Raw genomic sequence first — 56,673 nt, forward strand, 5'->3', positions numbered from 1 at the left:
GCGGGCGGGGGGGGGCCCGGGGGCTACGCGGGGGGTTTTGGGGGGCGGGGGCCCCCCTGGGGCCCCCAACACCCGCGGGGGGGGGCCCCAACTAATAAGGGCCCCCCCCCCCCGGCGGCACGTTTCTGCTGAGGCGTGAAGCGGCTCAGCTCTCCTCGTGGGACACCGCGCGACGCGCGTCCGCGTCCAGCACGCCCCAGCTGATCAGCTGCTCGGTGAGGACCGAGGGCGACTGGTCGTAGATGACGGCGAGTGTGCGCAGGTCGTCCTGGCGGATCGAGAGCACCTTGCCGTTGTAGTCACCGCGCTGCGACTGGATCGTCGCGGCGTAGCGCTGGAGGGGGCCCGCCTTCTCGGCCGGCACGTGGGCCAGCCGCTCCAGGTCGAGGACCAGCTTCGGCGGCGGCTCGGCGGCGCCGCCCGGCGTGGTGCCCGGCAGCAGTTCCTGAACGGGCACACCGTAGAAATCCGCCAACTCGGCGAGGCGCTGCACGGTCACGGCACGGTCGCCGCGCTCGTACGAACCGACCACGACCGCCTTCCAGCGTCCCTGGGACTTCTCCTCGACACCGTGGAGGGAAAGGCCCTGCTGGGTGCGGATGGCCCGGAGCTTGGCCCCGAGCTGTTTGGCGTATTCGCTGGACATATAGCTCCCCGGCACTGTGTCGACGCGGCCGGCAGGGGCGCCGTACCGCGCGGCTGGTAACTCACTGTGAGGTTACGCAGCGTTACTCTTCTGCGTCAAGCCGAATGAGCCGCACCGACTCTTCCGTGGTGGCGGTGGCCGATTAGGCCATGGGGGTGATCGGGGGTGTCCTCCGGGCCTGATACCGTGGATGGCGCAATTCCGACGTCCTTTAAGGTCCGTCCCGTGAGGCGGAGAAGGAGGTCCGTTTCTTATGGACAAGCAGCAGAACCAGCAGGACATCCAGCAGGACGCATCGACCGATGCGCGGCCCGTTCTCGAAGGCCCCGACATCGCACGCGTGCTGACCCGGATCGCCCACGAGATCGTCGAACGCGCCAAGGGCGCCGACGACGTGGTGCTCCTCGGCATTCCGACCCGAGGCGTCTTCCTCGCCCAGCGGCTCGCCGCCAAGCTGGAGGAGATCACCGACCGCAAGATTCCGGTCGGTTCGCTCGACATCACCATGTACCGGGACGACCTGCGCATGCACCCGCCGCGTGCGCTGGCCCGCACCGAGATCCCCGGTGACGGCATCGACGGCCGCCTCGTCGTCCTCGTCGACGACGTGCTCTTCTCCGGCCGCACCATCCGCGCCGCCCTCGACGCCCTGAACGACATCGGGCGTCCGCGCGCGGTGCAGCTCGCGGTCCTCGTCGACCGCGGCCACCGCGAACTGCCCATCCGCGCCGACTACGTCGGCAAGAACCTCCCCACGTCGTTGCGGGAGACGGTCAAGGTCCAGCTCGCCGAGGAGGACGGTCGCGACACCGTGCTGCTCGGTGCCAAGCCGACCCAGTAGCAGACGTCCGCGCGCGCCTTTCGGTGTGCTCTCGCCTGCCCGGAATCTCCCACTGAACTTCCCTACGGAGCCTGACAGATGCAGCGTCATCTCATCTCGGCCGCCGACCTCACCCGTGACGACGCCGTCCTGATCCTCGACACCGCCGAGGAGATGGCCCGGGTCGCCGACCGGCCGATCAAGAAGCTGCCGACCCTGCGCGGCCGCACGATCGTCAACCTCTTCTTCGAGGACTCCACGCGCACGCGTATCTCGTTCGAGGCCGCCGAGAAGCGCCTCTCGGCCGATGTCATCAACTTCACCGCCAAGGGGTCGAGCGTCTCCAAGGGCGAGTCCCTGAAGGACACCGCCCAGACCCTGGAGGCCATGGGCGTCGACGCCGTCGTCATCCGGCACGGCGCCTCCGGAGCGCCGTACCGGCTCGCCACCTCCGACTGGATCGACGCCGCCGTCATCAACGCCGGTGACGGCACCCACCAGCACCCCACACAGGCCCTGTTGGACGCCTTCACGATGCGCCGCCGGCTCATCGGGCGGGACGCCGGGCTCGGCCAGGACCTGTCCGGCAAGCGCATCACGATCGTCGGGGACGTCCTGCACAGCCGGGTCGCCCGGTCCAACGTCGACCTGCTGCACACCCTCGGCGCCGAGGTCACCCTCGTCGCGCCGCCGACCCTGGTGCCGGTCGGCGTCGAGACCTGGCCCTGTGAGGTGTCGTACGACCTGGACAGCACGCTCGCCAAGTCCGACGCGGTGATGATGCTGCGCGTGCAGCGCGAGCGCATGAACGCCGCGTTCTTCCCGACCGAGCGCGAGTACTCGCGGCGCTACGGCCTCGACGGCGACCGCATGGCGCGGATGCCCGAGCACGCCATCGTGATGCACCCCGGCCCGATGGTCCGGGGTATGGAGATCACCGCCGAGGTCGCCGACTCCGACCGCTGCACCGTCGTGGAGCAGGTCGCAAACGGAGTCTCCATCCGGATGGCCGTTCTGTACCTGCTGCTGGGTGGAAACGAGCCCGCCGTCAGCCACACCCGTATCGAGGAGAAGTAAGAGACATGAGCAAGATCCTGATCCGTGGTGCGAAGGTGCTCGGCGGCGAGCCGCAGGACGTCCTGATCAACGGTGATCTCATCGAGGCGGTCGGTCAGGGGCTCTCGGACGAAGGCGCCGAGGTCATCGAGGCCGGCGGCAAGGTCCTCCTGCCGGGCCTCGTCGACCTGCACACCCATCTGCGCGAGCCCGGCCGTGAGGACTCCGAGACCGTGCTGACCGGCACGCGCGCGGCGGCCTCCGGCGGCTACACCGCCGTGTTCGCCATGGCCAACACCTTCCCGGTCGCCGACACCGCCGGTGTGGTCGAGCAGGTCTACCGGCTCGGCCAGGAGCACGGGTACTGCGACGTGCAGCCCATCGGCGCCGTCACGGTCGGCCTGGAGGGCAGGAAGCTCGCCGAACTCGGTGCCATGCACGAGTCGGCCGCCGGTGTCACCGTCTTCTCCGACGACGGCAAGTGCGTCGACGACGCGGTGATCATGCGGCGCGCCCTGGAGTACGTGAAGGCCTTCGGCGGGGTCGTCGCCCAGCACGCGCAGGAGCCTCGGCTGACCGAGGGCGCCCAGATGAACGAGGGCGTCGTCTCCGCCGAGCTGGGGCTCGGGGGCTGGCCCGCGGTGGCCGAGGAATCGATCATCGCCCGGGACGTCCTGCTCGCCGAGCACGTCGGCTCCCGCGTCCACATCTGCCATCTGTCGACCGCCGGCTCCGTGGAGATCGTCCGCTGGGCCAAGTCCCGCGGCATCGACGTCACCGCCGAGGTCACCCCGCACCACCTGCTGCTGACGGACGAGCTCGTCCGGACCTACAACCCGGTCTACAAGGTGAACCCGCCGCTGCGCACCGAGCGCGACGTCTTCGCCCTGCGCGAGGCGCTCGCCGACGGCACGATCGACATCGTCGCCACCGACCACGCCCCGCACCCGCACGAGGACAAGGACTGCGAGTGGGCCGCGGCCGCCATGGGGATGGTGGGCCTGGAGACCGCGTTGTCAGTGGTGCAGGAGACCATGGTGGACACCGGGCTCCTCACTTGGGCCGGGGTCGCCGAGCGCATGTCCGTCAAGCCCGCCGAGATCGGGCGGGCGAAGGGCCACGGGCGACCCGTCTCGGCTGGTGAGCCCGCCAACCTCACGCTCGTCGACACGGCATACCGTGGGTCCGTGGACCCCGCGGGCTTCGCCTCGCGCAGCCGGAACACCCCGTACGAGGGGCGTGAGCTGCCGGGCCGTGTGACGCACACGTGGCTCCGGGGCAAGGCCACGCTCGTCGACGGGAAGCTCACGTGACACCTGTAATCCTGCTCGCCAACGGTCTCGCCGCCGAGAAGGAATCGGCCGAGGTCACCGACTGGGCCGCGCGCATCGGCTGGCTCGTGGGGCTGGCGCTGTTCGTCGCGCTCATCTACTGGCTGATGCGCGAGGGCTGGAAGTGGCGCGGCACGCTCCAGAGCGACCTGCCCGAGCTGCCCGACGCGCCGGACGACCCCGGTGCGGCGAGACTGACGATGAGCGGCCGCTACCACGGCTCCACCACCGCCGGGCAGTGGCTCGACCGCATCGTGGCGCACGGCCTGGGCACCCGCAGCCGGGTCGAGCTCACGCTGACGGACGCGGGACTGGACGTCGTACGCCCCGGTGCGACCGACTTCTTCGTCCCGGTCTCCGCGCTGCGGGAGGCGGTGCTCGGCAAGGGCATCGCCGGCAAGGTCCTCACCGAGGGCGGCCTGCTGATCGTGACCTGGGAACACGGGGACAAGCTGATCGACTCCGGCTTCCGCTCCGACCACGCGGCCGAGCACAACGAGTGGGTCGACGCCATTAACTCCATGATCAACAAGATGGACAAGACGGAAACGGAAGGCGCACGATGACGACCTCCACGAAGGGGAACGCCTCGCAGAGGAAAGGGGCGCTTCCCGCGGTACTCGTCCTGGAGGACGGCCGGATCTTCCGCGGCCGCGCCTACGGGGCCGTGGGGGTGACCTTCGGCGAGGCGGTGTTCTCCACCGGCATGACCGGCTACCAGGAGACCCTCACCGACCCGTCGTACCACCGCCAGGTCGTCGTGATGACCGCCCCGCACGTCGGCAACACCGGCGTCAACGACGAGGACCCCGAGAGCAAGCGGATCTGGGTCGCCGGATACGTGGTGCGCGACCCCGCGCGCGTGCCCTCCAACTGGCGCTCGCGCCGCTCCCTCGACGAGGAGCTGGCCCAGCAGGGCGTCGTCGGCATCTCCGGCATCGACACGCGCGCGTTGACGCGCCATCTGCGCGAGCGCGGCGCCATGCGCGTCGGCATCTTCTCCGGCAACGCGCTGCCCGACGAGGGCACCATGCTCACCGAGGTGCGCCAGGCCCCCGAGATGAAGGGCGCCGACCTCTCCGCGGAGGTCGCCACCAAGGAGGCGTACGTCGTCCCCGCGATCGGCGAGAAGAAGTTCACCGTCGCCGCGGTCGACCTCGGCATCAAGGGCATGACCCCGCACCGGATGGCCGAGCGCGGCATCGAGGTGCACGTGCTGCCCGCGACGGCCACCGTCGAGGACATCTACGCCGTCAACCCCGACGGTGTGTTCTTCTCCAACGGTCCCGGCGACCCGGCCACCGCCGACCACCCGGTCTCCGTCATGCAGGCCGTCCTGGAGCGCAGGACGCCCCTCTTCGGCATCTGCTTCGGCAACCAGATCCTGGGCCGCGCCCTCGGCTTCGGCACCTACAAGCTGAAGTACGGCCACCGCGGCATCAACCAGCCGGTGCAGGACCGTACGACCGGCAAGGTCGAGGTCACCGCGCACAACCACGGCTTCGCCGTCGACGCCCCGCTCGACAAGGTCTCCGACACCCCCTACGGCCGCGCCGAGGTCTCCCACGTCTGCCTCAACGACAACGTGGTGGAGGGCCTCCAGCTGCTCGACCAGCCGGCCTTCAGCGTCCAGTACCACCCCGAAGCGGCAGCGGGCCCGCACGACGCCGCCTACCTGTTCGACCGCTTCACGTCTTTGATGAGCACCGCTTCGATGGAGGGCCAGCGTGCCTAAGCGCACCGATATCCAGTCCGTCCTGGTCATCGGCTCCGGCCCGATCGTCATCGGCCAGGCCGCCGAGTTCGACTACTCCGGCACCCAGGCCTGCCGCATCCTGCGCGCCGAGGGCCTCAGGGTCATCCTGGTCAACTCCAACCCGGCGACGATCATGACCGACCCGGAGATCGCCGACGCCACGTACGTCGAGCCGATCACCCCCGAGTTCGTCGAGAAGATCATCGCCAAGGAGCGCCCCGACGCCCTGCTGCCCACCCTGGGCGGTCAGACGGCCCTCAACACGGCCATCTCGCTGCACGAGGCGGGCACGCTGGAGAAGTACGGCGTCGAGCTGATCGGCGCCAACGTCGAGGCCATCAACAAGGGCGAGGACCGCGACCTGTTCAAGGGCGTCGTCGAGGAGGTGCGCAAGAAGATCGGCCACGGCGAGTCCGCCCGCTCGGTCATCTGCCACTCCATGGACGACGTCCTCCAGGGCGTCGACACCCTCGGCGGCTACCCGGTCGTGGTCCGCCCGTCCTTCACCATGGGCGGCGCCGGCTCCGGCTTCGCGCACGACGAGGAGGAGCTGCGCCGCATCGCCGGGCAGGGCCTCACGCTCTCCCCGACCACCGAGGTGCTCCTGGAGGAGTCCATCCTCGGCTGGAAGGAGTACGAGCTGGAGCTGATGCGCGACACGAACGACAACGTCGTGGTCGTCTGCTCCATCGAGAACTTCGACCCGATGGGCGTCCACACCGGCGACTCGATCACCGTCGCGCCCGCGATGACGCTCACCGACCGCGAGTACCAGCGCCTTCGCGACATCGGTATCGCGATCATCCGCGAGGTCGGCGTCGACACCGGCGGCTGCAACATCCAGTTCGCGATCAACCCCGAGGACGGTCGCGTGATCGTCATCGAGATGAACCCGCGCGTGTCCCGGTCCTCGGCCCTCGCCTCCAAGGCGACCGGCTTCCCCATCGCCAAGATCGCCGCCAAGCTCGCCGTCGGCTACACCCTCGACGAGATCCCGAACGACATCACGCAGGAGACCCCGGCCTCCTTCGAGCCCACGCTCGACTACGTGGTCGTCAAGGCTCCGCGCTTCGCCTTCGAGAAGTTCCCGCAGGCCGACTCCACGCTGACCACGACCATGAAGTCGGTCGGCGAGGCCATGGCCATCGGCCGCAACTTCACCGAGGCCTTCCAGAAGGCGCTGCGCTCGCTGGAGAAGAAGGGCAGCCAGTTCACCTTCGTCGGAGAGCCCGGCGACAAGGAGGCGCTGCTCGCGGAGTCCGTCCGGCCCACCGACGGCCGGATCAACACCGTCATGCAGGCCATCCGCGCGGGTGCCACGCCGGAGGAGATCTTCGAGTACACGAAGATCGACCCGTGGTTCGTCGACCAGCTCTTCCTCATCAAGGAGATCGCCGACGAGCTCGCCGAGGCCCCGGAGCTCACCTCCGAACTCCTCGCCGAGGCCAAGCGGCACGGCTTCTCCGACCAGCAGATCGCCGAGATCCGCGGCCTGCGCGAGGACGTGGTCCGTGAGGTCCGGCACGCGCTCGGCATCCGCCCGGTCTACAAGACGGTCGACACCTGCGCCGCCGAGTTCGCCGCGAAGACGCCGTACTTCTACTCCTCCTACGACGAGGAGACCGAGGTCGCGCAGCGCGAGAAGCCGGCCGTCATCATTCTCGGCTCCGGCCCCAACCGCATCGGCCAGGGCATCGAGTTCGACTACTCCTGCGTCCACGCCTCCTTCGCGCTGAGCGACGCCGGGTACGAGACCGTGATGGTCAACTGCAACCCGGAGACCGTCTCCACGGACTACGACACCTCCGACCGCCTGTACTTCGAGCCGTTGACGCTGGAAGACGTGCTGGAGATCGTCCACGCGGAGTCCCTCGCGGGTCCGATCGCCGGTGTAGTCGTCCAGCTGGGCGGCCAGACCCCGCTGGGCCTGGCGCAGGCGCTGAAGGACAACGGCGTGCCGATCGTCGGCACCTCGCCGGAGGCCATCCACGCGGCCGAGGACCGGGGCGCCTTCGGGCGCGTGCTCGCCGAGGCGGGCCTCCCGGCTCCCAAGCACGGCACCGCGACCACCTTCGCCGAGGCCAAGGCCATCGCCGACGAGATCGGCTACCCGGTTCTCGTCCGCCCGTCCTACGTCCTCGGCGGACGCGGCATGGAGATCGTCTACGACGAGACCCGCCTCGCCTCCTACATCGCCGAGTCGACCGAGATCAGCCCCTCCCGGCCGGTCCTCGTCGACCGCTTCCTCGACGACGCCATCGAGATCGACGTCGACGCGCTCTACGACGGCGAGGAGCTCTACCTCGGCGGCGTCATGGAGCACATCGAGGAGGCCGGCATCCACTCCGGCGACTCGGCGTGCGCCCTGCCCCCGATCACGCTGGGCGGCTTCGACATCAAGCGCCTGCGCGCCTCGACCGAGGCCATCGCGCGCGGTGTCGGCGTCCGCGGCCTGATCAACATCCAGTTCGCGATGGCCGGCGACATCCTCTACGTCCTGGAGGCCAACCCGCGCGCGTCCCGCACCGTTCCCTTCACCTCGAAGGCGACCGCGGTACCGCTGGCCAAGGCCGCCGCCCGCATCTCGCTCGGCGCGACCATCGCCGAGCTGCGTGCCGAGGGCCTGCTTCCGGCCAACAGCGACGGCGGCGAGCTGCCCTTCGACGCCCCGATCTCCGTCAAGGAGGCCGTCATGCCGTGGTCGCGCTTCCGCGACATCCACGGCCGCGGCGTCGACACCGTCCTCGGCCCGGAGATGCGCTCCACCGGCGAGGTCATGGGCATCGACTCGGTCTTCGGCACGGCGTACGCCAAGTCGCAGGCCGGCGCCTACGGCCCGCTGCCCACCAAGGGCCGCGCGTTCATCTCGGTCGCCAACCGCGACAAGCGGTCGATGATCTTCCCGGCCCGCGAGCTGGTCGCCCACGGCTTCGAGCTGCTCGCCACCTCCGGCACCGCCGAGGTCCTCAAGCGCAACGGCATCAACGCCACCATCGTGCGCAAGCAGTCCGAGGGCACCGGCCCGGCCGGCGAGAAGACCATCGTCCAGCTCATCCACGACGGCGAGGTCGACCTCATCGTCAACACCCCGTACGGCACCGGTGGCCGCCTCGACGGCTACGAGATCCGTACGGCGGCCGTGGCGCGGTCGGTGCCGTGCCTGACGACGGTCCAGGCGCTCGCCGCGGCCGTCCAGGGCATCGACGCCCTCAACCACGGCGACGTGGGCGTCCGTTCGCTCCAGGAACACGCGGAACACCTGACTGCGGCCCGCGACTAGCAGCCCTGAGGGGGACACCGGAAACGGTGTCCCCCTCTTCGTGAGGACACCGACATGTACAAGATTTTCTTCCGTCTGGTTTTCAAACGGATGGACCCCGAGCAGGCGCACTACCTGGCCTTCCGCTGGATCCGCCTCGCGGTCCGTATCCCCGTGCTGCGCACCTTCGTCGCCGCCGCCCTCGCCCCCCGCCACAAGGAACTCCGCACCGAGGCCTTCGGTCTGCGGATGCACGGCCCCTTCGGCCTCGCCGCCGGCTTCGACAAGAACGCGGTCGCGATCGACGGCATGTCGATGCTCGGCTTCGACCACGTCGAGATCGGCACGGTGACGGGGGAGGCCCAGCCCGGCAACCCCAAGAAGCGGCTGTTCCGCCTCGTACAGGACCGCGCGCTCATCAACCGCATGGGCTTCAACAACGAGGGCTCACTGGCCGTCGCGGCCCGTCTGGCGTCCCGGGAGGAGGTCTTCAGGACCGTCGTGGGCGTCAACATCGGCAAGACCAAGGTCGTACCGGAGGCCGAGGCCGCCGCGGACTACGTGAAGTCCACCGAGCGGCTCGCGCCCTACGCCGACTACCTGGTCGTGAACGTGTCGTCGCCGAACACGCCCGGGCTGCGCAACCTCCAGGCCACGGAGTCGCTGCGGCCGCTGCTGAGCGCCGTACGCGAGGCCGCCGACCGTACGGTGACGAGTCGCCGTGTCCCGCTCCTGGTGAAGATCGCGCCCGACCTCGCCGACGAGGACATCGACGCCGTCGCCGACCTGGCCGTCGAGCTGGGCCTGGACGGGATCATCGCCACGAACACGACCATCGCGCGCGAGGGGCTCGGTTTGAGATCCGAACCCTCGCTGGTGAAGGAGACCGGCGGCCTGTCCGGAGCACCCCTGAAGGCGCGCTCCCTGGAGGTGCTCAGGCGCCTCTACGCGCGCGTGGGCGACCGCGTCACGCTCGTCGGCGTCGGCGGCATCGAGAACGCCGAGGACGCCTGGCAGCGCATCCTCGCCGGTGCCACGCTCGTACAGGGCTACAGCGCGTTCATCTACGAAGGCCCCTTCTGGGGTCGCGCCATCCACAAGGGGCTCGCCGCGCGTCTGCGCACCAGCCCGTACGCCACGCTCGCCGACGCGGTCGGCGCCGATGTGAGGGAGACCGCATGACTGACGCCTTCGGCACCCGCCTGCGCCGGGCCATGGACGAGCGCGGCCCCCTGTGCGTCGGTATCGACCCGCACGCCTCCCTGCTCACCGAGTGGGGGTTGAACGACGACGTGGCCGGCCTGGAGCGGTTCAGCCGCACGGTCGTCGAGGCGCTGGCCGACCGGGTGGCGGTCTTCAAGCCGCAGGCCGCGTTCTTCGAGCGCTTCGGCTCGCGCGGCGTCGCCGTACTGGAGAAGACGGTCGAGGAGGCGCGGGCGGGCGGCGCGCTGGTCGTCATGGACGCCAAGCGCGGCGACATCGGCTCGACCATGGCGGCGTACGCCGAGGCCTTCCTGCGCAAGGACTCGCCGCTGTTCTCCGACGCGCTGACCGTCTCGCCGTACCTCGGCTACGGCTCGCTGTCGCCGGCGATCGCGCTGGCCAGGGAGAGCGGCGCGGGGCTGTTCGTGCTGGCGCTGACCTCCAACCCCGAGGGCGGCGAGGTCCAGCACGCCGTCCGCGCGGACGGCCGGAACATCGGCGCGACGATGCTCGCGCACCTCGCGGCCGAGAACACCGGGGAGGAGCCCCTCGGTTCCTTCGGGGCGGTGGTCGGCGCCACGCTCGGCGATCTGTCGTCCTACGACCTGGACATCAACGGTCCCCTCCTCGCGCCCGGCATCGGCGCCCAGGGGGCCACTCCGGCCGATCTGCCGGCGGTGTTCGGCAAGGTGCTGCGCAACGTCCTGCCCAACGTCAGCCGGGGCGTGCTGCGGCACGGTCCCGACGTCGGCGCGCTGCGGGAGTCCGCGGAACGGTTCGCGGCGGAGATCAAGGCGGCTGTGGCGCTCGTATGACGGTCGTCCGGGGCGTTCGAGACGCTCTCGCGAGTCCTCCGATGAGTGTTCCCGGGACGACTTGAGTCTGAATACATCCTCAAATCCGGGGCAGTTTGTCTGAAATGTCCGGCCTGACGGAGGCTGACCAGGACTTTTCCGCTGTTCTCGCTGACTCTGGCGGACTTGGCCGCTAGTCTCCGAGCAGAGTCTGCGGGCAAGCGTGTTGCTCGTGGCTCACCAGGTGAGGGGCGACTAGGTTCCTCACCGGTCCGTATCCGACAGTTCAACATCCGAGGTGACGTAGGCGTGGCTCTTCCGCCCCTTACCCCTGAACAGCGCGCAGCCGCGCTCGAAAAGGCCGCCGCGGCTCGCCGGGAGCGGGCCGAGGTCAAGAATCGACTCAAGCACTCCGGCGCCTCCCTTCACGAGGTCATCAAGCAGGGCCAGGAGAACGACGTCATCGGCAAGATGAAGGTCTCCGCGCTGCTGGAGTCCCTGCCGGGCGTGGGCAAGGTCCGCGCCAAGCAGATCATGGAGCGTCTGGGCATCTCCGAGAGCCGCCGCGTGCGTGGTCTCGGTTCGAACCAGATCGCTTCCCTGGAGCGTGAGTTCGGCAGCACCGGTTCCTGAGTCCGGCACCATCCGGACCGGGAGTCCCGGGCACCCCGGGATTGCTGGAATAATCGCTGCATGGCTGCAACATTCCGGGGGACGACCCCCGAGCCCCCGGACGTACGTCCGCGGCTGACCGTGCTCTCCGGCCCCTCCGGGGTCGGCAAGAGCACGGTCGTCGCCCATATGCGCAAGGAACACCCCGAGGTCTGGCTCTCGGTGTCGGCGACGACCCGCAGGCCCCGCCCCGGCGAGCAGCACGGAGTCCACTACTTCTTCGTCAGTGACGAGGAGATGGACAAGCTGATCGCCAACGGCGAGCTGCTGGAGTGGGCCGAGTTCGCCGGGAACCGCTACGGCACCCCCCGCAAGGCCGTCCTGGAACGGCTGGAGGCGGGGGAGGGGGTCCTGCTGGAGATCGACCTCCAGGGCGCCCGGCAGGTCCGGGAGTCCATGCCGGAGGCCCAGCTGGTGTTCCTGGCTCCTCCCTCCTGGGAGGAGCTCGTGCGCAGACTCACCGGCCGGGGCACCGAGTCGCCCGAGGTCATCGAGCGCCGGCTCGACGCCGCGAAGGTGGAACTGGCGGCCGAGCCCGAGTTCGACGAGACCCTGGTCAACACCTCCGTCGAGGACGTGGCGCGTGAGCTGCTAGCCTTGATGGACGTTGTGTGATCGTTTTCTAGATCTCATCCCAACTTTCGGAAGGCAGAGCGTGTCCTCTTCCATCACCGCGCCCGAGGGCATCATCAACCCTCCGATCGACGAGCTCCTCGAGGCCACCGACTCGAAGTACAGCCTCGTGATCTACGCGGCCAAGCGTGCCCGTCAGATCAACGCGTACTACTCGCAGCTCGGCGAGGGTCTCCTTGAGTACGTCGGTCCGCTCGTCGACACCCACGTGCACGAGAAGCCGCTCTCGATCGCGCTGCGCGAGATCAACGCGGGTCTGCTGACGTCCGAGGCCGTCGAGGGCCCGGCGCAGTAGTACTTTCAGATTGCGGTTGACTTTTCCACAGGCCCGACAGCGCGACTGTCGGGCCTGTGGTGTGTCATGGGAGTCGTAGGTTCGAGGGGTTCGAGGGGTTCGAGGGATGGGAGACCTGGTGGACAAGCCGAGGGTCGTGCTGGGGGTCAGCGGTGGCATCGCCGCGTACAAGGCCTGTGAGCTGCTGCGCAGACTGACGGAGTCGGGGCATGACGTCCGTGTCGTCCCCACCGCCTCCGCGCTGCACTTCGTCGGCGCCGCCACCTGGTCCGCCCTGTCCGGCCACCCCGTCTCGACCGAGGTGTGGGACGACGTCCACGAGGTGCCGCACGTCCGCATCGGCCAGCACGCCGACCTTGTCGTCGTGGCCCCGGCGACCGCCGACATGCTCGCCAAGGCGGCCCACGGTCTGGCGGACGATCTGCTCACCAACACGCTCCTGACCGCCCGCTGTCCGGTCGTCTTCGCACCCGCGATGCACACGGAGATGTGGGAACACCCGGCCACCCAGGAGAACGTGGCGACGCTGCGCCGCCGCGGCGCGGTCGTCATCGAGCCCGCCGTCGGGCGCCTCACCGGCGTCGACACCGGCAAGGGGCGGCTGCCCGACCCGGCGGAGATCTTCGAGGTGTGCCGCCGGGTCCTCGCCAGGGGCGTGCGCGAACCCGATCTGGCCGGCCGCCATGTCGTCGTCAGCGCCGGTGGCACCCGCGAACCCCTCGACCCGGTCCGCTTCCTCGGCAACCGCTCCTCCGGCAAGCAGGGTTACGCCCTCGCCCGCACCGCCGCCGCGCGCGGCGCCCGGGTCACCCTTGTCGCCGCGAACACCGGCCTGCCGGACCCGGCGGGCGTGGACGTCGTCCCGGTCGGCACGGCCGTACAGATGCGCGAGGCGGTACTCAAGGCCGCCGCGGACGCCGATGCGGTCGTGATGGCCGCGGCCGTCGCCGACTTCCGCCCCGAGAACTATGCGAGCGGGAAGATCAAGAAGAAGGACGGGCAGGACCCGGACCCCATCGTGCTGGTGCGGAATCCGGACATCCTGGCCGAGATCTCGGCCGACCGCGCCCGCCCCGGTCAGGTGGTCGTCGGGTTCGCCGCCGAGACGGACGACGTCCTCGCCAACGGCCGGACCAAGCTCACCCGCAAGGGCTGCGATCTGCTCGTCGTCAACGAGGTGGGCGAGCGCAAGACCTTCGGGGCGGAGGAGAACGAGGCGGTGGTGCTCGGCGCCGACGGCACCGAGACCCCGGTGCCGCACGGCCCCAAGGAGGCCCTGGCCGAAATCGTGTGGGACCTGGTGGCCGGGCGCCTGCGCTGAATGTTTCATTCACTTCACAGAGCCCTCGAACCTCACTATTTGAGGCGTGGCGGCCCTGGCCAAGCTCGCTCCGGATTGGGCAGAATGCCCGTGCCGCAGGTCACAGCGCTCCCGACAATCGAGACGGGTGAGCCCGTGGCCGACCGCGACCGATAAACTGTTCTCGGACGATGCCGGGCGCAGCCCCCGAGCCCGTCCGCCCATGATCAGCCAGCAGCCGCTGCAACCTCAGGGAGCGTTGTGTCCCGTCGTCTCTTTACCTCGGAGTCCGTGACCGAGGGTCACCCCGACAAGATCGCTGACCAGATCAGCGACACCATTCTCGACGCGCTCCTGCGCGAGGACCCGACCTCCCGGGTCGCGGTCGAGACCCTGATCACGACCGGCCTGGTGCACGTGGCCGGTGAGGTCACCACCAAGGCGTACGCCCCGATCCCGCAGCTGGTGCGGGACAAGATCCTCGCGATCGGCTACGACTCCTCGAAGAAGGGCTTCGACGGCGCCTCCTGTGGCGTGTCCGTGTCGATCGGCTCGCAGTCCCCGGACATCGCCCAGGGCGTGGACACGGCGTACGAGTCCCGTGTCGAGGGCGACGAGGACGAGCTCGACAAGCAGGGCGCCGGCGATCAGGGCCTGATGTTCGGCTACGCGACGGACGAGACGCCGACGCTGATGCCGCTGCCGATCTTCCTGGCGCACCGACTGTCGAACCGTCTGTCCGAGGTCCGCAAGAACGGCACGATCCCCTACCTGCGCCCCGACGGCAAGACGCAGGTCACCATCGAGTACGACGGCGACAAGGCCGTCCGTCTCGACACCGTCGTGGTCTCCTCGCAGCACGCGTCGGACATCGACCTGGAGTCCCTCCTCGCCCCCGACATCCGCGAGTTCGTGGTGGAGCCGGAGCTGAAGGCTCTTCTCGACGAGGGCATCAAGCTCGACACCGAGGGCTACCGCCTGCTGGTCAACCCGACCGGTCGCTTCGAGATCGGCGGCCCGATGGGCGACGCCGGCCTCACCGGCCGCAAGATCATCATCGACACCTACGGCGGCATGGCCCGCCACGGCGGCGGCGCCTTCTCGGGCAAGGACCCGTCCAAGGTCGACCGCTCCGCCGCGTACGCGATGCGCTGGGTCGCCAAGAACGTCGTAGCCGCGGGCCTTGCCTCGCGCTGCGAGGTGCAGGTCGCGTACGCGATCGGCAAGGCCGAGCCCGTCGGTCTGTTCGTCGAGACCTTCGGCACCGCCAAGGTCGAGGCCGAGAAGATCGAGAAGGCCATCGACGAGGTCTTCGACCTCCGCCCGGCCGCGATCATCCGCGACCTGGACCTGCTCCGCCCGATCTACGCCCAGACGGCGGCGTACGGCCACTTCGGCCGTGAGCTGCCCGACTTCACGTGGGAGAAGACGGACCGCGTGGAGGCGCTGCGGAAGGCTGCGGGGCTGTAAGGCTCGGCTTTCCGGGGTTTTCCGAGGCCCGGCATCCCTGAGGGGTGCCGGGCCTCGGCATGTCCGGGCGACGTCGGATGTCAGTCGGGTTTGGTAAGAATGCTTGCGTGAGCAGCGGAGATGAGCGGGATGGCGGGCGGGGTGAGGGGGCGCCGCCTGAGCAGCTTGCGTTGATTCGGGAGAGTGTGCGCAAGGCTGAGGTGCCGCGGGCGAAGCCGCGGACGTGGCGGGGGGCCGCGCTCGCGAAGGAGTTGCCTGTTGCTCGGGTGCTCGTGGACAAGGGGGTGCTGCATCTTGATCGGTACTTCGACTACGCCGTGCCCGAGGAGCTTGATGCCGACGCGCAGCCCGGGGTGCGGGTGCGGGTGCGGTTCGGGGCCGGACGGGGCAGGGTGCGGGACGGACGGCGTGAGGGTGGGGGGCTGATCGACGGGTTTCTCGTCGAGCGGGTTGCCGAGACGGATTATTCGGGGCCGTTGGCCGCGCTGGCGCAGGTCGTGTCGCCTGAGCCGGTCCTCGGGCCGGAGCTGCTGGGGCTGGCTCGGGCTGTCGCCGATCGGTATGCGGGAAGTCTTGCTGATGTGTTGCAGCTGGCTGTGCCCCCCCGGAGTGCTCGGGCTGAGCAGCGGGCCTCTGCGGAGCCGCTGCCGCCGCCCGCGGTGCCTGAGGTGGGGTCCTGGGGGCGGTACGAGCGGGGGACCGGGTTTCTTGAGGCACTCGCCTCGGGTGGGGCGCCTCGCGCCGTGTGGAATGCGTTGCCCGGGCCCGAGTGGAGTGAGGAGCTGGCACGGGCCGTTGCCGCCACGCTCGCTTCCGGGCGGGGAGCCCTGGTCGTCGTGCCGGACGGGCGGGCCGTCGCGCGCGTCGATGCCGCGCTGACCTCGTTGCTGGGGGAGGGACGGCATGCCGTGCTCACCGCCGACGCCGGGCCCGAGAAGCGTTACCGGGAGTGGCTGGCCGTGCGGCGGGGGAGCGTGCGGGCTGTGGTGGGGACCCGGGCCGCCATGTTCGCGCCGGTGCGGGATCTTGGGCTCGTCGCCATCTGGGACGACGGGGACGACAGCCACAGCGAACCGCACGCTCCGCAGCCCCATGCCCGTGAGGTGTTGCTGCTGCGCGCCGCGCTGGACAAGTGCGGTTTCCTGCTGGGGAGTTGGAGTTGCACCGTCGAGGCCGCGCAGCTGGTCGAGAGCGGATGGGCTCGGCCGCTCGTCGCCGTGCGGGAGCAGGTGCGGGGGGCCGCGCCGCTCGTACGGACCGTGGGGGACGGGGATCTGGCCCGCGACGAGGCCGCTCGGGCCGCTCGGCTGCCCACCCTCGCCTGGCAGGCCGTCCGGGAGGGGCTGAAGCAGGGACCGGTGCTGGTGCAGGTGCCGCGGCGGGGGTACGTGCCGCGGATGGCCTGCGCCAACTGTCGGGCGCCCGCGCGCTGTCGGCACTGCTCGGGGCCGTTGGAGGCGCAGGAGGGTGTGGACGCCCTGCGGTGCGGGTGGTGTGGTCAGGAGGAAGGGGCCTGGCACTGTCCTGAATGTGGTGGCTTTCGGCTGCGGGCCCAGGTGGTCGGGGCACGGCGGACCGCGGAGGAACTGGGGCGGGCGTTTCCTGCTGTGCCGGTGCGGACGTCCGGCCGGGAGCATGTGCTGGACACGGTGCCGGGGGCGCCCGCGCTGGTGGTGAGTACACCGGGGGCCGAGCCCGTGGCTGAGGGCGGGTATGCGGCGGCCCTGCTGCTGGACGGGTGGGCGATGCTCGGGCGGCCTGATCTGCGGGCCGGAGAGGACGCGTTGCGGAGGTGGATCGCTGCGGCTGCGTTGGTGCGGCCGCAGGGGGACGGGGGGACCGTGGTGGTCGTCGCGGAGCCTACGTTGCGGCCTGTGCAGGCGCTGGTGCGGTGGGATCCCGTCGGGCATGCGGTGCGGGAGCTGGCTGAGCGGGCCGAGTTGGGGTTTCCGCCGGTGTCTCGGATGGCGGCGGTGTCGGGGGCGGCGGAGGCGGTCGCGGGGTTCCTCGGTGCCGTTGAACTGCCGGGGGAGGCGGAGGTGTTGGGGCCGGTGCCGTTGCCTGTGACGGGGGGACGGGGTCCTCGGCGGGTGGGGGCGCCGCCGGTGGGGGAGCAGTGGGAGCGGGTGTTGATCCGGGTGCCGCGGGGGATGGGGGCGGCGTTGGCCGGCGCGTTGAAGGCCGCGCAGGCTGCTCGGATGGCTCGGGGGGGCGTAGGTGGGGAGGCTGCGGTGCGGGTGCGGGTTGATCCGCCGGACATTGGGTGACGGGTGGTGGGTGGGCACCCGGCCTTCGGCCGGGTTTGGGGTTCCCACCCGCATCGCCCACCCGCATCGCCCGTGCGTCGCCCGTGCGGGATTCGTCGTCGGGTGCGGGTGGCCCTCGTGGGGGCCGAGCAGCGGCTGCGGCTGGGGGAGCTGGGTTCTTGCGGGGCGGAGTGCATGCGTATGCCCTCCCGGAGTGGGCCGGGAGGGCAAGGATGGGGTGGGGGAGTGTCAGCCGTTGCGGGGTCCGGGGAATGCCGTGGGTCTTACGTCGTCGCGCAGGGCGGCGCTGCCTGCCGTCGGCTGGGTCGGCATGGAGCGGGCCGCGGGGACCGTCGGCATCGTGGGCATCCCGGTGTTGACGCCGACCGTGCGGGTGGCCGACACGTCGGTGGTGCGCTCGGCGTCGGCCGCCGCCTGGGTCGCGGCGCGACGCGCACCGTAACGGCGGTGCACCGCCTGCTTGGTGACGCCGAGCGCGGAACCCACCGCGTCCCACGAGAAGCCCAGCGAGCGGTCGAAGTCGACCGCGGCCGTGACCAGGGTCTCGACGCTGTCCCGCAGTTCCTGGGCGAGACGGACCGTCGGGGCGGGAGCGCGTCCGTAGACGACGAAGCCCGTGGAGGGGCCGGAGCGGCGCGGGCGGTAGACATTGCCCAACTGGGCGGTGAGCGTGCGCAACGCGTCCACCTGCCGGCGGACCCGCTCGATGTCCCGCACCAGCAAGTGCAGGCTGGCCCGAGCCTGGGCGTCGTGGGTTGCGTGGTCGGCCATGAACAAGCCTCTCGAACCGGCGTTGAAAAGGATCGGGCCGCGACTGCGGCCCGTTGTGGTCAACTCTTTCTTGACCAACGCGTTTGCGCTCCGCTGGTCACGCAGTGGGGGCGTGGTGGCATATGCGTGCGCCGTGGGGGGCGGGTTCGCGCCGCGGTCGTCGGCCTTCGGCGGGTTTCCGTTCCCGGTCATAGAATTGGGCGACCGTCCGCTCGCACAAGACATCAGCCATTCCGCCCGAGAGGCCCTCACCCACCCATGAAGCTCGTCTTCGCCGGTACCCCCGAAGTCGCCGTTCCCGCACTGGACGCCCTCATCGCCTCCGGGCGGCACGAGGTGGCCGCTGTCGTCACGCGGCCCGACGCGCCGGCCGGCCGTGGGCGCAGGCTGGTCGCGAGCCCGGTCGCGGAGCGGGCGGAAGAGGCGGGCATCGAGGTGCTGAAGCCCCTCAAGCCGCGGGACCCGGAGTTCTTGGAGCGGTTGCGGGAGATCGCCCCCGACTGCTGTCCCGTCGTCGCCTACGGCGCCCTGCTGCCCCGTGTCGCCCTCGACATCCCCGCCCAGGGCTGGGTCAACCTGCACTTCTCGCTGCTGCCCGCCTGGCGGGGGGCCGCGCCCGTGCAGCACTCCGTCATGGCGGGCGACGAGATCACCGGCGCCTCCACCTTCCTCATCGAGGAGGGGCTCGACTCCGGGCCCGTGTACGGGACCGTGACGGAGGAGGTCCGCGCCACCGACACCAGCGGCGACCTGCTCACCCGGCTCGCCTTCGCCGGCGCCGGGCTGCTCGCCGCGACCATGGACGGCATCGAGGACGGCACCCTGAAGGCCGTACCGCAGCCGAACGACGGCATCACGCTCGCCCCGAAGATCACCGTCGAGGACGCGCAGGTGGACTGGGCGACCCCGGCGCTGCGCGTCGACCGGGTCGTGCGCGGCTGCACTCCCGCTCCCGGCGCCTGGACCGTCTTCCGCGGCGAGCGGCTCAAGCTCATCCAGGTCACTCCCGCGCCCGAGCGGACCGACCTCGCGCCGGGGCAGTTGGCCGTCGGCAAGAACAGCGTCCATGTCGGCACCGGCTCCCACGCCGTGGAGCTGCTGTGGGTGCAGGCCCAGGGCAAGAAGCCGATGCGGGCCGCCGACTGGGCGCGCGGGGTGCGCATCGGCGAGGGAGAGGTCGTCGGCCGATAGCCCGCCGGCGGGGGGAGGAGTCGTCGGCCGGGTCCGCCGCCGAGGGGAAGGTCGTCGGCCGGGCCCGCCGCCTGGGGGGAGGCCGTCGGCCGGGCGGCCCGACGAGGGGGACGTAGGCTTGGTGCGTATCCCTCAAGACATCCGGAGCACCTTTTTCGTGAGCGACCAGCCCCGTCGGCCCGGCACGTCCGGCAAGCCCTACCGTCGGCCCAAGAAGGACCCCGTCCGCTTCCTCGCCTTCGAGGCCCTGCGGGCCGTGGACGAACGGGACGCCTACGCCAACCTCGTTCTCCCGCCGCTGCTGCGCAAGGCGCGGGAGAAGGGCGACTTCGACGGGCGTGACGCCGCGCTCGCGACCGAGCTCGTGTACGGGACGCTGCGGCGGCAGGGGACGTACGACGCCGTCATCTCCGCGTGTGTCGACCGGCCGCTGCGTGAGGTCGACCCGCCGGTGCTGGACGTGCTGAGCCTCGGGGTGCATCAGCTGCTCGGGACCCGGATTCCCACGCATGCCGCCGTGTCCGCGTCCGTCGAACTCGCCCGGGTCGTGCTCGGCGACGGGCGGGCCAAGTTCGTCAACGCCGTGCTGCGCAAGGTCGCGCAGGACGATCTGGACGGGTGGATCGCCAAGGTCGCGCCGCCCTACGACGACGACCCCGAGGACCACCTGGCCGTGGTGCACTCGCATCCCCGGTGGGTCGTCTCCGCGCTGTGGGACTCCCTCGGGGGCGGGCGAGCCGGGATCGAGGCGCTGCTCGCCGCCGACAACGAGCGGCCCGAGGTGACGCTGGTCGCCCGGCCCGGGCGGGCGAGCGTCGATGAGCTGCTGCGGGAGGAGGCCGCCGTCGCGGGGCGCTGGTCGCCGTACGCCGTGCGGCTCGCCGAGGGCGGTGAGCCCGGGGCCATCGAGGCCGTACGGGAAGGCCGGGCCGGTGTGCAGGACGAAGGCAGCCAGCTGGTCGCCCTCGCCCTTGCCAACGCGCCGCTCGACGGGCCCGACGAGAAGTGGCTCGACGGGTGTGCGGGGCCGGGAGGGAAGGCCGCGCTGCTCGGTGCGCTCGCCGCGGAGCGGGGGGCCATGCTGCTCGCTTCCGAGAAGCAGCCGCATCGGGCGGGGCTCGTCGCCAAGGCCCTGGCCGGGAATCCCGGTCCGTATCAGGTGATCGCCGCGGACGGGACGCAGCCGCCGTGGCGGGCCGGGAGTTTCGACCGGGTGCTGGTGGATGTGCCGTGCACGGGACTGGGGGCCTTGCGGCGGCGGCCTGAGGCTCGGTGGCGGCGGCGGCCTGAGGATCTCGAGGGGTTCGGGCCGTTGCAGCGCAGCCTCTTGCGGACCGCGCTGGACTCCGTGCGGGTGGGGGGCGTCGTCGGGTACGCCACGTGTTCGCCGCACCTTGCCGAGACCCGGGCCGTGGTGCAGGACGTGCTCAAGCAGGTGCCGGACGCGGAGTTGATCGACGCGCGGCCTCTGTTGCCGGGCGTGGCGGATCTTGGGGAGGGGCCTGATGTGCAGTTGTGGCCGCATGTGCACGGGACCGATGCGATGTATTTGGCGTTGATTCGGAGGACTGCGCCGTAGGGGTCGGGGGCGTCGGGTCAGTGCGGGTCCGATGTGGCTTGTCGCGCAGTTCCCCGCGCCCCTAAGGGCGTTGTTCGACCGCTGGCTCCTTGGCGACCGGCATCTTTGTACCGTCCTCCTTCGACAACCGGTGTGGCCACCACACCCTCGGACCCACGTCCAGGAACAAGGACGTGACCAGCACCGACCTGACCACGAACGTGTCCAGGATGATGCCCAGGGCCACCGCGAAGCCGATCTCCGCGAAGGCGACCATGGGGAGGGTGCCCAGGGCGGCGAAGGTGCCGGCCAGGACCAGGCCCGCCGATGTGATGACCGCGCCCGTCGCCGCCAGGCCCGTCACCACGCCGGGGCGGGTGCCCTGGCGGACCGCCTCCTCGCGGATACGGGTCGTGAGGAAGATGTTGTAGTCGATGCCCAGGGCCACCAGGAAGACGAAGACGAAGAGCGGGAAGTCCGTCGACTCGCCCGCGTAGTCGAACACATGCCTGAACGCGAGTGCGCTGAGACCCAGGGCCGCCGCGAAGGACAGGATCACCGTGCCGACCAGCAGCAGCGGGGCGATCAGGGCCCGCAGCAGGGCGCACAGGATCAGCATGACCACGACCAGGACGAGCGGGATGATCAGCTGATTGTCATGGGCGGTGGCCTTGTCCATGTCGAGCAGCGCCGCCGTACCGCCGCCCACCTGGGCATCGGCGTCCGGGACCGCGTGGACGGCGTCGCGGACGCGTTCGACCGTCTGTTTGGCGGCCTCGCTGTCGGACGGGGCGGTCATCGTCGCCTCGAAGAGGACCTGGCCGTCGTGGGAGGGTTTCGTACCCGGTGGCAGACCCAGCGAGTCGGGGACGACACCGCGCGTGCCGGCCACCGCCTCGCCGACCTGTCGGGCCTGGGCCTGGTTGCTGACGATGACCAAGGGGTCGCCGCTGCCCGCCGGGAAGTACTTCTCGGAAACCTCCTGGCCGACGATCGAGTCCGGCTTGCCGGTGAAGGCGTCCGCGTTGCTGATGCCCTCCGCGCGCAGCTGGATCAGGCCCAGGGAGCAGATCGCCAGGGCCAGCGCCGTGACGCCCCAGATCATGCGGGGGCGGCGGGCGATACGGCCGCCCGTGCGCGCCCAGACGCCGCGTTCGGTGGGGTCGGCCGTGCCGAAGTGCGGGATCGCCGGCCAGAAGAGCCAGCGGCCGCAGATCACCAGCAGGGCGGGGAACAGGGTCATCATCGCCAGCAGGGCCACCGCGACGCCGATCGCGGCCACCGGGCCCAGACCCCGCGTCGAGTTCATCTCGGCGGCGAGGAGCACCAGCATGCTCAGGACCACCGTGGCGCCCGAGGCGATCACCGCGGGGCCCGCCCTGTGCAGCGCCAGGGCCATGGCCTCGTGGCGGTCCTCGTGACGGCGCAGCTCTTCCCGGTAACGGGCCACCAGGAGCAGGGCGTAGTCCGTCCCCGCGCCGAAGACGAGGACCGTGAGGATGCCCGCGCTCTGGCCGTTGACCGTCAGGCCCGCGTGCTGGGCGAGGAGATAGACGAAGGCCTGCGCGGTGAACAGGGCCGCGATGACCGACAACAACGGCACCAGCAGGAGCGTGGGGCTGCGGTAGGTGATCAGCAGCATCACGATGACGACGCCCATCGCGGACAGCAGCAGCGTGGAGTCGATGCCCTCGAAGGCCTTGGAGAAGTCGGCGGACGTGCCGCCCGGGCCCGTGATGTGCACGGCGAGGCCGGCGGTGCTCTTGCCGGTGATGTCCCGGATGGAGTCGACCGCGGGGGAGATCTCCTCCCAGCCCTTCTCGTCCATCGTGATGGGGACGTAGATCTGGGCCGCGCGCGGGTCCGTCTCGCGGTCGTAGACCGGACCACGGGTCTCGGCGCCCCGGACGCCGTGGTCGCGCAATTGCCTGATCTGCGCGGCGTCCTCGGCGATCTGCGCCTTGTCCTCGGCCGTGAGACCGCTGTCGCGCGCGTAGATGACGACGGCGGGGATCTGTTCGGGCCTGAAGCCCTCGGAGATCTGAAGGACCTGGGTGGACTCCGCGGAGCCGGGCAGCCAGGAGGCGGCGTCGTTGTCCTGGGCGTCGGTGAGTTTGGAGGCGAGGGGCGCCGTCAGGAAGAGCAGCACCAGCCACAGCACCAGCACGACCCACTTGGCCCGCCGCCCGCACACCAGATGCGCGATGCCTCGGTTCTCGGTCATGGCCACCCCCGCAGCCCTTCGCCCTCGCGGTCGGCGGCCCAATATGGCACGTACCGTCCCGGAGCAACATCCGATGAACGGCTTAGGTCTGGACCGACGCGAACATTCGTGCCCGGACATGGGAGGCTTGGCCCATGGCCGTGCAGATCAACCCCAGCATCCTGTCCGCAGACTTCGCCCGCCTCGCGGACGAGGCTAAGGCGGTGGAGGGAGCCGACTGGCTCCACGTCGACGTCATGGACAACCATTTCGTCCCGAACCTCACGCTCGGAGTGCCGGTCGTAGAGTCTCTGGCCCGTGCGACGGACACTCCGCTGGACTGCCATCTGATGATCGAGGCCCCTGATCGGTGGGCGCCCCAGTACGTCGAAGCGGGGGCCGGATCCGTCACCTTCCACGTCGAGGCCGCCGCCGCCCCCGTCCGGCTCGCCCGGGAGATCCGCGCCAAGGGCGCCCGCGCCTCCATGGCGCTGAAGCCGGCGACGCCCATCGAGCCGTACGAGGATCTGCTCCCCGAGCTCGACATGCTGCTGATCATGACGGTGGAGCCGGGCTTCGGGGGACAGTCGTTCCTCGACATCATGCTCCCCAAGATCCGCCGCACCCGCGAGTTGATCAGCAAGCACGGCCTCGAACTGTGGCTCCAGGTGGACGGCGGGGTCGCGGCCTCCACCATCGAGCAGTGTGCCGACGCCGGGGCGGACGTCTTCGTCGCCGGGTCGGCCGTGTACAACGCGTCCGACCCGGCCGAGGCGGTACGTGCACTGCGCAACCAAGCGGAAGGGGCGACCGCCAAGGCGAGCTGGGCATGCGGCCACTGAGCCACAGGAACGTGAACGGCTCCCATCAGGGCTGATCAAGTCCGCCGGATCTGCAAGGATGAACGGCGAATCCAGAGTGTGAACAGCAGTGAGGAGATGGCCGTGTCGGGTATGTCGGCGGGCCGGTCAGCCATGCGGATGGGACCCGCTGAGCTGGTGCAGGCGGCGGCCATGGCCCGCCGCTTCTACCTCGAGGGCAAATCGAAGATCCAGATCGCCGAGGAGTTCGGCGTGAGCCGCTTCAAGGTGGCCAGGGTCCTGGAGACCGCTCTCGAACGGGATCTTGTACGCATCGAGATCCGCGTCCCGGCCGAGCTGGACGCGGAGCGCTCGGACGCGCTGCGCGCCCGGTACGGCCTCAGGCACGCGGTGGTGGTGGAGTCCCCGGCCGAGGCCGAGGAGTCGCCCGACCCCGAGAACCTCGGTGAGACGGCCGCGGACCTGCTCGGCGAGCTCGTCAACGAGGGTGATGTCCTGGGGCTCGCCTGGGGCCGGTCCACCATCCACATGGCGGCCGCCCTCGACCGGCTGCCGCCGTGCACGGTGGTGCAGCTGACGGGCGTGTACGACGCCGGGACCGCCGAGCGCGGCTCGGTGGAGGCGGTACGGCGTGCGGCCCAGGTGTCGGGCGGGGACGCGCACCCCATCTACGCGCCGATGCTGCTGCCGGACGCGGCCACCGCGGCGGCGCTGCGCAACCAGACCGGGATCGCGCGGGCCTTCGAGTACTTCGACAAGGTCACCGTCGCCTGTGTGTCGATCGGCTCCTGGGAGCCGGGCATCTCCACGGTGCACGACATGCTCAGCGACGAGGAGCGGGCGCACTACGCCTCCCTCGGCGTCGCCGCCGAGATGTCCGCGCACCTCTTCGACGCCCAGGGGCGCCGGGTGGGCCGGGACCTGGGCGAGCGGTGCATCACGGTCAAGGCCGACCAGCTCCGCCGTATCCCCGAGGTCGTGGCGATCGCGGGCGGGGCCCGCAAGGCCATGGCGATCGACGCGGTGCTGCGGTCCGGGCTGGTCACCAGCCTCGTCACGGACACGTCCGCGGCCGATGTGCTGATGGCGGCGGGGCCGACGCCGAAGCCCGCGTTGAACAGGGCTGACCCGGACGGCCTCTGACGGAAGGTCGGGGGAGGGCGGCCGTGGCAGCGTGGGTGACATGCCGCTGCGGTTCGTCCTCTGCCTGCTCCTGCTCGTGCTCGGGTGCTCGTCGACCCGGGACTCCGGCGAGGCCGTTCCGTCGTGGGTCGGTGACATGGCCACCGTCCAGGAGGCCCGGCTGCCCGCGCAGGCCCGCGAGACGCTCGAACTCATCGACGTCGGCGGGCCTTTTCCGTACGCCAGGGACGGCTCCGTCTTCGGGAACCGGGAACGGCTCCTTCCCGCCCACGAGCGCGGTTATTACCACGAATACACCGTCCCCACGCCGGGCTCACGCGATCGCGGAGCCCGGCGCCTTGTCACCGGGCGGAACGCCGAGATCTACTACACGGATGATCACTACGACTCGTTCAGGGCGGTACTGAGATGACGGAGGCCGTGGTCTCGCTGGACCTCGACGGCGTCACCGACAAGGCGGGCCTGATGGACCGCTGCGCCCGGGACCTGGGGCTGCCGGACTACTTCGGCCGCAACTGGGACGCGCTGGCCGACGTCCTGTCCGACCCGGGACTGTGGCCCGAGAGCGCCGCCGTGGTCGTCGTACGGAACTGGCAGCCGTACGCCGAGACGCGGCCGGGCGAGTGGGCGACCGCCTGTGACGTGTTCTCGCACGCCTCCGCCGTCACTGTGGCCCTGGCTCTCGGAGGATCCTCCTAGACGCCTCTGACCAGCCTGGATGAATCGACCGTGCATGGCGTTCCGGGCGTCATGGGAGAATGAGGTACGTGCTCTTTCCCCCTGGCTGACCTGTCCGGGGGCCACCTCTGATCGACTGGGATGTGCAGCACGTGCGTTTCCTCAACGACATCCAGCCCCCGTACGACCTGACGTACGACGACGTCTTCATGGTCCCGAGCCGGAGCGCCGTCGGTTCGCGGCAGGGCGTGGACCTCAGCTCCCCGGACGGCACGGGCACCACGATCCCGCTGGTCGTCGCCAACATGACCGCCATCGCCGGTCGCCGTATGGCCGAGACGATGGCCCGGCGCGGTGGCCTCGTGGTCATCCCGCAGGACATCCCGATCGAGGTCGTCACCGACGTCATCTCCTGGGTGAAGAGCCGGCACCACGTCCTCGACACCCCGATCGTGCTGGCCCCGCACCAGACCGTCGCCGACGCCCTCGCACTGCTGCCCAAGCGGGCGCACAACGCCGGTGTCGTCGTCGACGAGGAGGGCCGTCCCGTCGGTGTCGTCACCGACCAGGACCTCACCGGCGTCGACCGGTTCACGCAGCTCGCCGAGGTCATGTCCCGTGACCTGCTGCTGCTCGACGCGGACATCGACCCGCGCGAGGCCTTCAACCGCCTCGACGGCGCCAACCGCCGCTACGCCCCCGCCGTCGACAAGGACGGCAAGCTGGCCGGCATCCTCACCCGCAAGGGCGCCCTGCGGGCCACCCTCTACACGCCGGCGGTCGACGCCGACGGCAAGCTGCGGATCGCCGCCGCCGTCGGGATCAACGGCGATGTGGCGGGCAAGGCCAAGCAGCTGCTCGACGCGGGCGTCGACACGCTCGTCATCGACACGGCCCACGGCCACCAGGAGTCGATGATCAACGCGATCAAGGTCGTCCGGGCGCTCGACCCGCACGTCCCGATCGCGGCCGGCAACATCGTCGCCGCCGAGGGTGTGCGGGACCTCATCGAGGCGGGCGCGGACATCATCAAGGTCGGCGTCGGCCCCGGTGCCATGTGCACGACCCGGATGATGACCGGCGTCGGCCGGCCGCAGTTCTCCGCCGTCCTGGAATGCGCGGCGGAGGCCAAGAAGTACGGCAAGCACGTCTGGGCCGACGGCGGGGTCCGGCACCCGCGTGACGTCGCCATGGCGCTGGCCGCGGGCGCGTCCAACGTGATGATCGGGTCGTGGTTCGCAGGGACGTACGAGTCGCCGGGCGACCTCCAGCAGGACGCCAACGGCCGTCTCTACAAGGAGTCGTTCGGCATGGCGTCGGCGCGTGCGGTGCGCAACCGTACGTCCGACGAGTCGTCCTACGACCGGGCCCGCAAGGCGCTCTTCGAGGAGGGCATCTCCACCTCCCGCATGTTCCTCGACCCGACCCGTCCGGGCGTCGAGGACCTGGTCGACTCGATCATCGCGGGCGTCCGCTCCTCCTGCACCTACGCCGGCGCGGGCTCGCTCGAGGAGTTCGCCGAGAAGGCGGTCGTCGGCATCCAGAGCGCGGCCGGCTACGCCGAGGGCAAGCCGCTGCACGCCAGCTGGAGCTGAGTCCCGGCCTCAGGCTGGAGCCAAGTCCGTTGCGCACGGCCCCCGTTGGAAATTCGGGGGCCGTTCGCATGCCCGGGCGGCTACGGTCGCGGGCATGGAGATCGCACCCTGCCGGACCGAGGATCTCGGCGTCCTGGAGGACGTCATGCCGTCGTCCAGTGTCGACGGCAGCCACGCGGCACGCTTCGCCCGCCAGGAGGCGGGGGAGAGCACCTATCTGATCCCGTGGCTGAACGGCCGGCCCGTCGGCCATGCCGAGGTCCGCTGGACCGGCTGCGCGGCGCCCGAGGTGCGGGCGGTCCACTCCGGCTGCCCCGAGATCAACGGTCTCCTGGTCTGGCCTGAGCGGCTGCGCTCACGGGGCGTCGGCAGCGGGCTCGTGCGGGCCGCCGAGGAGCTGGCGCGGGCGCGGGGCGTCGAGGTCATGGGGCTCGGAGTGGGCATCGACAATCCGCGGGCCGCGGCGCTGTACGCGCGGCTCGGGTACCGGTCGACGGTGGCCTACGTGGACCGGTGGGCGTACGTCGATCAGACGGGCGTACGGCACGAGCGGGCCGATGTGTGCACCTTTCTCGTCAAGGAACTTCCTGGTCCTGTGGCCGAACCGAGCCCCTAGGAGCTGCCGCGCAACGAACGCCCGCCCCTCCGCCATGAACGCAACGATCTTGCGGTGGTGCGCAAGGTTGCCGCATGACGACCGTGACGTCTGGCTCATAGGGTCATGCGCTGTACGTGGCGTGGCGGGGACCCCGCTCGGTGGGTTCCTGCTCGCGCAGGTGTGCCGCCGGTCCCCTCGCGCCGATCGCAGCGACGAAGGAGTCAGCGCGTGCTCGACCAAGGCGCACCCCCGCAACACCGCACCACGCCGTCCCCGGGGCTGGGTGCGCGTCTGATGCGGCGCAAGCCCGTGGAACGCCTGGTCGCCGAGGGCGGCCAGGGTGAGGGCGGCAGTCTGCGCCGCACCCTCGGGCTGTGGCAGCTGACCATGATCAGCATCGGTGCCACCCTCGGCACCGGCATCTTCGTCGTCCTCGGCGAGGCCGTGCCGAAGGCCGGTCCCGCGGTCACCCTGTCCTTCGTCATCGCCGGACTGACGGCCCTCTTCTCGGCCCTGTCCTACGCCGAGCTCGCGGGCACCATCCCGGTCGCGGGCTCGTCGTACTCGTATGCGTACGCAACGCTGGGCGAGCTGGTCGCCTGGGTCTGCGGCTGGTGTCTGCTCCTGGAGTACGGCGTCTCGGTCGCCGCCGTCGCGGTCGGCTGGGGCGAGTACCTGAACGAGCTCCTCGACGGGACGATCGGCGTCACCATCCCCGACGCGCTGTCCGCCCCGCCCGGAGACGGTGGCATCTTCAACCTGCCGGCGCTGATCGTCGTCCTGTTGGCCATGGCGTTCCTGCTGGGCGGGGCGCGGGAGTCCGCACGCGCCAACACGATCATGGTGGTCGTGAAGATCGCCGCGCTGGTGCTGTTCTGCGCCATCGGCATCCAGGGCTTCCGCTCCGGCAACTACGCGCACTTCATGCCGCTCGGCATGGCGGGTGTCAGTGCGGCCGGGGCCACGCTCTTCTTCTCGTACATCGGCTTCGACGCCGCCTCCACCGCCGGTGAGGAGGCGAAGAACGCCCAGCGCGACCTGCCGCGCGCGATCATGCTGTCCCTGGTCATCGTCACCGCGCTGTACGTCCTCGTCGCGGCCGTCGCCGTCGGCGCCAAGCCCTGGCAGCGGTTCGGGGACTCCGAGGCGGCGCTCGCCCAGATCATGCGCGAGGTGACCGGGCAGAGCTTCTGGGGGACCCTGCTGGCCGCCTGCGCGGTCATCGCCATCGCGAGTGTCGTCCTGACGGTGCTCTACGGCCAGACCCGCATCCTCTTCGCGATGTCCCGGGACGGGCTGGTGCCGAAGGTGTTCGGGCGGGTGCATCCCAAGACGGGTTCGCCACGGGCCAACACGGTGATCGTGTCCCTGTTCTGCGGTGTCCTCGCCGCCGCGATCCCGCTGGGGCAGCTCGCCGACGCCACCAGCATCGGCACGCTCTTCGCCTTCGGCCTGGTCAACATCGCCGTCGTGGTGCTGCGTCGCACCCGCCCCGACATGCCGCGCACCTTCCGGGTGCCGCTGTCGCCGGTGCTGCCGGTGCTGGGCCTCGGGTTCTGCGTCTGGATGATGGGCAGCCTGTCCGCCGTCACCTGGGTGGTCTTCGGAGTCTGGATGGCGGCCGGGCTCGTGTTCTACTTCGTGTACGGCCATCGCCGCTCCCGTCTCGCGACGACCGCAACGCCCGCATCACCTGAGAGCTGATCCACCCACCGTGCTCAACGATCTCGACGAACGCATCGTCCACGCCCTCGCCGAGGACGCCCGCCGCTCCTACGCGGACATCGGGCAGATCGTCGGTCTGTCCGCGCCCGCCGTGAAACGACGGGTGGACCGGCTGCGTGCCACCGGCGCCATCACCGGGTTCACGGTGCGGGTCGACCCGTCGGCGCTCGGCTGGGAGACCGAGGGGTTCGTCGAGATCTACTGCCGGCACAACACCTCGCCGGAGATCATCCGGCGGGGTCTTGAGCGGTATCAGGAGGTCGTGGCGGCGTCCACGGTCACGGGGGACGCGGATGCGATCGTGCAGGTCTTCGCATCCGACATGCGGCACTTCGAACGGGTCCTGGAGCGGATCGCCGGGGAGCCGTTCGTGGAGCGGACCAAGTCGGTGCTGGTGCTGTCGCCGTTGCTGAGGCGGTTCTCGTCCGGGGCGCCGGGGTAGAGCTCGGCTGGTTGCGGTGCATGGCCGGGTGCGGGTGCGTCGTGGCCGTTCGCGCAGTTCCCCGCGCCCCTTGAGGTCGGACCAGGTCTGGTGCTGCATCCGCACCCCCACCCCCACCCCCTACTCCGCCGTCTTCCTCGCCAGCGCGTTGTTGTCCATCGAGTTGTGGACGCTGAAACTCACCGCGTCCGAGCGGTAGCGGTCGTCCGACCACTCCACCGGGCGGCCCTCGCGGGTCGTCGTCACGCGGCGGACCCGGAGGAGGGGGCTGGTGCGGCGGACGGACAGCAGGTCCGCGTCCTGTGCGCCCGCCGCGACCGCGTCGATGACATGCTCGCCGTACGCGAAGACCAATCCCGTGTCGTCGTACAGGCGTTGGGTGACGGACGGGCAGTCGGCCTCGATGGGCTCGACCGCGGGGGAGATCCAGTCGGCGTACACCGTCCGTTCCAGCAGGACCGGCTCGCCGTCCAGGCCGCGGACCCGCAGAACGTGCAACACCGGTGTCCCGGAGCGTAGTTGGAGGCGTACGGCATCCTCGGCGGTAGCCGGGCGGTACTCCTGGGCGATGACCTGTCCCGTTGCCTCGCGGCCCATCGCGCGGGCCCACTGGGCGAAGCTGCGCAGTTCGGCGAAGCTCTGGCTGCGGCGGCTGGCCAGCACCACGCGGCGGGCGCCCTGGCGGGAGCCGATGAGGCCCTCTGCGGTCAGCGCGGCGACGGCCTGGCGGACCGTGCCGCGTGAGACGCCGTAGTGGGCGGCGAGATCCGTCTCGGCGGGCAGGCGGCTGCCGACCGTGTACTCCTCGCGGTCGATCGCCCGGCGCAGTTCGTCGGCGATCTCTTCGTGTCGCGCCGCCATGCTTCCCCTCTGAGTCGACTGCTGTGCACAGCGTGACCAGCCTAGTCGACATGCGGCGGCATCCGGAGGGGCCCATGATTGGCCCGGAGTTCGGGGGCCAGCGTTTCTTCAGTGTTTACGGGGGTGACACCAGCGGCAGCCTTACTGGGGCCAACTTGTTCAGACAAGTTCTCAACGTCCTGGAGAAGTCGTGACCGTTTCCCTGCCGAGAACCGCCGCCCTCGGCGCCATAGCCGCGCTCACCCTGAGCGCCTGCGGCGCCGCCCCCGACACCGCCTCCACCACCGCCGACGGCAAGAACGCCGCCACCGCCACCTCCGCCGCCGACTTCGGCGGCCTCGACGCCCTGGCGACCGCGGCCAAGAAGGAGGGCACGCTCAACGCCATCGCGCTGCCCCGCGACTGGACCAACTACGGTGCCCTCATCGACGGGTTCGAGAAGAAGTACGGCATCAAGATCTCCGTCGAGAACCCCGACGGCGCCAGCCAGGACGAGATCAACGCCGTGACGTCGAGGAAGGGCCAGGGCCGCGCACCCGACGTGCTCGACCTCGGCAGCTCCTTCGCGATCAGCGCGGCCCAGCAGGGGCTGCTCGCCCCCTACAAGGTCCAGGACTTCGCCGACATCCCCGAGGGACAGAAGGACGCACAGGCCCGCTGGTACAACGACTACGGCGGCTACATCTCCATCGGCTGCGACGCGAAGCGGGTCAAGAGCTGTCCCACCACCTTCGCCGACCTGCTCAAGCCGCAGTACAAGGGCCAGGTCGCCCTCAACGGCAACCCCACCAAGTCCGGTTCGGCGTTCGGCGGCGTCTGGGCGGCCGCGCTCGCGAACGGCGGCTCCTTCGACGACATCCAGCCCGGCCTCGACTTCTTCAAGAAGCTGAAGGGCAACGGCAATTACACGCCCGTCGAGTCCACCCCGGCCACCGTCGAGAAGGGCGAGACGCCGATCAGCATCGACTGGGACTACCTCAACGCCGGGTACGCCGAGGAGTTCAAGTCCAAGGGTGTCGACTGGAAGGTCGCCGTGCCGAGCGACGGGCAGTTCTCCCAGTACTACTCCCAGGCCATCAACAAGGACGCCCCGCATCCGGCGGCCGCCCGGCTGTGGCAGGAGTACCTGTACAGCGCTGAGGGCCAGAACCTGTGGCTCAAGGGATACGCCCGCCCGGCCCTGATGACCGCCATGGAGAAGGCCGGCACCCTCGACAAGACCGCGGCGGCCAAGCTCCCCGAGGTCTCCGGCACACCCTCCTTCCCGACCGAGGCCCAGCAGGACAAGGCCAAGACGGTCCTCGGGCAGGGCTGGGCGAAGGCCGTCTCCGGATGACGGCCACGCTCCCGCGGGTCGACCCGGTGCCCGCCGCCGCGGTCGGGCGGCGGCGCCGGTCGCTCGGCTGGGTCGCCGTCGTCCCGCTGCTCGCCTTCACCGCCGTGGCCTTCGGACTGCCCGCCTGGGCGGTCCTCGACGGAGCCTTCACGCTCAAGAGCACCGGCGCCTACAGCACGGCCAACCTGACCGCCTCGTTGCAGGGCGCCTACCTCACCGCCCTCGTCGGCAGCGTCAAGCTGTCCGCCGTGTCCGCCGCCCTCGCCACGCTCCTCGGACTGCCGCTCGCCCAGGCCGTCGTCACCTCCCGGTACCGCGCGCTGCGCGAGGCCGTGCTCACCGCCTCCGGCGTCCTCGCCAACTTCGGCGGCGTCCCGCTCGCCTTCGCCTTCGTCGCCACCCTCGGCAACGCCGGCGTACTGACCCGGCACCTGGGCCTCACCGACCAGGGCTGGGACCTCTACAGCTTCTGGGGACTGGTCGTCGTCTACCTGTACTTCCTGATCCCGCTGATGGTCCTCACCATCACGCCCGCCCTGGAGGGGCTGCGCGTCCAGTGGCGGGAGGCCGCGCAGAACAACGGGGCGACCAGCGCGCAGTACTGGTTGCATGTCGCCCTGCCGGTGCTGCTGCCCACGCTGCTCGGTGGGTTCGTCCTGCTCTTCGGCAGCGCCTTCGCCGCCTACGCCACCGCCGCCGCGATCGTGGGCAGCTCCGTCCCGCTGATCACCCTCCAGATCGCCGACGCCCTCTCCGGCAACGTGCTCGTCGGCCAGGAGAACGTGGCCCTCGCCCTCAGCCTCGACATGGTCCTCGTCGCGGGCCTCGTCATGGCCGTGTACCTGCCCCTACAGCGGAGGAGTGCGCGATGGCTCGCCTGAACCTGTGGCGGTGGGGCGTGTTCGGCCTCGCCGGGCTGTACTTCCTGGTGCCGCTGGTCGCCTCCGTGGTCTTCACGGTCGACGTACCGGGACAGGGCCTCACCTTCGACGCCTACACACAGATCGTCGCCACCGGCGGCTTCGGCTCCAGCCTGCTGCTCTCGCTGGAGCTGGCCCTCGCCACCATCGCCGTCGTCCTGCTGCTGATGGTGCCCGCGATGGTCGCGCTGCGGCTCGGCGCCCCGAGGCTGCGGCCGGTGGTGGAGGTGGTGTGCTCGCTGCCGCTGGTCGTGCCCCCGATCGCGTTCGTCGCCGGCATCGTCACGGTCCTGAAGTGGGGACCGGAACACCTGTCGCGCACGCCGCTGTTCCAGACCTTCGTGGCGATCCAGAACCCCGACTTCCCCGTCGTACTCGTCCTGGCGTACGTCGTGATGGCGCTGCCCTTCGTGTACCGGGCGCTGGACGCCGGACTGCGCGCGATCGACGTCCCCACCCTCGTCGAGGCCGCGCGGAGCTGTGGCGCGAGCTGGCCGCAGGCCCTGGTCCAGGCGGTGCTGCCCAACCTGCGCGGGGCCCTGCTCAACGCCTCCTTCCTCACCCTGGCCCTGGTGCTCGGCGAGTTCACCGTCGCCCAACTGCTGGGCTTCCAGCCCTTCGCGGTGTGGATCGTCAACGTCAGCGGCTCGCAGGCCCAGTTGTCCGTCGCCGTGTCCGTGATGAGCCTGCTCGTCACCTGGCTGCTGCTCCTCGTCCTGGCCGGCTTCGGCGGGCGCTCCCGTACCACCTCCCGGGGTTGAACCATGAAAACGAACGAGAACACCGCCACGCTGAACACCACCGACAAAGCCGCCACCGTCGAATTCCGCGGACTCAGAAGGGAGTTCGGGCCCACGGTCGCCCTCGACGGCCTCGATCTCACCGTCCGCCCCGGTGAGCTGATCGCCCTGCTCGGCCCCTCCGGCTGCGGCAAGACCACCGCCCTCAGGATGCTCGCCGGCTTCGAACACCCCGACTCCGGCGCGGTGTTGGTGGACGGCGAAGACGTCACCCGGATCCCGGCCCACCGCCGCGACGCCGGGATGGTCTTCCAGTCGTACAGCCTCTTCCCGCACCTCGACGCGCTCGACAACGTGGCCTTCGGGCTGCGGATGCGAGGAGTGCGCACGGCGGAACGGCGGGCGCGTGCCGCCGAGTTGCTGGAACTGGTCGGGCTCGCCGACAAGGGCGCGCGCTATCCGCACCAGCTCTCCGGAGGCCAGCAGCAGCGCGTCGCGCTGGCCCGTGCCCTCGCCCTGCGGCCCCGGGTGCTGCTGCTGGACGAGCCGCTGTCCGCGCTGGACGCCAAGGTGCGGCTCACGCTCCGCGAGGAGATCAGGCGGCTCCAGCAGGAGCTGGGCATCACCACGCTGTTCGTCACCCATGACCAGGAGGAGGCTCTGTCCATGGCGGACCGGGTCGCCGTGATGCACGCCGGGAAGCTCGAACAGTGCGCGGCACCGGCCGAGCTGTACGGCCGTCCGGCCACCGCCTTCGTCGCCGAGTTCGTCGGCACGATGAGCCGGATCCCGGGGCGCGTGGCCGACGGTGTGGTCGACGTGCTCGGACAGCGGCTGCCGGTCGACGGCCCGGTGCCGGGGACGGGCGACGTGGACGTGCTGGTGCGGCCCGAGGCGGTACGGGTGAGCGCCGACGCCGACGGGAAGGCGCGGGTGCTCGCCACGTCCTTCCTGGGCGCGGCCGTCCGGGTCACCGTCCGGCTCGCCGACGGCGGCGAGGTCAAGGCCGATCTGCCCGCGCACGAGGCGGGTGCCCTGACGGCCGGTGCCCCGGTGAGCGTCTCGCTGCCCGAGCGGCCGGTGCTGGTCGCGGAACGGACCGTATGAAAGAGAAGGACATGACCCGACTTGCGCTCCAGGCCGTCCTGTTCGACATGGACGGCACGCTCGTCGACACCGAGCGGCTGTGGTGGCAGGCGGTGGAGGGGGTCGCCGGGCGGGAGCTGACCGAGGCGGACCGGGCGGACGTCCTCGGCCGTCCCGTCGAGCACACCGCCGACTGGCTGGCCGCCGCCACCGGCGCCCCGGCCGCCGATCTCGCCGACACCCTCCACCGGGAGTTCGCCGACCGGGTCCGCGACGGTGTCGTGCCCCGCCCCGGCGCACTCGACCTGCTCGACGCGCTGGCCCGTGAGGGCGTACCGACCGCGCTGGTGACGGCGTCGCCCCGGTCGGTCGCGGACACCGTGCTGAGCGCACTGGGCACCGGCCGTTTCGCCGTCTCCGTCACCGCCGACGACACCGAGCGCACCAAGCCGGAGCCGGACCCCTATCTGGCCGCGTGCCGGGCGCTCGGCGTGGACCCCTCGGGGTGCGTCGCCGTCGAGGACACGGAGACCGGCGTGACCTCCGCCGAGGCGGCGGGCTGCACGGTGCTCGCGGTGCCGTCCCTCGCCCCCATCGAGGCGGCACCCGGCCGGACCGTCGTGGCCGGCCTGGCCGGGGTGACGCCGTCGGCACTGCGCGCGCTGCTCCCGTCGTGAGCCCCGCGTATTTCGCTGGGCAGCGGGCCCACAGGTGTCTAGCATCGGTGTCATGACCTGGCGACATTGATCCAGCAGCCGTGCCTCCCGAGGGCCGCCTCGGACGCCGCAGCGACGACGTCCGAACCGCCCTTCCGGGAAGGCCTCATGACACTCTCACCCGCACGTGTGCCCGCGACCGGCGTCCGCCGGCTGACGACCACGCTGTACGGCTACGCGTTCCTCGACGACTTCGTGCTGCTCTACCCGGTGTACGCGCTGCTGTTCGCGGACACCGGGCTGTCGCTCTGGCAGATCTCCTCGCTCTTCGCCCTGTGGTCGATCACGGCCGTCGTCCTGGAGGTGCCCTCGGGCGCACTCGCCGACGCCGTGTCCCGACGGCTGCTGCTGTGGGTCGGCCCGCTGTTCAACGCGGTCGGCTTCGCGCTGTGGGTGATCGTCCCGTCGTACGGCGCCTTCGCGCTCGGCTTCGTCCTGTGGGGCATCGGCGGAGCACTCTGCTCCGGTTCACTGGAGGCGCTGGCGTACGACGAGCTGGACCGGCTCGGGGGCGCGGATCGCTACGCCCGGGTGATGGGGCGGGTCCGGGCGGCGCGGCTGGTGGCCACCATGGCCTCGATCGGGGCCGCCGGGCCGGTGTTCGCGCTGGGCGGCTACCCGGCCGTGGGTGCGGCCAGTGTCCTGGCCTGTGTGCTGGCCGCTCTGGTGGCGACCCGGCTCCCTGAGCACCGGGCGGGGCGCGAGGCAGACGGTGACGGCTGGTGGGTCACCCTGCGGACCGGGCTCGGCGAGGCGCGCGGGAACCGTTCCGTCCGCGGCGCTCTGCTGCTGATCCCGGCCGTCGCCGCGGTGTGGGGCGCGCTCGACGAGTACACCCCGCTGCTGGCCCGCGACACCGGCGTCGCCGAGGCGACCGTCCCCTATCTGATCCTCCTCGTCTGGACGCTCGTGACCGCGGCGAGCCTGCTGACCGGCCCCGCCGAACGCCTCGGCACCACCGGCATGGCCTGGCTGCTGGCCGGCTCGGCCCTCGCCCTGGCCGTCGGCGCCGCCCTGCGCACCCCGGCCGGTATCGCCCTGGTGGGCCTGGCCTTCGGCGGCTTCCAGCTGGCGGAGGTGCTCGCCGACGTACGGCTCCAGCACCGCATCGACGACGCCCGCCGGGCCACGCTCACCTCGGTGGCGAGCCTCGGCACGGAGCTGGTCACGGTCCTCACCTTCGCCGCGTACGCGCTGCTCGGCGCGCGGGCCGACCACAGCACCGTCTTCGTGATCCTGTCGGTGCCCTACCTGGTCACCGCCCTGGCCCTGGGCAGCCGACGCAACGAATCGCCGCCGCAGCCGCCTCGCGCGCAATGAACCGCCCGGCGGCGCGCAACGGCTCCTTCTTGTCGGGCCTGGTCAGGCGACCGTACCGTCTAGATGGCCCGCTAGATGGCCCCCGCAACCACCCCTTCCGCCCCGGTGAGGATCACGCATGCGCACCGCCCTGCTCCAGAGCTCCGGCCGCCCCGGCTCGGTCGACGGGAACCTCAAGGTCCTCGACGAGGCCGCGGGCCGTGCCGCCGCCGCGGGCGCCGGGCTGCTGACCGCGCCGGAGATGTTCCTCACCGGGTACGCGATCGGCGACGACATCGCCCGCCTCGCCGAGCCGGCCGACGGGGAGGGCGCGGACGCGGTCGCGGAGATCGCCGTACGGCACGGGGTGGCCATCGCGTACGGATACCCGGAGGCGTCCTCCGGAGCCGTCTTCAACTCCGCCCAGCTGATCTCGGCCGCCGGCGACCGCCTCGCCAACTACCGCAAGACCCATCTCTTCGGCTGCTTCGAGCGCGACCACTTCACGCCGGGCCAGCAGCACGTCGTCCAGGCCGAGCTGAACGGTCTGACCGTCGGGCTCCTGATCTGCTACGACGTCGAGTTCCCGGAGAACGTCCGGGCGCACGCCCTGGCCGGGACGGACCTCCTCGTCGTCCCCACGGCCCAGATGCATCCGTTCCAGTTCGTCGCCGAGTCGATGATCCCGGTGCGGGCCTTCGAGAACCAGATGTACGTCGCCTACGTCAACCGGGTCGGCCAGGAAGGGGAGTTCGAGTTCATCGGGCTCTCCGTCCTCGCCGGGCCCGACGGGGTCGCCCGCACCCGCGCCGGACGCGATGAACAGCTGGTGTTCGCCGACGCCGACCCGGCCTTCCTCGCCGCCTCCCGCGAGGCCAACCCGTATCTGCGGGACCGGCGTCCCGAGCTCTACGCCTGAACACCCCGCATTCTTCGCAGCAGCATTTCGCAAGGAGTCCGTACCCCATGACGTCCACGGTGCCCAACGCCGTCCAGCACGCCGACGCGCAGCAGCCGCCGATCACCATGTTCGGCCCGGACTTCCCGTACGCGTACGACGACTTCCTCGCCCACCCGGCGGGCCTCGGTCAGATACCGGCGACCGAGCACGGCACCGAGGTCGCGGTCATCGGCGGCGGTCTGTCCGGCATCGTGGCCGCCTACGAGCTGATGAAGATGGGCCTGAAGCCGGTCGTCTACGAGGCCGATCAGATCGGCGGACGGCTGCGGACGGTCGGCTTCGAGGGCTGTGACAGCTCCCTGACGGCGGAGATGGGCGCGATGCGCTTCCCACCGTCCTCCACCGCGCTCCAGCACTACATCGACCTGGTGGGTCTGGAGACCCGGGCGTTCCCCAACCCCCTTGCGGAGTGCACTCCTTCGACCGTCGTCGATCTCAAGGGCGAGTCGCACTACGCCGAGACCGTCGACGATCTGCCGCAGGTCTACCGCGATGTCGCCGCCGCCTGGAACAAGTGCCTCGAAGAGGGCGCCGACTTCTCCGACATGAACCGGGCCATGCGCGAGCGGGACGTGCCGCGCATCCGGGAGATCTGGGCGAAGCTCGTCGAGAAGCTCGACAACCAGACCTTCTACGGCTTCCTCTGCGACTCCGAGGCGTTCAGGTCCTTCCGGCACCGCGAGATCTTCGGCCAGGTCGGCTTCGGCACCGGTGGCTGGGACACCGACTTCCCCAACTCCATCCTGGAGATCCTGCGCGTCGTCTACACCGAGGCCGACGACCACCACCGCGGCATCGTCGGCGGTTCCCAGCAGCTGCCGCTGCGGCTGTGGGAGCGCGAGCCCGAGAAGATCCTCCACTGGCCCCACGGCACCTCGCTGGCGAGCCTGCACATGAACGGCGAGCCCCGGCCCGCCGTGACCCGGCTGCACCGCACCGCGGGCAACCAGATCACGGTCACCGACGCCAACGGCGACATCCGCACCTTCCAGGCGGCGATCTTCACCGCCCAGTCCTGGATGCTCCTCTCGAAGATCGCCTGCGACGACTCGCTCTTCCCGATCGACCACTGGACCGCCATCGAGCGCACCCACTACATGGAGTCCTCGAAGCTCTTCGTGCCCGTGGACCGGCCGTTCTGGCTGGACAAGGACGAGGAGACCGGGCGGGACGTCATGTCGATGACCCTCACCGACCGGATGACGCGCGGGACCTACCTCCTGGACGACGGACCCGACAAGCCGGCCGTCATCTGCCTCTCCTACACCTGGTGCGACGACAGCCTGAAGTGGCTGCCGCTGTCCGCCAACGAGCGGATGGAGGTCATGCTGAAGTCGCTCGGCGAGATCTATCCCAAGGTCGACATCCGCAAGCACATCATCGGCAACCCGGTGACCGTGTCCTGGGAGAACGAGCCGTACTTCATGGGCGCGTTCAAGGCCAACCTCCCGGGCCACTACCGCTACCAGCGGCGCCTGTTCACCCACTTCATGCAGGACCGGCTGCCCGCGGACAAGCGCGGCATCTTCCTCGCCGGCGACGACATCTCCTGGACGGCCGGCTGGGCCGAGGGCGCGATCCAGACCGCGCTGAACGCGGTCTGGGGCGTCATGCACCACTTCGGCGGCGCGACCGACGCGACCAACCCGGGACCGGGTGACGTCTACGACGAGATCGCACCGGTGGAACTGCCGGAGGACTGAGCCTCCGCGGCACTCCTCAACCGGGAAGCGGCGTCAGCAGCATCCGCCCCGCGAACCCCACCGCCGTGTCCAGCCGTTCCGTGAACTCGGCCGCCACGTCCGGCAGTCCGCGCAGTGCCCACAGGGCCCGGGCCGCGGTCCAGGTCGCGTCCCTGGCCCGCTCCAGGCTCCACGCGCCCAGCAGATGGGTGAGCGGGTCGGCGATCTGGAGCAGATCGGGGCCCGGCATCAGATCTTCGCGGATGCGCTCCTCCAGCGAGACGAGGAGATCGCCCACGCGGTCGAACTCGTCCTCGACATCGACGGGTTCGCAGTCGAGCGTACGACAGGTGTCCACGACGGCGAGCGCCAGATCGTGCCCGATGTGCGCGTTGATGCCCGCGAGGGCGAACTGAAGCGGTCGTACGCCCGGATGGCGGCGGAACTGGAAGAGAGGCCGCCAGCAGGCGGGCGGGCGCCGGTCGCGGGTCACCGCGTCCACCGCCCGCAGATAGCGCTCCGCGAACCGCACGTCCAGCGTGATCGCGGTGCGCGCGTCCGCGAACCGGCCGCTGTCGATACCCCGGTCGACCGCCTCGGTGACGGCGAGGTAGACGCGGTTGAACACCGCGAGCCCGTCCCGTTCCGGAAGGGCCTCGTCCAGGGCACGCATCCGGTCGACGACGGTGTCGACGGGGGTGGTGAAGTGTTCCAACTGCGCCATGCAGGCAGGGTCCCAGGCCTAGGCTGGCCGAAGTGGCGGCGGGCCCGACGCTTCCCCAGAACGGGGGAACGCACCCGCCGTGGGGGAGGGGATCAGCGGGTGTCGGGCTTACGTGCGCGTCGCCTGGCCGAGCGCAGGGCCGAGCGCCGGCGTGCCGCGCGCCGCAACGGCATGGTCGCGGCGGCGTCCGTCGTGGTCGCCGTCGGCACCGCGACCGGGATGGTGTCGGCGCTGGGCGAGGGACGCGGCGTCGACGAGGCCCGCCCCGGGGTGACGGAGTCGCCGACCCTGGACATCCGGCCGCCCGCACCCTCGCCGTCCCCGTCGGTGACCACCAGATCGGCGTCCCCGTCGGCCACCCCGAAGAAGAAGCCGAGCCCGACGCCCTCGCCGACGAGGACCGAGGCCGACAAGCAGCGGCCGTCGTCCGCGTCCGTCCGCCTCTACCGCCACCCCGACTCCCAGGTGCTCGACTGGGTCAGGGAGAACGCCGGCGACCCGCGGCACGACGTCATCGAGTCCCGGATCGCCGACCAGCCCGCGGCCGTCTGGTTCGCCGACTACGCGCCGGACAGCGTCACCGCGCGGGTCGAGTCCGTCACCGCGGGCGCCGCCGCGCAGGGCCGGGTGCCGGTCGTCGTGGCGTACACCATCCCGGGCCGCGACTGCGGCGGCGCCTCCCAGGGCGGGGCGCCGGACCTCGACGCGTACGACGCCTGGATCGACCGGTTCGCCGCGGGGCTCGGCTCCGGCGAGGTCGTCGTGATCCTGGAGCCCGACTCGATCGCCCAGTCCGAGTGTCTGTCCGGTGGCCAACGGGCCGACCGATTCGCCTCCTTGGCCCGCGCGGGCCGCGTACTGAAGGCCGCGAACCCCAAGGCGCGGGTCTACTACGACGCCGGCCACTCCGGCTGGCACCCGGCGGCCAGGCAGGCGGAGCTGCTGCGGCAGGCGGGCGCCGGGTCGGCCGCGTCCTCCGACGGGGTCTTCAGCAACGTCTCGAACTTCCACCGCACCGCCGACGAGATCGCCTACGACCGCCGGGTCCTCGCCGCGCTGGGCGGCCCGGCGGGCCTCGGTGCCGTCATCGACACCAGCCGCAACGGCAACGGCGCTCCCGCCGACGGCGAGTGGTGCGACCCCGACGGCCGCAAGCTGGGCCGGCCGCCCACGCTGAACACGGGCGAGGCCCGGATCGACGGCTATCTGTGGGTGAAGCTGCCGGGCGAGTCGGACGGCTGCAAGGGGGCGCCGGGGACGTTCACCCCGTCGTACGCCTACGACTTGGCGTCGTCGTAAGGGCCGTCGCCGGGAGAGCGGTCGTTCGGTGAGCCGTCGCCGGGAGAGCCTTCGTAGGACGACGTTCCCTCGTCCAACAGCGGCTTCTGCTCCCTGAGATGGGCCGGCGCGAACGCCCGCAGCGCGTGGTAGCCGGTGATGACGACCACCGTGCCGAGCGCGATGCCGCTCAGCGAGAAGGTGTCGGTGAACTTCATCGTCACGTTGCCCACACCGATGATGATGCCCGCCGCGGCCGGCACCAGGTTCAGCGGATTGCGCAGGTCCACCTTGGAGGTGATCCAGATCTGCGCGCCGAGCAGACCGATCATGCCGTAGAGGATGACGGTGATACCGCCGAGGACACCGCCCGGGATCGCGGCGACGACCGCGCCGAACTTGGGGCAGAGGCCGAAGAGCAGGGCGAAGCCGGCGGCGGCCCAGTAGGCGGCGGTCGAGTAGACGCGGGTCGCGGCCATCACGCCGATGTTCTCGGAGTACGTGGTGTTGGGCGGGCCGCCCAGCGCGGTGGACAGCATCGAACCGACGCCGTCCGCCGAGATCGCCGTGCCGAGCTTGTCGTCCAGCGGGTCGCCGGTCATCTCGCCGACCGCCTTGACGTGCCCGGCGTTCTCCGCGACCAGCGCGATGACGACGGGGAGGGCGACGAGGATCGCCGACCACTCGAAGGACGGGCCGTGGAAGTCCGGCAGACCGACCCAGTCGGCGTTGCCGACGGCGGAGAGGTCCAGCCGCCAGTGGTCGGTGAGCTTGCCGCTCGCGTCCACCGAGTGGATACGGCCGAAGATCCGGTCGAAGGCCCAGGAGATGCCGTACCCGAAGATCAGCCCCAGGAAGATCGCGATCCGGGACCAGAAACCGCGCAGACAGACGACGGCCAGACCGGTGAACAGCATGACCAGCAGGGCCGTCCACTGGTCCTGCGGCCAGTAGGTGCTCGCGGTCACGGGAGCCAGGTTGAAGCCGATCAGCATAACCACCGCGCCGGTGACGATCGGCGGCATCGCGGCATGGATGATCCGCGCCCCGAAGCGCTGGACGGCGAGCCCGACGAGGAACAGCGCGACGCCGACCACGAAGACCGCGCCGGTGACGGTGGCACTCGTACCACCCTGGGCGCGGATCACGGCCGCGACACCCACGAAGGACAGTGAGCAGCCGAGATAGCTGGGCACCCGGCCGCGCGTGGCGAGCAGGAAGATCACGGTCGCGACGCCGGACATCATGATGGCCAGGTTGGGGTCCAGGCCCATCAGGACGGGGGCCACGAAGGACGCCCCGAACATCGCCACCACGTGTTGGGCGCCGAGCCCGACCGTGCGGGGCCAGGACAGCCGTTCGTCGGGGCGTACCACCGCTCCGGGCGCGGGCGTCCGCCCGTCTCCGTGCAGCTTCCAGCGCACGCCGAGGTCCATGGTGAGGTTTCGCTTTCTCTGTACGTGAAGCTTGTCCGGACCATTGTCACGGGTACCTCGGGGTCCTACGCTCGCACGGTCCTATTCATGAACTGCGTTCATATCCATGACCAACAGTGCGATGGATCGGAGTGCGCGATGAGGGGAAGAAGATCCCGTACGGCGGTTCTGCTGGCCGCGGTGGTGACGCTGGGGGCCGTGCTCGTGCCCTCCGCGCACGCCGCCCCCGGTGCCCCGAGGACCGCCGTGCTCGACGGCGACCGGCTCCAGCGGACGAAGCTCCGCCTGGACCGAGGCGACCCGCGACTCGGCAATTCTCTGCGGCAGTTGACGGCCCGCGCCGACAACTGGCTGCACCAGGGCCCCTGGACGGTCGTCGACAAGCCGAAACCCGCCCCTGGAGGGGACGTTCACGACTATCTCAGCCAGGCCCCCTACTGGTGGCCCACCACGGCCCCCACCGCCGACAACCCCTGGGGCTGCCCCTATGAACAGCGGGACGGACAGCGCAACCCCGAGGTCGACACCGGCACCGACCGCCAGGACGTCGAGCGGGTCTTCGACTCGACGTACGAGCTGACGCTCGCCTGGTACTACACCGGCCGTAAGGCCTACGCCGAGAAGGCCGGACAGATCCTGCGCACCTGGTTCCTCGACCCGGCGACCCGGATGAACCCCAATCTGGACCACGCGCAGTTCATCCCCTGCAAGTACGACGGCCGCGCCATCGGCATCATCGACTTCTCGCAGTCGTACACCAGCGTCGTCGACGCCGTGGCGATCCTCGCCACGGGCGCCCCGGGCTGGTCGCGGGCCGACCGGGCGGGCATGGACCGGTGGCAGACGGACTTCCTCGACTGGCTGCTGACCAGCGACTTCGGCAAGCAGGAAGCCGCCGCCACCAACAACCACGGCACCTTCCACGACCTCCAGCTCGCCGCCCTGGCGTACGCGACCGGTGACAAGGACCTGGCCAGGCGCACCGTCCTGGCCGCCCGTTCGCGGCGCATCGACGCGCAGATCGCCGCCGACGGCGGCCAGCCGCAGGAGCTCGCCCGCACCCGCAGCTGGCACTACTCCACCTTCGACCTGGTCGCCTACACCCGCCTCGCGGCGATCGGCCGCCACGTCGGCGTCGACCTGTGGAGCCATGAAGGCCCCGACGGGCAGAGCCTGTTCAGGGCCGTCGACTTCCTGCTGCCCGCCGCCACCGGAGCCGCCGCGTGGCCGTATCCCGAGCTGGAGTTCCACCGCTACGCCGCCGCCGACGTCGTCCACGCGGCGGCCGACGCGGGGGACCGCCGAGCGCGGGACGCCGTGCCGTACCTGGAGGCGCCGCCCGGGGGTGACCTCTGGGCGCTGCGGCCGGCGGCGGAACAGCTGGACTCCATCGCGGGCTGACCCGGCCGCCCCGGGGTTCCTGAGCGCTCGCTTAGGATAGCTCCGTTCCCTCGCTTTTCAGCCACGTTCAGGAGCCCCACCCGTGACCGCCGACGCCCCGACCGCCCCCGCCCTGTCCCACGGCAGGCTGATCCCCGTCACCGTCCACTTCGACGACCTCGACGCGCTCGGGCTGCTGCACAACGCCCGCTACCCGCTCAAGGTCGAGCAGGCCTGGACCGAGCTGTGGCAGGGGTACGGCATCCACTTCGAGGGCGACTGGGCGGCGGCCGGCGACGCCTGCAACGCGGTCAGGGAACTGCGGATCTCGTACGAGGCGCCGGTCACCAGGACCGGCGTCTACGCCGTCCACCTCTGGCTGGAACGGCTCGGCACGACCGGCCTGACGTACGGCTTCCGCTTCTGCTCGCAGGACGGCGCCGAGACCTACGCGCAGGGCACACGTGTCCTGGTCCGGCTGGACTCGCAGACGCTGCGCCCCGCGCCGTGGAGCGACCGGTTCAGGGCCGCGGGGCAGGAGCTCCTGCGTACGGAGGGCTGATCGCGCCGGGCCTGGGGGTGTCGGACACCGGCTCCGTCGGCCGAAGTCGTGCCCCAGGCCTGCTGTCGGAGGCCGATACCGTCGGCCGGAGTCGGTGCCTCAGGCCTGCTGGTCGGACATCGGCACCGTCGGCCGGCTGAGCTTCGGCCGGTCACGGTCGCCCGCCCGCAGCACGTTCGCGAAGGCCACGAGCCCGCTCGCCAGCACCGTCACCAGGATGAACGACACCAGCAGGCTGGTCGCCTGGGCGATGGTGCCGATCGCGCTCGGCGCGACCAGCCCCGAGGTGTAGGTGATCGTCGCGACACCGGCGATGGCCAGGCTCGGGTTCGAGCCGCTGCGGCCCGCGGCGGCGAAGCACAGCGGTACGACCACGGCGATCCCCAGCCCCATCAGGGCGAACCCGGCCATCGCCATCGCCGGGGTGTTCGACAGGACGATCAGCAGTCCGCCGACCACGGCGAGGACACCGCCCGCCCGGACCGTGCGCACCGAGCCGTACCGGTCCACGATCCGGTCGCCGGCCAGCCGTGCGACCGCCATCGTCAGGGTGAAGCCGGTCGTGCACGCGGCCGCGAGGCCCGCCGAGGTCTCCAACTGGTCCCGCAGATAGACCGCGGACCAGTCCAGGCTCGCGCCCTCCGCGAAGACCGCGCAGAACCCGACGGCACCGATGAGCAGCGCCGACTTCGGCGGGAGCGCGAACCGCGGCGGCGGCTCCTCGTCCTCGGTGGGCTGGAGGTCGAGCACCCAGCGGCAGGCCAGCAGGCCGAGGCAGGTCAGGACGGCCGACGCCAGGACGTGATGCAGACGCGCGTCCGAGCCCAGGTGGGCGGCGAGCGTACCGGCCGCCGAGCCGATCACCGTGCCCACACTCCACATGCCGTGCAGGCTGGACATGATCGACCGGCCGATCCGGTTCTCGATCTCGACGCCGAGGGCGTTCATGGCCACGTCCGCCATGCCCGCCGTGGCGCCGAAGACGAAGAGGGCGAGGCACAGGGCCGCGAGATTGGGGGAGAGGGCCGGCAGGACCAGGGCCAGTGTCCACAGGGAGAGCAGCCCGCGCAGGGCGTTGCGGGCGCCGAAGCGATGGCTGATCCGGCCCGCCAACGGCATGGCCAGGGACGCGCCGAGCGCGGGGAAGGCGAGCGCCAGACCGAGCTGCCCCGCACTCACCGAGGCGTGGTCCTGGATCCACGGCACACGCGTCGCGAAGGATCCGGTGACGGCGCCGTGCACGGCGAAGACGGCGGCCACGGCATAACGGGCCCGCTTCACCTGCCCCTGGTCATACAGCACGTCACTCATACTCTCCCGCCCCTTTGCGGCCTGTGGACCCCGTCGGCGTCGTAAACTATCAGGGACCCTGCCTGATAGATAGAGCAGTCCAAGCCGCTGATCTGGAAGGATCCCCGGCATGCCCGCATCCCCCAGTACCGCCCGGGCCATCAACGACCGGCTCGCCCTGCGTCTGCTCCAGCAGGAAGGCCCTTTGACGGCAGGGCAGTTGAAGCAGCTCACCGGTCTGTCCCGGCCGACGGTCGCCGACCTCGTCGAGCGCCTCGCCGCGGCCGGTCTGATCGAGGTGGCCGGGGAGTCGGGCGAGCAGCGACGCGGCCCGAACGCGAAGTTGTACGGCATCGTCGCCGACCGGGCCCACCTGGCCGCGCTGGACGTCCGCACCGAGGGCGTCTCCGTCGTCGTATCGGATCTGCTGGGCCGGGTGCTGGCCGAGTCCTCGGTCCCGATCGCCGGGGACATCGGCACCGGAGCGGCGGTCGAGCAGGCGGTGGCGCTGGTCGAACGGGTCGCCAAGGAGGCGGGCGCCGACCGGCTGCACACCGTAGGGATCGGCGCCCCCGGCCTCATCGACCCCGCCACCGGCGAACTCCGGAACTCCACGGGCCTGCCCGAGTGGCACCGCCGTCTGGTCGCCGCCCTCCAGGAACGCCTCCCGGAGGCCCGCGTCCACGTCGAGAACGAGACCAACCTGGCGGCCCTGGCCGAACAACGGGACGGCGCGGCACAGGACCGGGACACCTTCGTCCTCCTGTGGCTCGGCCACGGCACGGGCGCCGCCGTGGTCCTGGACGGCTCCCTGCGCCGCGGCGCGTCCGGAGGCACGGGGGAGATCGGCTTCCTGCCGGTACCGGGAACCGACGGCCTCCCGTCCGCGACGGGCTGCGAGGGCGGCTTCCACTCCTTGGCGGGCTCGGCGGCGATCGCGCAGCTGGCGGGGGAGTACGGGGTGGTGGCGGAGGCGACTGAGCACGAGCCGGTGGCGGCGGGACTGGTGGGGACGGCGGTCGCAGAGGGCGCCGGCGACTTCCTGGACACCCTCGCCGACCGCCTCGCCGTAGGCGTCTCGTCGGTCGTCGCCGTTCTGGACCCGGGGTGTGTGGTCCTGGGCGGCGAGGTCGGAGAGTCGGGCGGGGCGGAACTCGCCGGCCGCGTACAGGAACGGGTCCGCCGCATGTCACCCCTGCCGACAGAGGTGCGGTCCAGCACGCTGGGCGGCGCAGCAGTACTGCGGGGCGCCCTGCTGACGGCACGAGAACGAGCCCAGGAGGACCTGTTCAGCCCACCGGAGCGCAAAGACTCTCGGCTGCGTCGCTGAGGACCCGGCGGCGGGCAAGGGCCGTCGTCACCGCCGCCGGGCCGGTCTGCGGTGATCCAAAAAGGACTAGACCAGAGGGTCTTACAGTTGGGCCGGGTTGAGAAGTCCAGTCACCGCACGTGTGAGCCACTCCACATGACGCACCCGGATGGACCACGATCAGCCGTGGCACACTGGCCATGTACCAGAAGCAGCGCACTCCGGGGTCGGTGAAAGTCCGAACCGGCGGTTACAGTCCGCGACCCGACCGCTTCCAGCGGCCGGTTGACCAGGTGAAATTCCTGGACCGACGGTTAAAGTCCGGATGGGAGGCAGTGCGCGGCGGGCGGGCATTCGTGCGCGCCGCCGTAAGTGTTCGTCCTCAGGGGCGACTCTGTCCGGCGTCGCCCCCGGTGTTCCTGCTCGTTCTTTCTGTCGTCATCGACAGCCCCGGAGTCCGTGCCCCTATGTGGCAGGAGGACCCGGGAAGTGTTCACCGGAATCGTCGAAGAGCTGGGCGAGGTCACGGCCGTCGAGGACCTCGGCGATGCCTGTCGCTTCCGTTTGCGCGGCCCCGTCGTCACCGAAGGCGCGAAGCACGGTGACTCGATCGCCGTCAACGGCGTCTGCCTCACCGTCGTGGAGCACGAGGGCGACGAGTTCACCGCCGACGTCATGGCGGAGACCCTCGTCCGCTCCAGCCTGCGCACCCTGACCGCAGGCTCCCGCGTCAACCTCGAACGCCCCACGGCCGTCGGCGCCCGCCTCGGCGGACACATCGTGCAGGGCCATGTGGACGGCACCGGCGAGGTGCTGGAGCGCAAGCCCTCCGAGAACTGGGAGATCGTGAAGGTCTCCCTCCCCGCGGACCTCTCGCGCTATGTCGTGGAGAAGGGCTCCATCACCGTCGACGGCATCAGCCTCACCGTCGTCGACGCCGGGCCCGACTACTTCACGGTCAGCCTCATCCCCACCACCCTCGACCTGACCACGCTCGGCCACAAGCAGCCCGGCGACCCGGTCAACCTCGAGGTCGACGTCGTCGCCAAGTACGTCGAGCGGCTGCTCGCGAGCGCGCAGGGAGCGGGCAAGTGAACTCGCTGAACACCGAGGCCTTCACCCTCTTCGACCAGCACATCCTCTGGTCGGACATGATCGGCAACCTCTTCGGCCTGATCGCCCTCGCCCTCGGCTGGCGCCGCTCCATCTGGAGCTGGCCCGTCCAGTTCCTCGCCGGCCTCATCCTCTTCGGCGCCTTCTACGGCCACCTCACCGGCAGCGCGGGCAAGCAGGCGATCGTCATGGTCGTCGCGGTGTACGGCTGGTGGCAGTGGAACCGCAGCAGGCGGCAGGGGTCCGACGGCCACATCGCCCCGCGGTTCGCCACCTGGCGCGAGCGCGGCGCGATGATCGCCGCCGCGGCCGTCGGCACGGTCGCCGTCGCCCTGCTCTTCAAGGCCTACCCGAGCCTGTCCTGGGACCCGTGGCCCGACGCGTACATCTTCGTCGGCACCGTCGTCGCCATGTACGCCCAGGCGCGCGGCATGGTCGAGTTCTGGATCGCCTGGCTCCTCGTCGACCTGGTCGGCGTCCCCCTCAACTTCGCCAACGGCTACGCCTTCTCCGGCTTCGTCTACGTCATCTACGGCGCGCTCGTCCTGTGGGGCATGCGCGACTGGTGGCTGCGCTCCCGCTCGGCCGCGCGGCCCGCTCTGGAAGGAGCGCCGGCATGAGTACGGCAACGATCCTCTACAGCACGGACGGCATCGAGGACTTCGCGCTCGACCCGATCGAGCAGGCCGTCGCCGACATCGCGGCCGGCCGCCCGATCGTCGTCGTCGACGACGAGGACCGGGAGAACGAGGGCGACCTCGTCGTCGCGGCCGAGAAGGTCACCCCCGAGATCGTGGCCTTCATGATGAGCGAGTGCCGCGGCCTGATCTGCGCCCCCATGGAGGGCGAGGAGCTGGACCGCCTCAAGCTCCCGCAGATGGTCGACGACAACACGGAGCAGATGAAGACGGCGTTCACCGTCTCCGTCGACGCCTCCGGCGCGCATGGCGTGACCACCGGCATCTCCGCCGCCGACCGCGCCACCACGCTCCAGCTGCTGGCGAGCGGCGACGCCGAGCCCACCGACTTCGTCCGCCCCGGCCATGTCTTCCCGCTGCGCGCCCAGCCCGGCGGCGTCCTCACCCGCAACGGCCACACCGAGGCCGCCGTGGACCTCGCCCGTCTCGCGGGCCTGCGCCCGGCCGGCGCGATCGTCGAGATCGCCGGCGAGGACGGCCGGATGCTGCGCCTGCCCGAGCTGATCCCCTTCGCCCGCAAGCACGGCCTGACGATCATCTCCATCGAGGACCTGATCGCCTACCGCCGCTCCGCCGAACCCACCGTCCGCCGCGAGGCCGAGGTCCAGCTCCCCACCGCCCACGGCGAGTTCACGGCGTACGGCTACCGCTCCACGGTCGACGGCGTCGAGCACGTCGCCCTCGTCCACGGCGAGATCGGCGACGGCGCGGACGTCCTGGTCCGTGTCCACTCCGAATGCCTCACCGGCGACGTCTTCGGCTCCGCCCGCTGCGACTGCGGCCCCCAGCTCGACGCCTCCCTGGAGCGCATCCAGTCCGAGGGCAGGGGAGTGGTCGTCTACCTGCGCGGCCACGAGGGACGCGGCATCGGCCTGCTGTCCAAGCTGCGGGCGTACGAGCTCCAGGAACGCGGCCGCGACACCCTCGACGCCAACCTGGAACTCGGCCTGCCCGCCGACGCCCGGGACTACGGCGCCGGCGCCCAGATCCTCAAGGACCTCGGCGTGCGCAGCGTCCGTCTGCTGACCAACAACCCCGACAAGTCCGACGCCCTGCTGAGGCACGGCATCGACGTCAACAGCCGGGTGCCCATGCCCGTCCAGGCGGGCGAGCACAACCTCCGCTACCTGCGCACCAAGCGGGACCGGATGGGCCACGACCTGCCCTGGCTGGACACCGCCCCCGCGGCCCCCGTGTCGGCCTGCAACAACCAGTAGAACCACTTCCTAGGAGACCTGAGAACGTGAGCGGCAAGGGTGCACCGGAGCTGTCCGTACGCAACGTGGGTGACCTGCGGGTCGCCGTCATCGCGGCGCAGTGGCACGAAAAGGTGATGGACGGACTGGTCGACGGCGCCCTGCGCGCCCTGCACGACCTGGGCATCGACGAGCCGACCCTGCTCCGGGTCCCCGGCAGCTGGGAGCTCCCGGTCGTCGCCAAGGTGCTCGCCGGGCGGGGCTACGACGCGATCGTCGCCCTCGGTGTGGTCATCCGCGGCGGCACCCCCCACTTCGAGTACGTCTGCCAGGGCGTCACCCAGGGCCTCACCCAGGTCTCCGTCGACACCGGTGTGCCCGTCGGCAACGGCGTGCTGACCTGCGACACCGAGGAGCAGGCCCTGGACCGGGCCGGCCTGGAGGGCTCCAACGAGGACAAGGGGCACGAGGCGGTGACGGCGGCGGTGGCCACCGCGGCCATCCTCCGCTCAGTATCTGAACCGTGGCACTGAGCTGAGCGGGGTGTGGCATAGGCTGAGCGTCACCATGTCCAATAAGACGTTCGAGGAGCTCTTCACCGAGCTCCAGCACAAGGCCGCAAACGGCGACCCCGCCACCTCCCGCACCGCGGAACTGGTCGGCAAGGGCGTCCATGCCATCGGCAAGAAGGTCGTCGAGGAAGCCGCCGAAGTCTGGATGGCCGCCGAGTACGAGGGCAAGGAGGCCGCTGCCGAGGAGATCTCGCAGCTGCTGTACCACGTCCAGGTGATGATGGTCGCTCGCGGCATCTCGCTGGACGACGTGTACGCCCACCTGTAATTCAGCCAGTTCCCCAAACACCCCATCACGCGAAGGAAGCCGACCTCATGCTGCGCATCGCCGTCCCCAACAAGGGTTCCCTGTCAGGCCCTGCGGCGGAGATGCTGCATGAGGCCGGCTACCAGCAGCGCCGCGAGTCCAAGGAACTGCGGATCGTCGACCCGGAGAACGAGGTGGAGTTCTTCTACCTCCGCCCCCGCGACATCGCGATCTACGTCTCCTCCGGCCGCCTCGACATCGGCATCACCGGCCGCGACCTGCTCATCGACTCCGGTGCCAAGGCCGAGGAGATCCTCCCGCTCGGCTTCGCCCGCTCCACCTTCCGCTTCGCGGCCAAGCCCGGCACCGCGACCGGCGTCCAGGACCTCAAGGGCAAGACGGTCGCCACCTCCTACGAGGGCATCGTCGAGGGCCACCTCGCCGACAACGGCGTCGACGCCTCCGTCGTCCACCTCGACGGCGCCGTCGAGACCGCCATCGAACTCGGCGTCGCCGAGGTCATCGCGGACGTCGTCGAGACCGGCACCTCGCTGCGCAACGCGGGCCTGGAGGTCTTCGGCGAGCCGATCATGAAGTCCGAGGCCGTCGTGATCCGCCGCACGGACGCCGACACCTCCTCGGAGAACGAGCCCAAGGTCCAGCAGTTCCTGCGCCGCCTCCAGGGCGTCCTGGTCGCCCGGACCTACGTGATGATGGACTACGACTGCCGCGTCGAGCAGCTGGAGAAGGCCGTCGCCCTCACGCCGGGCCTGGAGTCCCCGACCGTCTCCCCGCTGCACAACGAGGGCTGGGTCGCCGTCCGCGCGATGGTCCCCGCCAAGGAAGCCCAGCGGATCATGGACGACCTGTACGACATCGGCGCCCGGGCCATCCTGACCACGGCCATCCACGCCTGCCGTCTCTGAGGACCCGCAGCCATGTCCGACGTTCCCGCCCTCCCCGTCACCTTCCGCCCCGGCCGCACCCGGGCCGTCCTGCTCGTCGCGGGCGTGGCGATCTTCGTCACCATCACGGCGATCGCGCTGCTCCTGGAGAAGCTCGGCCCCGGTGAGCGGCTCAGCTTCGTCTTCACCGCGGCCCTCATCTTCGGCGTGCTGGCCATGCTGGCCCGCGTGAAGGTGGTCGCCGACCACTCCGGCGTCACCGTGGTGAACATCGCCTCCAGGCGCCGACTGGAGTGGGCCGAGATCATCCAGGTGAACCTGCGGCCCGGCGACCCCTGGGTGTTCCTCAACCTCAGCGACGGCACCAGCCTGCCCGCCCTGGGCATCCAGCCCGGTATCGCCAAGCAGCAGGCCATCACCGACGCCCGTGCCCTGCGGGCGCTCGTCGAGGCCCGTGGCACAAGGGATCTGCCGTAGAAGGCCCTGTCTTGATTAATCTGTTGGCGGAGGCGTTTTCGTCGCGCCTCCGCCGCTGATGTCCCGACCGGCCCTCAGCGGCCCACTGCTACCCGAGGAGTGATTCCCTCCAGCGATGGACGGATCGTCCTGTAGTACCTGCGCCGCCCCCTCCCGACATACCGGTGAGGCGGCGGCATCATGACCATCCCCCTGCTGCTCCTCGCAGCCGCCTTCGTGCTGATTCTCGCCAACGGCTTCTTCGTCGCGGCCGAGTTCGGCCTGGTGACCGTCGAGCGGCCGGACGCCGAGAAGGCCGCCGCCGAGGGCGACAAACGCGCCCGTACGGTCGTCGAGTCGCTCAAGGAGCTCTCCTTCCAGCTCTCCGGCACCCAGCTCGGCATCACCATCACCTCCCTCGTCGTCGGCATGCTCGCCGAACCGGCCCTCGCGGAGCTGCTGCACGGCCCGTTCACCGCGATCGGCGTCCCCGAGGGGGCCGTGTCCGGTGTCGCGGTCGTCTTCGGCATGCTGCTGGCGTCCGCCGTGCAGATGGTGATCGGCGAACTGGTGCCCAAGAACTGGGCCGTGTCCAAGCCGCTCCAGGTCGCGCGCTTCGTCGCGGGCCCGCAGCACGCGTTCGCGCGCCTGTTCCGCCCGGTCATCGCCGCGCTGAACGCCGTCGCCAACCGACTCGTCCGCGCCCTCGGCGTCGAGCCCACCGAGGAGCTGGCCTCCGCCCGCACCCCCGGTGAACTCGTCTCCCTGGCCCGGCACTCGGCGCAGGCCGGCACCCTGGAGCAGGACACCGCCGACCTGTTCGTGCGGACCCTGTCGCTCGCCGAACTCACCGCGCAGCACGTCATGACCCCGCGCGTGAAGGTCAGCTCGCTCCAGTCGTCGGCGACCGCCGAGGACGTCGTCAACCTGACCCGGGCCACCGGTCTGTCCCGCTTCCCCGTCTACCGGGAGAAGATCGACGAGATCGTCGGCATGGTCCACCTCAAGGACGCCCTGGCCGTCCCCTCCCACGACAGGCTGCGCACCCCGGTGGGCCGGATCGCCCGCCCCGCGCTGCTCGTGCCGGAGACCCTCCCGGTCCAGCCGCTCCTCGCGCAGCTGCGCAGCGAGCAGCCGATCGCGGTCGTCGTCGACGAGTACGGCGGTACGGCCGGCGTGGTCACCCTGGAGGACATCGTCGAGGAGATCGTCGGCGAGGTCCGTGACGAGCACGACGGCCAGGACGTGCCCGAACTCGCCGCCGCCCCGCCGGAGGACGGCCGTCCCGCCTGGGACGCCGACGGCAGCTGCCGTGTCGACATCCTCCAGCGCATAGGCCTGGACGTGCCCGAAGGACCCTACGAGACGGTCGCAGGCCTGGTCGCCGACCTGCTCGGCCGGATCCCCGCCGTCGGTGACAAGGCGGAACTGCCCGGCTGGCGGCTGTCGGTGCGCCGGGTCGGGCACTACCGCGCCGAGCGGGTCCGCCTGGTCCGGACGGGTGTCGTCGTGGAGGCTGCCCGATGAGCGTGCTCCAACTCCTCTTCGCCGGGCTCCTGGTGCTCGCCAACGGCTTCTTCGTCGGCGCCGAGTTCGCGCTCGTCTCCGTCCGCCGCAGCCAGATCGAACCACTCGGCACGGCCCGCGCCCGTCAGGTCCTCTACGGCCTGGAGCGGCTGCCCCAGATGATGGCCGCCGCGCAGTTCGGCATCACCGTCTGCTCGCTGACACTGGGCGCGGTGGCCGAACCGACCGTCGCGCATCTGCTGGAGCCGGTCTTCGAGTGGATCCATCTGCCGCACGGCATGATCCACCCGCTGGGCTATGTGATCGCGCTCGCCGCGGTGGTCTTCTTCCACCTCGTCATCGGCGAGATGGTCCCCAAGAACCTCGCGATGGCTGCCCCGGAGAAGGCCGCGCTGTGGCTGAGCCCCGGTCTGGTCGTCTTCGCCCGCTTCTGCAAGCCGATCACGATCGCCCTCGGTGCCTGTGCCCGGGCCATCCTGCGCCTCTTCGGCGTCGAGCCCAAGGACGAGGTCGAGGCGGTCTTCACCAGCGAACAGCTCAACCGCCTGGTGGAGGACTCCGGCCAGGCCGGTCTCCTCGACCCCGAGGAGCAGGAACGCCTGGAGGACGCGCTGGAGCTGGGCTCCCGCCCGGTCACGGACGTCCTGCTGGGGCGGGAGTCGCTGGTCACCGTCGGCCCGTCGATCACCCCGGGCCAGGTGGTCGAACTGACCGCGCGCACCGGCTACTCCCGCTTCCCGGTGGTCGCCGACAACGGAGCCTTCATGGGCTATCTGCACGTCAAGGACGTACTGGACCTGGAGGAGTCCGAGCGGGCGGTGCCGCAGCACATCTGGCGCTCCATGACGACCCTGCGCTCCGAGCTCCCCCTGGACGACGCCCTGACGGTGATGCGCCGTGCGGCGACCCACCTGGCCCAGGTCGCGGACGCGTCCGGCAAGGTGCTGGGGCTCGTCGCCCTGGAGGACGTACTCGAACTCCTGGTCGGCGAGGTGACGGACCCGGCACACCGGGAGACGACGCAGGTGAAGGTGACGGAACCCCGCGCGAGCGGGGAACCGGAGGAGGCGCTGGCCAAGTAGCGCCGGGCGGGGGCTACAGGGCCGACGGGTCCTGGGGTCCCCGCCCCGACAGCACCTCTCCGTACGCCTGCATCAGATCCGGCAGCCGCAGGGTCGACAGGTCGTCCCGGGTCAGCATCCCCGGGTAGGTCGACAGCCGCAGATCCCGGTAGGCGCAGCTCTTCTCGTACAGCGTCCGCAGGAACCTTCCGTTGCCGAGCTCGTCGATCCAGCCCTGGTCCACCACGTGCCCGGCGATGGAGCGCAGCTCGTCCAGCGCCTCCTCGTCCCAGATGTCTCCGTTCTCCGCGGCGAGGACCTCACCGATCGAGGTCAGTTCCAGCGGCCGGTAGGACGGGAAGTCGACGCGGCTGGTGAAGCGCGACGACAGTCCGGGGTTGGCGGCGAGGAGGCGGTCCATGCCCTCGGGATAGCCGGCCAGGATCACCACCAGGTGGTCCCGGTTGTCCTCGGCCCGCTTCAGCAGCACTTGGAGGGCCTCGTCGCCGTACGCGTCGCCCTTGCCGTAGCCGGAGTTGGAGAGGGAGTACGCCTCGTCGACGAAGAGGACCCCGCCGATCGCGGAGTCGATGAGCTCGTTGGCCTTCACGGCGGTCTGCCCGAGGTACTCGCCGACGAGGTCGGCCCGCTGGGCCTCCACCAGATGGTCGCCGCCGAGCAGGCCGAGGGCGTAGAAGACGCGGCCCAGGATGCGGGCGACGGTGGTCTTGCCGGTGCCGGAGGGGCCGGAGAAGACGAAGTGCCGCTTGGGCGGCTGGACCGGCAGCCCCTGCCCGGCGCGCAGCCGGGCCATGTTCAACTGCGCGGAGAGCGCCTTGACCTGCCGTTTCACGGGCTCCAGGCCCACCATGCGCTCCAGTTCGGTGAGCGCCTCCTCAAGTAAGACGGGGTCGGTGGGTCCGGCGGGCAGCGCCGGGGAGGGGACCAGCTTCTCGCGCACCGCGGGATCGGTCACCGACGGCAGCGGTCCGGTCGGCAGGTCGGGCTCGGACAGCCTGAGGTCACGGCCCTCGGCGCCGAAGAGCGGATCCAGGCCGTCCGGCCCGTCCAGTACGTCCTGCGCGCCGGAC

The 56,673-nt window shown here is 70.8% G+C and carries 52 protein-coding genes, 1 pseudogene and 1 riboswitch (1 of these 54 only partly in view); of the genes and pseudogenes, 45 read left to right on the plus strand and 8 right to left on the minus strand.

Annotation, left to right across the window (positions count from 1 at the left end; genetic code table 11):
* Positions 1-145: 145 nt before the first annotated feature.
* Positions 146-646 carry a transcriptional regulator BldD gene (gene bldD, locus ACIHIX_RS21270; RefSeq protein ID WP_003956405.1) on the minus strand — a complete coding sequence of 167 codons (501 nt, stop codon included), beginning with the start codon at positions 644-646 and terminating at the stop codon, positions 146-148.
* A 253-nt stretch (positions 647-899) separates the two neighbouring features.
* Between bldD and pyrR the strand changes: the two genes are divergently transcribed.
* The 14 genes from pyrR to ACIHIX_RS21340 all read left to right on the plus strand — a co-directional run bounded on the left by pyrR (position 900) and on the right by ACIHIX_RS21340 (position 17,502).
* Positions 900-1,487 (plus strand): bifunctional pyr operon transcriptional regulator/uracil phosphoribosyltransferase PyrR, encoded by a 588-nt coding sequence (pyrR, locus tag ACIHIX_RS21275; RefSeq protein WP_399958307.1) that lies wholly within the window; start codon positions 900-902, stop codon positions 1,485-1,487.
* A 78-nt stretch (positions 1,488-1,565) separates the two neighbouring features.
* Positions 1,566-2,543: an aspartate carbamoyltransferase catalytic subunit gene (locus ACIHIX_RS21280; protein WP_399958310.1), complete on the plus strand. Its 978-nt coding sequence runs from the start codon at positions 1,566-1,568 to the stop codon at positions 2,541-2,543.
* Between the two features lie 5 nt (positions 2,544-2,548).
* On the plus strand, positions 2,549-3,835 hold the full coding sequence (locus ACIHIX_RS21285; protein WP_399958312.1) for a dihydroorotase: 1,287 nt from the start codon (positions 2,549-2,551) through the stop codon (positions 3,833-3,835).
* Positions 3,832-4,419 (plus strand): hypothetical protein, encoded by a 588-nt coding sequence (locus ACIHIX_RS21290; RefSeq protein ID WP_399958314.1) that lies wholly within the window; start codon positions 3,832-3,834, stop codon positions 4,417-4,419. Before ACIHIX_RS21285 ends, ACIHIX_RS21290 begins: the two co-directional genes overlap by 4 nt.
* Positions 4,416-5,588, plus strand: coding sequence for a glutamine-hydrolyzing carbamoyl-phosphate synthase small subunit (gene carA, locus ACIHIX_RS21295; protein WP_399958316.1), 1,173 nt, complete (start codon positions 4,416-4,418; stop codon positions 5,586-5,588). Before ACIHIX_RS21290 ends, carA begins: the two co-directional genes overlap by 4 nt.
* Positions 5,581-8,889, plus strand: coding sequence for a carbamoyl-phosphate synthase large subunit (gene carB, locus ACIHIX_RS21300; RefSeq protein ID WP_399958318.1), 3,309 nt, complete (start codon positions 5,581-5,583; stop codon positions 8,887-8,889). The genes carA and carB overlap by 8 nt, the downstream gene beginning before the upstream one ends.
* 54 nt (positions 8,890-8,943) lie before the next feature.
* Positions 8,944-10,050, plus strand: a complete 1,107-nt coding sequence (locus ACIHIX_RS21305) for a quinone-dependent dihydroorotate dehydrogenase (protein WP_399958321.1) — start codon at positions 8,944-8,946, stop codon at positions 10,048-10,050.
* A complete protein-coding gene (gene pyrF / locus ACIHIX_RS21310; RefSeq protein WP_399958324.1) occupies positions 10,047-10,886 on the plus strand; it encodes an orotidine-5'-phosphate decarboxylase in 840 nt (279 codons plus the stop codon). The genes ACIHIX_RS21305 and pyrF overlap by 4 nt, the downstream gene beginning before the upstream one ends.
* Before the next feature lie 288 nt (positions 10,887-11,174).
* Complete coding sequence (locus tag ACIHIX_RS21315) at positions 11,175-11,498, plus strand: integration host factor (protein ID WP_003977346.1); 324 nt, start codon at positions 11,175-11,177, stop codon at positions 11,496-11,498.
* A gap of 60 nt (positions 11,499-11,558) precedes the next feature.
* Positions 11,559-12,152, plus strand: a complete 594-nt coding sequence (gmk, locus tag ACIHIX_RS21320; RefSeq protein ID WP_399958327.1) for a guanylate kinase — start codon at positions 11,559-11,561, stop codon at positions 12,150-12,152.
* Between the two features lie 40 nt (positions 12,153-12,192).
* Positions 12,193-12,465, plus strand: a complete 273-nt coding sequence (gene rpoZ / locus ACIHIX_RS21325; protein ID WP_003982715.1) for a DNA-directed RNA polymerase subunit omega — start codon at positions 12,193-12,195, stop codon at positions 12,463-12,465.
* 118 nt (positions 12,466-12,583) lie between these two features.
* Entirely contained in the window at positions 12,584-13,786 is a 1,203-nt protein-coding gene (gene coaBC / locus ACIHIX_RS21330; protein ID WP_399958593.1) for a bifunctional phosphopantothenoylcysteine decarboxylase/phosphopantothenate--cysteine ligase CoaBC, read from the plus strand.
* A gap of 240 nt (positions 13,787-14,026) precedes the next feature.
* Positions 14,027-15,235, plus strand: a complete 1,209-nt coding sequence (gene metK / locus ACIHIX_RS21335) for a methionine adenosyltransferase (protein WP_399958330.1) — start codon at positions 14,027-14,029, stop codon at positions 15,233-15,235.
* Between the two features lie 77 nt (positions 15,236-15,312).
* The gene (locus ACIHIX_RS21340) at positions 15,313-17,502 is read left to right on the plus strand and encodes a primosomal protein N' (RefSeq protein WP_399958333.1); all 2,190 of its coding nucleotides are present in this window, start codon (positions 15,313-15,315) and stop codon (positions 17,500-17,502) included.
* A 228-nt stretch (positions 17,503-17,730) separates the two neighbouring features.
* Here the strand turns inward: ACIHIX_RS21340 and ACIHIX_RS21345 are convergent, their stop codons facing one another.
* Complete coding sequence (locus ACIHIX_RS21345) at positions 17,731-18,273, minus strand: hypothetical protein (RefSeq protein WP_329341379.1); 543 nt, start codon at positions 18,271-18,273, stop codon at positions 17,731-17,733.
* A 258-nt stretch (positions 18,274-18,531) separates the two neighbouring features.
* On the opposite strand from ACIHIX_RS21345, the gene fmt reads away from it, so the two are divergent.
* Positions 18,532-19,464 (plus strand): methionyl-tRNA formyltransferase, encoded by a 933-nt coding sequence (fmt, locus tag ACIHIX_RS21350; protein WP_399958336.1) that lies wholly within the window; start codon positions 18,532-18,534, stop codon positions 19,462-19,464.
* 157 nt (positions 19,465-19,621) lie between these two features.
* Positions 19,622-21,043: an RsmB/NOP family class I SAM-dependent RNA methyltransferase gene (locus ACIHIX_RS21355; RefSeq protein WP_399958339.1), complete on the plus strand. Its 1,422-nt coding sequence runs from the start codon at positions 19,622-19,624 to the stop codon at positions 21,041-21,043.
* A 61-nt stretch (positions 21,044-21,104) separates the two neighbouring features.
* Here the strand turns inward: ACIHIX_RS21355 and ACIHIX_RS21360 are convergent, their stop codons facing one another.
* Positions 21,105-23,246 (minus strand): MMPL family transporter, encoded by a 2,142-nt coding sequence (locus ACIHIX_RS21360; RefSeq protein WP_399958342.1) that lies wholly within the window; start codon positions 23,244-23,246, stop codon positions 21,105-21,107.
* Between the two features lie 134 nt (positions 23,247-23,380).
* Between ACIHIX_RS21360 and rpe the strand changes: the two genes are divergently transcribed.
* The 8 genes from rpe (at position 23,381) to ACIHIX_RS21400 (ending at position 30,227) form a co-directional block, all read left to right on the plus strand.
* The gene (gene rpe, locus ACIHIX_RS21365) at positions 23,381-24,067 is read left to right on the plus strand and encodes a ribulose-phosphate 3-epimerase (RefSeq protein ID WP_329341386.1); all 687 of its coding nucleotides are present in this window, start codon (positions 23,381-23,383) and stop codon (positions 24,065-24,067) included.
* Between the two features lie 78 nt (positions 24,068-24,145).
* The gene (locus ACIHIX_RS21370) at positions 24,146-25,189 is read left to right on the plus strand and encodes a sugar-binding transcriptional regulator (RefSeq protein WP_399958345.1); all 1,044 of its coding nucleotides are present in this window, start codon (positions 24,146-24,148) and stop codon (positions 25,187-25,189) included.
* 40 nt (positions 25,190-25,229) lie between these two features.
* Positions 25,230-25,601 carry a ribonuclease domain-containing protein gene (locus ACIHIX_RS21375; protein WP_399958348.1) on the plus strand — a complete coding sequence of 124 codons (372 nt, stop codon included), beginning with the start codon at positions 25,230-25,232 and terminating at the stop codon, positions 25,599-25,601.
* Entirely contained in the window at positions 25,598-25,888 is a 291-nt protein-coding gene (locus ACIHIX_RS21380) for a barstar family protein (RefSeq protein ID WP_399958351.1), read from the plus strand. The genes ACIHIX_RS21375 and ACIHIX_RS21380 overlap by 4 nt, the downstream gene beginning before the upstream one ends.
* A gap of 131 nt (positions 25,889-26,019) precedes the next feature.
* Positions 26,020-27,462, plus strand: a complete 1,443-nt coding sequence (locus ACIHIX_RS21385; RefSeq protein ID WP_399958596.1) for a GuaB1 family IMP dehydrogenase-related protein — start codon at positions 26,020-26,022, stop codon at positions 27,460-27,462.
* A gap of 94 nt (positions 27,463-27,556) precedes the next feature.
* Entirely contained in the window at positions 27,557-28,078 is a 522-nt protein-coding gene (locus ACIHIX_RS21390) for a GNAT family N-acetyltransferase (RefSeq protein ID WP_399958353.1), read from the plus strand.
* A 210-nt stretch (positions 28,079-28,288) separates the two neighbouring features.
* A complete protein-coding gene (locus tag ACIHIX_RS21395; RefSeq protein WP_399958356.1) occupies positions 28,289-29,764 on the plus strand; it encodes an amino acid permease in 1,476 nt (491 codons plus the stop codon).
* A 10-nt stretch (positions 29,765-29,774) separates the two neighbouring features.
* Positions 29,775-30,227, plus strand: a complete 453-nt coding sequence (locus tag ACIHIX_RS21400) for an Lrp/AsnC family transcriptional regulator (protein ID WP_329341394.1) — start codon at positions 29,775-29,777, stop codon at positions 30,225-30,227.
* Between the two features lie 120 nt (positions 30,228-30,347).
* Here the strand turns inward: ACIHIX_RS21400 and ACIHIX_RS21405 are convergent, their stop codons facing one another.
* Positions 30,348-31,088, minus strand: coding sequence for a GntR family transcriptional regulator (locus ACIHIX_RS21405; RefSeq protein ID WP_399958360.1), 741 nt, complete (start codon positions 31,086-31,088; stop codon positions 30,348-30,350).
* A 190-nt stretch (positions 31,089-31,278) separates the two neighbouring features.
* Between ACIHIX_RS21405 and ACIHIX_RS21410 the strand changes: the two genes are divergently transcribed.
* From ACIHIX_RS21410 to ACIHIX_RS21445, 8 genes and pseudogenes are all read left to right on the plus strand, one after another.
* Positions 31,279-32,424 (plus strand): ABC transporter substrate-binding protein, encoded by a 1,146-nt coding sequence (locus ACIHIX_RS21410; protein ID WP_399958363.1) that lies wholly within the window; start codon positions 31,279-31,281, stop codon positions 32,422-32,424.
* A complete protein-coding gene (locus ACIHIX_RS21415) occupies positions 32,421-33,305 on the plus strand; it encodes an ABC transporter permease (RefSeq protein WP_399958366.1) in 885 nt (294 codons plus the stop codon). Before ACIHIX_RS21410 ends, ACIHIX_RS21415 begins: the two co-directional genes overlap by 4 nt.
* Positions 33,293-34,105, plus strand: coding sequence for an ABC transporter permease (locus ACIHIX_RS21420; RefSeq protein WP_399958369.1), 813 nt, complete (start codon positions 33,293-33,295; stop codon positions 34,103-34,105). Before ACIHIX_RS21415 ends, ACIHIX_RS21420 begins: the two co-directional genes overlap by 13 nt.
* A gap of 3 nt (positions 34,106-34,108) precedes the next feature.
* Entirely contained in the window at positions 34,109-35,191 is a 1,083-nt protein-coding gene (locus ACIHIX_RS21425) for an ABC transporter ATP-binding protein (protein WP_399958372.1), read from the plus strand.
* An 11-nt stretch (positions 35,192-35,202) separates the two neighbouring features.
* Positions 35,203-35,838 (plus strand): annotated as a pseudogene (locus ACIHIX_RS21430) (HAD family hydrolase); the annotation flags it as partial.
* Positions 35,839-35,994: 156 nt separating this feature from the next.
* Entirely contained in the window at positions 35,995-37,206 is a 1,212-nt protein-coding gene (locus ACIHIX_RS21435) for an MFS transporter (protein ID WP_399958374.1), read from the plus strand.
* Positions 37,207-37,324: 118 nt separating this feature from the next.
* Positions 37,325-38,104, plus strand: coding sequence for a carbon-nitrogen hydrolase family protein (locus ACIHIX_RS21440; RefSeq protein WP_399958377.1), 780 nt, complete (start codon positions 37,325-37,327; stop codon positions 38,102-38,104).
* Positions 38,105-38,151: 47 nt separating this feature from the next.
* Positions 38,152-39,849, plus strand: a complete 1,698-nt coding sequence (locus ACIHIX_RS21445; protein WP_399958380.1) for a flavin monoamine oxidase family protein — start codon at positions 38,152-38,154, stop codon at positions 39,847-39,849.
* Between the two features lie 16 nt (positions 39,850-39,865).
* On the opposite strand, the gene ACIHIX_RS21450 is transcribed toward ACIHIX_RS21445, so the two are convergent.
* Positions 39,866-40,552 (minus strand): DUF5995 family protein, encoded by a 687-nt coding sequence (locus ACIHIX_RS21450; protein ID WP_399958383.1) that lies wholly within the window; start codon positions 40,550-40,552, stop codon positions 39,866-39,868.
* Positions 40,553-40,723: 171 nt separating this feature from the next.
* Here ACIHIX_RS21450 and ACIHIX_RS21455 point away from each other — a divergent pair, with 171 nt between their 5' ends.
* Positions 40,724-41,851 (plus strand): glycoside hydrolase family 6 protein, encoded by a 1,128-nt coding sequence (locus tag ACIHIX_RS21455; RefSeq protein ID WP_399958599.1) that lies wholly within the window; start codon positions 40,724-40,726, stop codon positions 41,849-41,851.
* Here ACIHIX_RS21455 and ACIHIX_RS21460 read toward each other — a convergent pair.
* Positions 41,830-43,266, minus strand: coding sequence for a uracil-xanthine permease family protein (locus ACIHIX_RS21460; RefSeq protein ID WP_399958385.1), 1,437 nt, complete (start codon positions 43,264-43,266; stop codon positions 41,830-41,832). The genes ACIHIX_RS21455 and ACIHIX_RS21460 overlap by 22 nt on opposite strands.
* A gap of 138 nt (positions 43,267-43,404) precedes the next feature.
* On the opposite strand from ACIHIX_RS21460, the gene ACIHIX_RS21465 reads away from it, so the two are divergent.
* Both ACIHIX_RS21465 and ACIHIX_RS21470 read left to right on the plus strand, forming a co-directional pair.
* Positions 43,405-44,667: an alginate lyase family protein gene (locus ACIHIX_RS21465; RefSeq protein ID WP_399958387.1), complete on the plus strand. Its 1,263-nt coding sequence runs from the start codon at positions 43,405-43,407 to the stop codon at positions 44,665-44,667.
* Between the two features lie 82 nt (positions 44,668-44,749).
* A complete protein-coding gene (locus ACIHIX_RS21470) occupies positions 44,750-45,208 on the plus strand; it encodes an acyl-CoA thioesterase (protein ID WP_399958390.1) in 459 nt (152 codons plus the stop codon).
* Between the two features lie 99 nt (positions 45,209-45,307).
* On the opposite strand, the gene ACIHIX_RS21475 is transcribed toward ACIHIX_RS21470, so the two are convergent.
* Positions 45,308-46,519 (minus strand): MFS transporter, encoded by a 1,212-nt coding sequence (locus tag ACIHIX_RS21475; RefSeq protein WP_399958392.1) that lies wholly within the window; start codon positions 46,517-46,519, stop codon positions 45,308-45,310.
* A gap of 109 nt (positions 46,520-46,628) precedes the next feature.
* Between ACIHIX_RS21475 and ACIHIX_RS21480 the strand changes: the two genes are divergently transcribed.
* From ACIHIX_RS21480 to ACIHIX_RS21525, 10 genes are all read left to right on the plus strand, one after another.
* Positions 46,629-47,828: an ROK family transcriptional regulator gene (locus ACIHIX_RS21480; RefSeq protein ID WP_399958394.1), complete on the plus strand. Its 1,200-nt coding sequence runs from the start codon at positions 46,629-46,631 to the stop codon at positions 47,826-47,828.
* A 191-nt stretch (positions 47,829-48,019) separates the two neighbouring features.
* Positions 48,020-48,150: riboswitch (FMN riboswitch) on the plus strand.
* Positions 48,151-48,296: 146 nt separating this feature from the next.
* Positions 48,297-48,902, plus strand: a complete 606-nt coding sequence (locus ACIHIX_RS21485) for a riboflavin synthase (protein ID WP_399958397.1) — start codon at positions 48,297-48,299, stop codon at positions 48,900-48,902.
* Positions 48,899-49,540 carry a nicotinamide riboside transporter PnuC gene (locus tag ACIHIX_RS21490; RefSeq protein WP_399958400.1) on the plus strand — a complete coding sequence of 214 codons (642 nt, stop codon included), beginning with the start codon at positions 48,899-48,901 and terminating at the stop codon, positions 49,538-49,540. Before ACIHIX_RS21485 ends, ACIHIX_RS21490 begins: the two co-directional genes overlap by 4 nt.
* The gene (locus tag ACIHIX_RS21495; RefSeq protein WP_399958403.1) at positions 49,537-50,835 is read left to right on the plus strand and encodes a bifunctional 3,4-dihydroxy-2-butanone-4-phosphate synthase/GTP cyclohydrolase II; all 1,299 of its coding nucleotides are present in this window, start codon (positions 49,537-49,539) and stop codon (positions 50,833-50,835) included. The genes ACIHIX_RS21490 and ACIHIX_RS21495 overlap by 4 nt, the downstream gene beginning before the upstream one ends.
* Before the next feature lie 26 nt (positions 50,836-50,861).
* Positions 50,862-51,347: a 6,7-dimethyl-8-ribityllumazine synthase gene (gene ribH / locus ACIHIX_RS21500; protein ID WP_399958406.1), complete on the plus strand. Its 486-nt coding sequence runs from the start codon at positions 50,862-50,864 to the stop codon at positions 51,345-51,347.
* Positions 51,348-51,381: 34 nt separating this feature from the next.
* Entirely contained in the window at positions 51,382-51,654 is a 273-nt protein-coding gene (locus ACIHIX_RS21505; RefSeq protein ID WP_020117406.1) for a phosphoribosyl-ATP diphosphatase, read from the plus strand.
* Positions 51,655-51,701: 47 nt separating this feature from the next.
* Positions 51,702-52,559, plus strand: coding sequence for an ATP phosphoribosyltransferase (hisG, locus tag ACIHIX_RS21510; protein WP_194082281.1), 858 nt, complete (start codon positions 51,702-51,704; stop codon positions 52,557-52,559).
* Between the two features lie 12 nt (positions 52,560-52,571).
* Entirely contained in the window at positions 52,572-53,015 is a 444-nt protein-coding gene (locus ACIHIX_RS21515; protein WP_399958409.1) for a PH domain-containing protein, read from the plus strand.
* Positions 53,016-53,195: 180 nt separating this feature from the next.
* Complete coding sequence (locus ACIHIX_RS21520) at positions 53,196-54,521, plus strand: hemolysin family protein (RefSeq protein ID WP_399958412.1); 1,326 nt, start codon at positions 53,196-53,198, stop codon at positions 54,519-54,521.
* Entirely contained in the window at positions 54,518-55,603 is a 1,086-nt protein-coding gene (locus ACIHIX_RS21525; protein ID WP_399958415.1) for a hemolysin family protein, read from the plus strand. Before ACIHIX_RS21520 ends, ACIHIX_RS21525 begins: the two co-directional genes overlap by 4 nt.
* Before the next feature lie 13 nt (positions 55,604-55,616).
* Here the strand turns inward: ACIHIX_RS21525 and ACIHIX_RS21530 are convergent, their stop codons facing one another.
* Positions 55,617-56,673, minus strand: the 3' portion of a protein-coding gene (locus ACIHIX_RS21530; RefSeq protein WP_399958417.1) for an AAA family ATPase. The gene runs 800 nt beyond the window's last position; the window shows 1,057 of its 1,857 coding nt (coding positions 801-1,857); its start codon lies off the right edge, out of view; its stop codon occupies positions 55,617-55,619.

Origin of the sequence: Streptomyces sp. NPDC051913, from assembly GCF_044593635.1 — a bacterium.
GTDB lineage: Bacteria > Actinomycetota > Actinomycetes > Streptomycetales > Streptomycetaceae > Streptomyces.

Coding starts and splice junctions, on each gene's coding strand:
- bldD (WP_003956405.1), bottom strand. CDS start 646: ATGTCCAGCGAATACGCCAAACAGCTCGGGGCCAAGCTCCGGGCCATC.
- pyrR (WP_399958307.1), top strand. CDS start 900: ATGGACAAGCAGCAGAACCAGCAGGACATCCAGCAGGACGCATCGACC.
- ACIHIX_RS21280 (WP_399958310.1), top strand. CDS start 1,566: ATGCAGCGTCATCTCATCTCGGCCGCCGACCTCACCCGTGACGACGCC.
- ACIHIX_RS21285 (WP_399958312.1), top strand. CDS start 2,549: ATGAGCAAGATCCTGATCCGTGGTGCGAAGGTGCTCGGCGGCGAGCCG.
- carA (WP_399958316.1), top strand. CDS start 4,416: ATGACGACCTCCACGAAGGGGAACGCCTCGCAGAGGAAAGGGGCGCTT.
- ACIHIX_RS21305 (WP_399958321.1), top strand. CDS start 8,944: ATGTACAAGATTTTCTTCCGTCTGGTTTTCAAACGGATGGACCCCGAG.
- pyrF (WP_399958324.1), top strand. CDS start 10,047: ATGACTGACGCCTTCGGCACCCGCCTGCGCCGGGCCATGGACGAGCGC.
- gmk (WP_399958327.1), top strand. CDS start 11,559: ATGGCTGCAACATTCCGGGGGACGACCCCCGAGCCCCCGGACGTACGT.
- ACIHIX_RS21340 (WP_399958333.1), top strand. CDS start 15,313: ATGTCAGTCGGGTTTGGTAAGAATGCTTGCGTGAGCAGCGGAGATGAG.
- ACIHIX_RS21345 (WP_329341379.1), bottom strand. CDS start 18,273: ATGGCCGACCACGCAACCCACGACGCCCAGGCTCGGGCCAGCCTGCAC.
- fmt (WP_399958336.1), top strand. CDS start 18,532: ATGAAGCTCGTCTTCGCCGGTACCCCCGAAGTCGCCGTTCCCGCACTG.
- ACIHIX_RS21360 (WP_399958342.1), bottom strand. CDS start 23,246: ATGACCGAGAACCGAGGCATCGCGCATCTGGTGTGCGGGCGGCGGGCC.
- rpe (WP_329341386.1), top strand. CDS start 23,381: ATGGCCGTGCAGATCAACCCCAGCATCCTGTCCGCAGACTTCGCCCGC.
- ACIHIX_RS21375 (WP_399958348.1), top strand. CDS start 25,230: ATGCCGCTGCGGTTCGTCCTCTGCCTGCTCCTGCTCGTGCTCGGGTGC.
- ACIHIX_RS21380 (WP_399958351.1), top strand. CDS start 25,598: ATGACGGAGGCCGTGGTCTCGCTGGACCTCGACGGCGTCACCGACAAG.
- ACIHIX_RS21390 (WP_399958353.1), top strand. CDS start 27,557: ATGGAGATCGCACCCTGCCGGACCGAGGATCTCGGCGTCCTGGAGGAC.
- ACIHIX_RS21405 (WP_399958360.1), bottom strand. CDS start 31,088: ATGGCGGCGCGACACGAAGAGATCGCCGACGAACTGCGCCGGGCGATC.
- ACIHIX_RS21415 (WP_399958366.1), top strand. CDS start 32,421: ATGACGGCCACGCTCCCGCGGGTCGACCCGGTGCCCGCCGCCGCGGTC.
- ACIHIX_RS21420 (WP_399958369.1), top strand. CDS start 33,293: ATGGCTCGCCTGAACCTGTGGCGGTGGGGCGTGTTCGGCCTCGCCGGG.
- ACIHIX_RS21425 (WP_399958372.1), top strand. CDS start 34,109: ATGAAAACGAACGAGAACACCGCCACGCTGAACACCACCGACAAAGCC.
- ACIHIX_RS21435 (WP_399958374.1), top strand. CDS start 35,995: ATGACACTCTCACCCGCACGTGTGCCCGCGACCGGCGTCCGCCGGCTG.
- ACIHIX_RS21440 (WP_399958377.1), top strand. CDS start 37,325: ATGCGCACCGCCCTGCTCCAGAGCTCCGGCCGCCCCGGCTCGGTCGAC.
- ACIHIX_RS21445 (WP_399958380.1), top strand. CDS start 38,152: ATGACGTCCACGGTGCCCAACGCCGTCCAGCACGCCGACGCGCAGCAG.
- ACIHIX_RS21450 (WP_399958383.1), bottom strand. CDS start 40,552: ATGGCGCAGTTGGAACACTTCACCACCCCCGTCGACACCGTCGTCGAC.
- ACIHIX_RS21455 (WP_399958599.1), top strand. CDS start 40,724: ATGGTCGCGGCGGCGTCCGTCGTGGTCGCCGTCGGCACCGCGACCGGG.
- ACIHIX_RS21460 (WP_399958385.1), bottom strand. CDS start 43,266: ATGGACCTCGGCGTGCGCTGGAAGCTGCACGGAGACGGGCGGACGCCC.
- ACIHIX_RS21465 (WP_399958387.1), top strand. CDS start 43,405: ATGAGGGGAAGAAGATCCCGTACGGCGGTTCTGCTGGCCGCGGTGGTG.
- ACIHIX_RS21475 (WP_399958392.1), bottom strand. CDS start 46,519: ATGAGTGACGTGCTGTATGACCAGGGGCAGGTGAAGCGGGCCCGTTAT.
- ACIHIX_RS21480 (WP_399958394.1), top strand. CDS start 46,629: ATGCCCGCATCCCCCAGTACCGCCCGGGCCATCAACGACCGGCTCGCC.
- ACIHIX_RS21495 (WP_399958403.1), top strand. CDS start 49,537: ATGAGTACGGCAACGATCCTCTACAGCACGGACGGCATCGAGGACTTC.
- ACIHIX_RS21505 (WP_020117406.1), top strand. CDS start 51,382: ATGTCCAATAAGACGTTCGAGGAGCTCTTCACCGAGCTCCAGCACAAG.
- hisG (WP_194082281.1), top strand. CDS start 51,702: ATGCTGCGCATCGCCGTCCCCAACAAGGGTTCCCTGTCAGGCCCTGCG.
- ACIHIX_RS21515 (WP_399958409.1), top strand. CDS start 52,572: ATGTCCGACGTTCCCGCCCTCCCCGTCACCTTCCGCCCCGGCCGCACC.
- ACIHIX_RS21520 (WP_399958412.1), top strand. CDS start 53,196: ATGACCATCCCCCTGCTGCTCCTCGCAGCCGCCTTCGTGCTGATTCTC.
- ACIHIX_RS21525 (WP_399958415.1), top strand. CDS start 54,518: ATGAGCGTGCTCCAACTCCTCTTCGCCGGGCTCCTGGTGCTCGCCAAC.